Genomic DNA, 52,508 nt, shown 5'->3' on the forward strand with positions numbered 1-52,508 from the left:
GTGTGGGTTGGCAGGACCGTTGGCGCCATGGATGGCGCCATCGAGCCCCCATGGACGGGTTTACGGCGTGTCCTGCCAACCCACACCGCCCCGCCATCCAACGGAATGCCCGCTGTTGCTGTTGCTGTTGCTCGGCCTCTGCGGGTGCAGGGCTGCAAGCCCTGCCGTAAACCCCTACCCTCGCGGCAGGTAGGTCACCAGGGAAAGGTCGTGCCGGCTCTCCGGCACCAGTGCCACGTACTGCAGGTCCAGCAGCCCGCGCGTGGGGTGGTTGAGCTTCTTCGCCCCTTCATCGAACCGCCGCACGTCGTGCTCCGGCCACCACCGCCGGAACTCTTCGCTGTGCGCGGCGATGTCTTCCACCAGCGCCAGGAACGGCGCCTTGTCCGGCGCCTGCGCCATCGCCGCGCGGAAGCCTGCCAGCAGGCCGCGGGTCATTTCTTCCCAGTTGAGAATCAGCGTGCGGTACGGCGGGTACAGGAACATCAGCCGCAGCGTATTGCGCTCATGCGGCGCCAGCTGGCTGTAGTCCACGAACAGATCGGCGATGGCCGGGTTCCAGGCCAGGATATCGAACCGGGTGTTGCGCACATAGGCCGGGATCGGCTGCATCGCTTCGACCAGCTGGCGCAGGCCGTCGGTCACGCTCTCGTCCGGCGACTCCAGGGGTACGCCATAGCCGGACAGCGCGAATGCATAGGCGCGTTCGTCGTCGCTCATGCGCAGCACCTGTGCGAGCCGCTCGAGCACTTCGGGCGAGGCGCGCACTTCACGGCCCTGCTCGATCCAGGTGTACCAGCTGACACTGACCCCGATCGCCAGCGCCACTTCCTCGCGCTTCAGGCCCGGGGTGCGCCGCCGCCCGGCCGGGAGGCCGAGCGTGGCGGGGTCGACACGGGCGCGGCAGGCCTTCAGGAAGCTACCGAGTTCCTTGCGTTCACTTTCGCTGCGCATCATCGCCCTCCGCTGCGGAAAGCGATGATATCCGCGCAGGCGCGTCGATCAGGCATCGGCGCGCTTGGAGCCCACGGCCAAACCGGCCTTCAGGCTGGCCTCGACGAACTCGTCCAGGTCGCCGTCCAGCACCTTCTGCGTATCCGAACGCTCGATGCCGGTACGCAGGTCCTTGATACGGCTCTGGTCCAGCACGTAGTTGCGGATCTGGCTGCCCCAGCCGATGTCGGACTTGGTGGCTTCCACCGCGTCCTTCTCGGCGTTGCGCTTCTGGATCTCCAGTTCATACAGCTTGGCGGCCAGCATCTTCATCGCGTTGTCGCGGTTCTGGTGCTGGCTGCGGCCGGTCTGGCACGCCACAACGATGTTGGTCGGGATGTGGGTGATACGCACCGCCGACTCGGTCTTGTTCACGTGCTGGCCACCGGCACCTGACGAGCGGTACACGTCGGTACGCAGGTCGGCCGGGTTGATGGTGATGTCGATGTTGTCATCGATTTCCGGCGACACGAACACCGAGGTGAAGCTGGTGTGGCGGCGGTTGTCCGAGTCGAACGGCGACTTGCGCACCAGGCGGTGCACGCCGGTCTCGGTCTTCAGCCAGCCATAGGCATAGTCGCCTTCCACGCGCAGCGTGGCCGACTTGATGCCGGCGACGTCACCACCGGAGACTTCCATCAGCTCGGTCTTCCAGCCGCGCGACTCGCACCAGCGCAGGTACATGCGCAGCAGGATCTCGGCCCAGTCCTGGGCTTCGGTACCACCGGCACCGGCCTGGATGTCGACGAACGCCGCCGCATTGTCCATTTCGCCGGAGAACATGCGCTGGAACTCCAGCTTCTCCACGTGGGCCTGGTGCTTGTCGAGGTCGGCGACCACCGCCAGTGCGGTCTCCTCGTCCTGCTCGGACTCGGCCAGCTCCAGCAGTTCAGTGGCGTCGTTCAGGCCATCGAGCACCGAGGCGATCCCGCCCACGGTCTTTTCCAGGCTGGAACGCTCGCGGCCCAGGTTCTGGGCGTACTCGGCGTTGTTCCAGACGTCGGGGCTTTCCAGCTCCCGCGTTACTTCTTCAAGACGCTCTTTCTTGGCGTCGTAGTCAAAGATACCCCCGAAGCGACAGCACGCGATCGGTCAGATCGGTGATGCGCTGGCGGACAGGATTCAGTTCGATCATGTCGGCGGTTATGCATTCAAAAGATGACTGGTAATGATACCGCAGGCCGTGGGCGCCCGGAATGAGGGCCTGGGCCTGCGCTGGGGAGGCTCGAGCGTGATGCGTCGGCGCTGCATTCAGGCAGGCGGTACCCGCCTTGGCGCGGGGAGCCGGCCAAGCTGCGGCCGACCCCACACAGGGCCTCCTTGCCCCAGAGCGGCGTCGACGAGGGTCTTCCTTGGCCCACCCTCGGACGGCCACTTGGGGCAGTTGACTATTTAACCTCGAATTCGCCCACCAGCACGGTTTCGGCGCGGTCCTTCAACCGCATCGTGACCATCTGGTCCTTCTGCTTGGCCGTGCCCCAGTGGGTGGTCAGGCGCAGCATCAGCGTCGTCGCCCCGGTCACCAGCTGCTGGCGGCTGCCGAAGTAGTTCGCCTCCACCTTGTACTTGCCCGGCTTGGCGTTGCGCAGCGAGAACTGTTCGGGGCCATAGCCGCCGGTGAAGTCCTGCGATATCTGCCCGCCCTGGTAGGTCAGCCGGTTGCCGTAGTAGGCGCGCTCGCCGTTCGGGTCGGTTACCCACAGGTCCATGTCGCTGTTGTCGGCGTCCCACGACAGCACCACGCGCAGGTCCAGCGGCATCGCCTGCAACAGGCGCGGGTCGATGCCGGTGGTATCCAGCCGGGGCGTGCTGCCGGCCACCAGGTTGGTCAGCTCATCCAGCGCGATCAGGGCGATGCCATCGAAGCGGCTGTCCCACGGCCGCACCACCACCTGGTACAGCGGCGCCAGTGCCTGCTGTGGCTTGCCTGCCGCTGCCAGCGCCAGGCCCAGGTCGCGGAAGCTCTGCGGTTCTTCCTGGCCCATCGCCAGCACCTGCTCGAACACCGGCACCGCCAGTGCGGGAGCATCGGCCTGCATCAGTCGGTAACCGAGCACGCGCAGCAGGTGGCGGTTATCCAGATCCATTTCGGCCAGGTTCGACAGCACCCGCAGTGCCAGCTCGCGCTGGCCCTGCTCCAGCAGCAGGTCGGCCACATCGAGGAAGAAGGCGCTGCTGTCGGCGTGGGCATCGCGCTCGGCCAGATAGCGGTCATAGAGCTGCGACGGCGGGCCCTGGCGCAGGCGCCGGGCGATGGCCGAGTCCGGCTGCCAGGCCGCCAGCTGGAGCTGGCCATCGTTGGCGGCCGCAGCGGCATCGACCTTGCCGCCGGTGACCACAATCGCATCCAGTGCATTCTCCGACGCGGGCGCCGGGCGACGCGCGCGTGCGCTGGCGGCCTGCCTACGCTGCTCGGCCGCTGCTGCCGTCGGTGCAGGGGCGGGCGGAGCAGCAGGTGCAGGGGCTGCCAGCATCGCCACGGGTGCGGATTCGGTTGCGTAGTCTGCGGATGCAACGTCCAGCGCCATTTCCTTGGCCTGCGGCGGCGCATCCTTCGGCCAGCTACGGTTCCACCACTGCTGGCGCTCCTTCCAGCGGGCGGCCACTTCATCCAGGCGCTGGCGATCCCCAGCGGCGCGATCCCTGACCTGCACTGCAAACCTGGCGTCGTACTCCGCGCGCAGCGTGGCCGAAGGACGGATCGCATAGCGCAGGTAGTCCTCCAACGTCTCCAGCACGATCAGCGAGGTATCCGGCCCCACCAGGCCAAACCGTTGTGACAGGCGCTGCATCGCCTCGCGGTTGCCACGACGGTCGGCGGCCAGCTGCTGCAGGCGCGCCTGCGCCCACAAACCGGCCAGCAGTTCACCGTCCTTGCTCTTCTGCGTCGCTGGCAGCGCTTCCCACTCGCCGTCGCCCACGCGCACCCGCATCGGCACACCGTCGGCTGCCAGTCGTGCGTGCAGCCACAGCCAGCCGTCGGCTTCACTGCGCCGATCGATCACTACATCCTGCACGCCGCGTCCCGCATCGACCTGCACATCCAGCGGCGATGCCAGCAACGCGTGCGCCGCCGCATCGACATCCTTGCCCAGCGCGACGAAGCGACCGCCATGCGCCTCACTCCAACCCCGCAGTCGCACGGCATCGGTGCGCGCACCGGCACTGCTGACCGCAAACAGACGCTGATCGGGTGCCATCGCCGGCAGCTGTTCCGGGCCATAGGTCAGCAGGCCATCGCTGACCAGCAGGTATTCCTTCACGCCCGGCTGCGACTGCCACTGCGCCAGCGCGCTGGCACCGTCCGGGCGTACGGCCAGCAGTGCTGCGCGCAATTCATTCCAGTTGCCGGCGCGGATACGGAATCGACGCACCGGCTCGGCGCGATCGCGCAGCACGGTCAAGGCCACGGTGCCGTCACCCATCGCAGCGAAGTAGCGATCCAGCAGCGCGAACTCGCGCGCGCGATCGCGCTGACCCGCCGAACCGGAGCCGTCCCACAGCAGGCCGATCTCGCTGGGCAATGCGCGGGGCGTGCTGCTGGCCGCCACCGGCAGCTGCGCCAGCAGGTAATGGTCATCCTGCCAGGGCGCCACCTGCACCTGTGCCTGGCGGGCTTCCGGCAGGCTCCACTGCAGCTGCTTCGGCAGCTGAACGCCCCTGCCCTGCCACTGCAGTTGGCCCGCGCTGATGCGGAAGGGCGCCGTACCTGCAGTAGTCGCGCCGGGTGCCTGCAACTTAAGTTGAACCGAGGCTGCACCGGCGGCAAACTGCAGCGGCAGCGTCCACTGCCAGCCTTGGCCGGCGAAGGCCAACGGCTCGCGAATCACCAGCTGCACGCGCCGGCTGCCGCCGGCCGGCAGCGGATAGATGCGCAGGCGGAACTGGTTGCCGGCGGTCTGTTCCAGCAGGCCCGGGTCAACGCCGCGGCGGGCGATCTCCTCGAACACCTGTCGGCCACGGTCCTTCGGCACCGGCACCGCGTCACGCATCTCGCCGTTGATATCCAGCGCGAAGCCGCTGATCTGCTGACCGTCGGCCAGCGGGAACTGCAGCTCGCCCTCCAGCACGCGCCGGTTCGGATTATGGAATTCCAGCGTGATCCGGGTCTGGGCGATGCCGGCCTGCACTTCGCCTTCGATGCGGGCGTGTCGTAATTGAACCGGCTGCTCAGCCGCCGGCGCGATCAGCAGCGGCGTGGCGGCCTGCGGCCGGGAGATCGGCGGCGACTGTGCGCCAGCGGGCCAGGCCGCAAGGGCCAGCAACAACACGGTGCAGCAACGGGCGAAGACCATGACCGGGCTCCAGTGGGATCGTGGACCTTTGAACGCACCAGCAACCGTAATGGGGTTGGCGCCTGTGCTCGCATCGACACACGCCCCTCCAACCAGCACCATGGAAGTCCTCGCCACACAGGGATGCACCATGCGCCCGTTGATTGCCTTGATCCTGCTGGTCCTGGCCGGCGCCGCCGCCGCTGGCAGCGTGAAAGGGGTGCGCTTCGCCCACTACGACTGGATGCTGGCCTGCGACAACACCCGTACCTGCCGCGCCGCCGGCTACCAGGACGATGTCGGCGGCAACTTGCCGGTGTCGGTGCTGCTGACTCGCAAGGGCGGACCCGGCCAGCCGGTCAGCGCCGAACTGATGCTGGGCCAGTACAACGAGGTCAAGCTGCCGACACAGCTGTCGCTGCAGATCAACGGCAAGGATCTGGGCGCGCTGTCGTTGACCGCAGACACGGCGACACTGTCTACAGCGCAGACCAAGGCACTCCTGGCCTCGCTGGTGCGCAGCAGCCGCATCGTGGCGGTCGGCAACGATGGCCAGCGCTGGACGCTGTCCGATCGTGGCGCCTCGGCGGTGCTTCTGAAGATGGACGAATTTCAGGGCCGGCTGGAGACTCCCGGCGCGCTGATGCGCAAGGGGTCGCGCGCCGAAGCCTCAGTTCCTCCCGCACTTCCGGTGCCTACGCTGGTTCTGGCGCCATTGGTGGCGGCACGAGCCACCGATGCCCCACTGGAACACTCACCCGCACTGCGCGCGGCGCTGGCCGCGGCCAACCCGGGCGGCGACTGCGTCGCACTGACACCCGAAGGCCTGCCGATGGTGGACGGCCCGCAGGAGCTGCGCGTGTCCCGGCTGGGGAGGACTTCCCTACTGGTGTCTACGCTCTGCTGGCGTGGCGCCTACAACGAAGGCATCGGCTACTGGGTGGTGAACGATGCACCGCCCTTCAAGGCCACGCTGGTGACCGCATCGGGCGGCGATGACGATGGTCGGGTAATCAGTTCGGCGCACAAAGGCCGCGGCTTAGGCGATTGCTGGTCCACCGCGAGTTGGGGCTGGGACGGGCGCCGCTTTGTGCAGACCGATGAATCCACCTCCGGCCTGTGCCGGCTGGTCGCGGCTGGGGGTGCATGGCACATGCCGACGCTGGTGACCGAGGTGACGCCCTGAGCTTGGCCAGTTGATTGGATCCACGCATAGCGCGCCGCCCACGGCCCCCGCTCGCGAAACGGCGCTCAAACCGGCAGGCAGTGCTCCACGATCAGCTGGATGGCGCTGCCGCCACGGTAGTCATCACAGGCCAGCCGGTAGGCTAGGTGGACGTGACGTGATGGCGCGTTGCCGTGCCAGCCGCCGAAATGGATGGCGTTGATCGTGCCAGGCACGCCCGGCAGGCGCAGTTCCAGCTTCAGATGGCGCTCCTTCAGCACGCGCCAGTTGGCCACTTCGAAGTGGCCGTCGAACAGGGGTTCGGGGAAGCCCTGGCCCCATGGGCCGGCCAACCGCAGCGCATCGGCGTGGCGATGATCGAGCTCGTCCGCGGCCAGTTGGCCGTCGCTGAGCACCTGCTGCTGCAGTGCCGCCGGGTCGACCATTTCCAGCACCACGGCGACGAAGGCGGCCTTGAAGTCATCAACGTGGTCAAGCCGCAGGCTGAGGCCGGCCGCCATGGCGTGACCGCCGAAGCGGTCGATCAGGCCCGGATGGCGCGCATCGACCAGCGCCAGCGCGTCACGGATGTGCAGCCCGGGAATCGAGCGCGCAGAGCCACGCAGCGTGTCGGCGCCCGGTTCGGCCGGAGCGAAGGCGATCACCGGACGATGCAGGCGATCCTTCATCTTCGAAGCGACCAGGCCGACCACTCCGGGATGCCAGTCGGCATCAAACAGGCAGGCGGCCACCGGCCGTTGCCCGGCCATGTCCAGCACCACGCGGGTCAGGGCCTGCTCGGCATCGTCGGTCATCGACTGCTGCACGGCGCGGCGTTCCGCGTTGATCTGCTCCAGCGTCTGCGCGATCTCGCGCGCCTGGCGCGGATCTTCGGTGAGCAGCAGCGCGATGCCCAGCGCCATGTCTTCCAGCCGGCCCGCCGCGTTCAGGCGCGGGCCGAGTGCGAAGCCGATGTCGGTGGCGGTCAGTCGCGCGGCATCCCGGCCACTGGCTTCGATCAGTGCACGCAGGCCCACACAGCCCTGCCCTGCGCGCAGACGGCGCAGGCCTGCGCTGACCAGCGCACGGTTGTTCGGGTCCAGCGCTACCAGGTCCGCAACGGTGCCCACCGCCACCAGATCCAGCAGCGTGGTCAGGTCCGGCCCCTTGCCATCTGCGAAGACGCCGGCCTCGCGCATATGCCGGCGCAGCGCCATCAGCACATAGAAGATCACACCAACACCGGCCAGCGATTTGCTGGGGAAGGCATCGCCATCCAGGTTGGGATCGACGATCACGTCGGCCGGCGGCAGCTGCGGCCCCGGCAGATGGTGGTCGGTGACCAGCACCTGCCAGCCGCGCGCCTTGGCCGCGGTGACACCGGCATGGCAGGCAATACCGTGGTCGACCGTGACCAGCAGGTCCGGCTGCAGCGCGGCCAACTCTTCCACCAGCGACGGTGACAGGCCATAGCCATGCACCATGCGGTTCGGCACCGCGTGGAAGACGTGTTGCGCACCGAGCATGCGCAGACCGCGCACGCCGACTGCACAGGCGGTGGCGCCATCGCAATCGAAATCGCCGACCACCAGGATGCGCTTGTCGTTGGCGATGGCCTCGATCAGCAGACCCACCGCATCATCGATGCCGGTCAGCAGCTCAGGCGCGTGCAGATTGCCCAGCTTCGGCTGCGCCAACTCCGGTGTACCTGCGCCACGGCTGGCATAGAGACGCGCCAGCAGCGGCAGCGTGCCCTCCGGCCAACTGCCGGGTACGACCGCATCGCGGCGGCGGATCATCGGCGTATCAGAGGCGGGCTGCGCAGCATCGGCGGCAAGGGACATCGGCATCGCCGGTTACGAAAGACCCGCACATCATAACGTGCACCGCTCCCCCGGTCGGCTGCCGCTGCTGACGAGGCAACTTGGCTCTTCGGACAGCAGCATTTGGATTTCACGACCGTATCTTCCATGCTTGCCTGCCCTGGAACGGACTTCCATCCATGACCCGCACCCTGCTGACCGCGCTGATGGCACTCACCGTGGCCCCGGCCGCCCACTCCGCGACGCCTGAGCCCAGGCCCGGGGTCGAATTCGAACACAACGACTGGTCGCTGGCCTGTGACAACACCCGCACCTGCCGCGCCGCCGGCTACAGTCCGGAAGAACCCGGCAACCTGCTCAGCCTGATGCTTGAGCGCGCCGGCGGCCCGGGTGCGAAGGTGATCGCGCGGCTGCGCAATGGCGAGGATGGCGAAAGCCCGACGCCGACCGGGGCACTGCGCCTGCGCCTGAACGGCAAGGACCTGGGCCCGGTGCGCGACACCGGCGACGGGGACAAAGTGTTGTTGCAGCAGGCACAGACCGATGCACTGGTCGCCGCACTGCCGCGCCAGGCACGCATCGAGATCATCGACGGCAAGGGCAAGGCCTGGCCGATCTCCGACCGCGGTGCAGCGGCCGTACTGCTGAAGATGGACGAGGCACAGGGCCGGCTGGGCACCCCCGGTGCGCTGGTGCGGCGTGGCGACAAGCCCGAAGCAGGCGTGCCTGCGGCGTTGCCGGTGCCAGTGATCGTGCGCGGCACGCTGGTGGCACCGCGCGCCTCGGACGCGGCACTGGCGAAAGCACCGGGCCTGCGCAAGGCACTGATCGCCAGCCTGCCCAAGCCGGATGAGTGCGGCCGCCTGAGCGAGGGCGGGACAGATGAAATCGAGATCCAGCGACTGGACGCCCAACATGTGCTGGCAAGCACCAGCTGCTTCGTGGGGCCCTACAACATGAGCAACGGCTACTGGGTGGTGCGTGACAAATCACCATACCAGGCGACCTTTGTCACCGACCTCGCAGAAGATTTTGAGCGCGACGATGCTACATTGCGAGGCCGTTTCCGAGGCCGCGGCGTTGGCGATTGCATCTCTGCCAAAGACTGGGTGTGGGACGGCGAGCGCTTCGTCAAGAGCAGCGATTTCACGACGGGCCAGTGTCGCAATATGCTCGGCGGGCACTGGACGCTGCCGACGGTGGTCAGCGAGGTCCGTTGAGGCGCCGCTACCTGCGGTAGTGCCGACCGCTAGCCGGCAACCCCGACAAACCCTGGGGGGTCAGAGCCGTTTTCCGATGGAGAACGGATCCGACCCCGGTCAGTCGTGCAGCTGGCGCGGCTTCTTCCAGAACTGCCAGCGCTGGCCACGGTCCAGCTGGAATTGCAGGCCGTCCTCGAAGTCCAGTACCAGCCGCTGCAGTTCGCCACGCTTGAGCGCGGCCAGCAGCGGCCGGATCGCATCATTGCCGAGCTGCTGCAAAGAGCGCAGCTGGCGCAGGTCGACCAGCGCATCCACCGCCTGCTCGCCATCCACGGCCACACCAGCCGCCAGGGCCAGGCCCTGCAGCAGCGCGTCCCGGCTGCGCACCTGCGCGTGCGGCGTGCTGACCGACACCGGCATCACGCCACCGCCCCAGAACCACAGCGAATTGATCGGCTGTTGTCCCTGTGCGGCACGCTGCTGGTTCCAGGAATGGTTGTGCAGCAGCACCTGCGCCTCGGTCATCAGCGCCCGCCAGCGACGACCGCCCTCGCCTTCGGGCAGATGCGAGAACAGGTCATCGCCGAGGACCTCGTCGGGGCTGTCGAAGTCCGGCAGCTCGCTGTCGATCGGCAGCCGCAGGTACCAGCGCGAGGGATCGGGTGCGTCGAGCACGAAGCCGGCATCGGCGAACAATGGCTGCAGCACCGGCAGCAACGCGAGGCTGTCGGCCAGCGTCGGCCGCAGTGTTTCGCCATAGGCCATCATCCGCGCGCCGTGCATGTCCGGCACCATGCAGGCCGGATCGGCACGCAGCCAGCTGGCGCCGGCGGCATCGCCGACGTCGCGCTGGCGGGTCAACGCGGCCACCGGCCAGTGCGGCGCGGCAACCGAGAAATGGCGTGTCAGCTGCGCGCGCTCGCCCGGCACGACCTGCACCGTCGTGGCACGGCCGAGCGCGCGTGCCACATCGTCCGGCAGCGCAGCCGCGACAAAGCGGCTGCGTGCAGGCAACAGCAGGGTCGCCGTCGCCACGCGGTCAGTCCACGTAGCTGACGCTGACGATCTCGTACTCGCGCTGGCCGGCCGGGGCGTCGATCACGATCGAATCGCCTTCCAGCTTGCCGATCATCGCCCGCGCCACCGGCGAGGAAATCGCGATCAGGCCCAGCTTGATGTCCGCTTCCAGGTCACCGACGATCTGGTACTTCTTCTCTTCGTCGGTTTCCACGTCGGCCAGCGTCACGCTGGCGCCGAACACCACCTTGGAGCCGGCATTGAGCTTGCTCACGTCGATGATCTCGGCGTGCGACAGCTCGCCCTCCAGCTGCTTGATGCGGCCTTCGATGAAGCCCTGTTCCTCGCGCGCGGCGTGGTACTCGGCATTCTCCTTCAGGTCACCGTGCTCACGCGCTTCGGCGATGGCGGCGATGACCTTCGGGCGCTTGACCGACTTCAGGTGATCCAGTTCGTCGCGCAGCTTCTGCGCGCCCTTCATGGTGATGGGGGCTCTCATGCATTCAACTCCTTGTGCAGCTCCTGCAGCGACCAGACGGGGCCGGTGCCGCGGAATTCCAGTGAATCCACCAGCGCCTTGGCGCCGGCAATGGTGGTCGAGTAGGTGACGCGATGCTGCAGCGCCTCGCGGCGGATCGAGAACGAGTCGTTGATCGCCGAACGACCTTCGGTCGTGTTGACGATGTAGACGATCTCGCCGTTCTTGATCGAGTCGACGATGTGCGGACGGCCTTCGACCACCTTGTTGATGATCTCGCAGTCCATGCCGTGCTGCTGCAGCCACGCGGCGGTGCCACGGGTGGCGACCAGGCTGTAGCCACGCGCCAGCAGCGCCTTGGCCACCGGCAGCACGCGCTTCTTGTCCGGGTCGCGGACCGAGACGAAGGCCTTGCCGACCGGCGGTGCCTTGATGCCACCGGCTTCCTGCGCACGCGCAAAGGCGGCGTTGAAGGTGCGGCCGACGCCCATCACCTCGCCGGTGGAGCGCATCTCCGGCCCGAGGATCGGATCGACGCCCTGGAACTTGGCGAACGGGAAGATCGCTTCCTTCACCGAGTAGTAGTCCGGCACGATTTCCTTGGTCGCGCCCTGCTCGGCCAGGCTCTTGCCAGCCATGCAACGGGCGGCGATCTTCGCCAGCGCCATGCCGGTGGCCTTGGACACGAACGGCACGGTGCGCGAGGCACGCGGGTTCACTTCCAGCAGGTAGATGGTGTCGGCACCCTCGTCGCTGGTCTGGATCGCGAACTGGGTGTTCATCAGGCCGACCACGTTCAGGGCCTTGGCCAGCTCCACCACCTGGCGGCGCAGTTCGGCCTGGGTTTCAGCCGACAGCGAGTACGGCGGCAGCGAGCACGAGGAATCGCCCGAGTGCACGCCAGCTTCTTCGATGTGCTCCATCACGCCACCGATCAGGACGTTGCCATCCTTGTCGGCGATGATGTCGACGTCGCACTCGACAGCATTGTCGAGGAAGCGGTCCAGCAGCACCGGCGAATCGTTGGACACCTTCACAGCGTCGCGCACGTAACGGGCCAGGTCGGCTTCGCCGTAGACGATTTCCATGGCACGGCCGCCCAGCACGTAGCTCGGGCGCACCACCAGCGGGTAGCCAATCTCGCGGGCCAGCAGCAGGGCTTCCTGGTCGTTGCGGGCGATGCGGTTCGGCGGCTGCTTCAGGCCCAGCTTGTCCACCAGCTGCTGGAAGCGCTCGCGGTCTTCGGCCAGGTCGATCGAGTCCGGGCTGGTGCCGATCACCGGCACGCCATTGGCCTCCAGCGCGCGCGCCAGCTTCAGCGGGGTCTGGCCGCCGTACTGCACGATCACGCCCTTCGGCTGCTCCAGTTCGACGATTTCCAGCACGTCTTCCAGGGTCAGCGGCTCGAAGTACAGGCGGTCGGAGGTGTCGTAGTCGGTCGACACGGTTTCCGGGTTGCAGTTGACCATGATGGTTTCATAGCCATCCTCGCGCAGCGCCAGCGCCGCGTGCACGCAGCAGTAGTCGAACTCGATGCCCTGCCCGATGCGGTTCGGGCCACCGCCCAGGATCATGATCTTGTCGCGGTTGCTCGGCGCGGCCTCGCACTCGTCCTCGTAGGTCGAGTACAGGTAGGCGGTACCGGTGGAGAATTCACCGGCACAGGAGTCCACGCGCTTGTAGACCGGGCGCACCTTGTGCGCACGACGCAGCGCGCGGATGGCGGCTTCGTTGGTGCCGGTCAGCTGCGCCAGGCGCGCGTCGGAGAAGCCAGCGCGCTTCAGCTTGCGCAGGCGTGCGGCATCCAGCGCATCGATGCCACCGGCGGCGACTTCGCCTTCCGCCGCGATGATTTCCTCGATCTGGTCCAGGAACCAGTGATCGATGAATGACAGTGCGTAGATCTCTTCCACGCTCATGCCGGCGCGGAACGCATCGGCCACATAGAACAGGCGCTCCGGGCCCGGCGCCTTCAGCTCGCGACGCAGGGTCTGCAGGTCGTCTTCGTTGCCCAGGTCCAGACCGGTCGGGTCGAAGCCGACCTTGCCGGTTTCCAGGCCACGCAGGGCCTTCTGCACCGACTCCTGGAAGGTGCGGCCCATCGCCATCACCTCGCCCACCGACTTCATCTGGGTGGTCAGGCGGGCATCGGCGGCCGGGAACTTCTCGAAGGCGAAGCGCGGGATCTTGGTGACGACGTAGTCGATGGACGGCTCGAACGAGGCCGGGGTCAGGCCGCCGGTGATTTCGTTCTTCAGTTCGTCCAGGGTGTAGCCCACGGCCAGCTTGGCGGCGACCTTGGCGATCGGGAAGCCGGTGGCCTTGGAAGCCAGCGCCGAGGAACGCGACACGCGCGGGTTCATCTCGATGACGACCACGCGGCCGGTCTTCGGGTTGATGCCGAACTGCACGTTCGAGCCACCGGTATCGACGCCGATCTTGCGCAGCACGGCGATGGAGGCATCGCGCAGGCGCTGGTATTCCTTGTCGGTCAGGGTCTGGGCCGGGGCCACGGTGATCGAGTCACCGGTGTGCACGCCCATCGGGTCCAGGTTTTCGATCGAGCAGACGATGATGCAGTTGTCCGCGGTATCGCGGACCACTTCCATCTCGAATTCCTTCCAGCCCAGCACCGACTCTTCCACCAGCACTTCGGTGGTCGGCGACAGTTCCAGGCCGCGGCTGACGATCTCGACCAGCTCTTCGCGGTTGTAGGCAATGCCGCCACCGCTGCCGCCCAGGGTGAAGCTGGGGCGGATGATGGTCGGATAGCCGACGCGGGTCTGGATTTCCAGCGCTTCGTCCAGGGTGTGGGCGACGGCGGCAGTCGGGCACTCCAGGCCGATCTCACCCATGGCCACGCGGAACAGCTCGCGGTCTTCGGCCATGCGGATCGCTTCGCGCTTGGCGCCGATCAGTTCGACGTTGTACTTCTCCAGCACGCCGTGGTCGGCCAGGTCCAGCGCGCAGTTCAGCGCGGTCTGGCCACCCATGGTCGGCAGCAGCGCATCGGGCTTTTCCTTGGCGATGATCTTCTCGACCGTCTGCCAGTTGATCGGCTCGATGTAGACGGCGTCGGCCATCTCCGGGTCGGTCATGATCGTGGCCGGGTTGCTGTTGACCAGCACCACGCGGTAACCCTCGTCACGCAGGGCCTTGCAGGCCTGGGCACCGGAGTAGTCGAACTCGCAGGCCTGGCCGATGACGATCGGGCCAGCACCGATGATGAGGATGGTCTTGAGGTCAGTGCGCTTGGGCATTTTCTTCTCTAAGTCAGTACAGCGTGACAAGGGGGGTGATCGCACGCTGTCGATCAGGAATCTTGATCCGCAGCGCCGCGCCGGGGGCAGCAGCGATGCGGGGTTTACGGTCCATCGCGACGCCACCGGCAGGCCGGCGGCGTACTGATCACGCCTTGGCCTGCTCCATCAGCACCACGAAGCGGTCGAACAGCGGGCCGACGTCGTGCGGGCCTGGCGACGCTTCCGGATGGCCCTGGAACGAGAACGCCGGCACGTCGGTGCGGGCCACGCCCTGGTTGGTGCCGTCGAACAGCGAACGGTGGGTCACGCGCAGGGTCGGCGGCAGGGTTGCTTCATCGATCGCGAAACCGTGGTTCTGCGAGGTGATCATCACCCGGCCGCTGTCCAGGTCCTGCACCGGATGGTTGGCACCGTGGTGGCCGTGGCCCATCTTCATGGTCTGCGCGCCCGAGGCCAGGCCGAGCAGCTGGTGGCCCAGGCAGATGCCGAAGGTCGGGATCTTCACATCGATGAAGGTCTTGATCGCCTCGATGGCGTAGTCGCACGGTTCCGGGTCACCCGGGCCGTTGGACAGGAACACGCCGTCCGGCTTCAGTGCCAGCACCTCGGCGGCCGGGGTCTGCGCCGGCACCACGGTCACTTCGCAGCCGCGCTCGGCCAGCATGCGCAGGATGTTGGTCTTCACGCCGAAGTCGTAGGCCACGACCTTGTACTTGGCCGGCACGCTGACGAAGGCGTTGGCATCCAGGTCCAGCTGGCCCTCGGTCCAGGTGTAGGTCTTCTCGGTAGTGACGACCTTGGCCAGATCCATGCCCTTCAGCCCCGGGAACTTGCGGGCGGCTTCCAGTGCCTTTTCCACGTCGATGTCGCCGGCCATCAGCGCACCGTTCTGCGCACCCTTCTCGCGCAGGATGCGGGTCAGCTTGCGGGTGTCGATGCCGGCGATGGCGACCACGCCACGCTGGATCAGCCAGTCCTGCAGCGACACCTGGCTGCGCCAGTTGCTGGGGCGGCGCGGAACGTCGCGCACGATCAGGCCGGCCGACCACACCTTGGACGCTTCGTCGTCCTGGTCGGTCATGCCGGTGTTGCCGATATGCGGATAGGTCAGCGTGACCATCTGCCGGGCGTAGGACGGGTCGGTCAACACTTCCTGATAGCCGGTCATGGCGGTGTTGAACACCACTTCACCGACGGACAGGCCGGGCGCGCCTACGGATTCGCCCTCGAATACGGTGCCGTCTTCGAGGACGAGGATTGCGGCTTGGGTCACGGGAATCTCACTTTGGCTACCGAGGGGGCTGCCGAAGTCACGCCTGCGCTTCACGGAAATCCGGTTGCAAAAAAGCGCGGACGTACGGTCTGGGACCGGTCCGGCTTTCGTGATTCGGCGAGTGCGAATTGTAGCGCTGCCGGGGCGCTCACGCCAGCGGTTATCGCGCTTCATGAACAGGCAATTGCGCATTCATTTCAATCCGGCCGGGTATGCGGCACCCGCTACCCGGTAGTGCCGGCCAGCGGCCGGCATTACCGCCTTACGCCAGCAGGTCCCGCACGCGGTAGCTGCCCGGGGCCCGGCCCTGCAGCTGGCGGGCGGCAAACAGGGCGCCGCGGGCGAAGATGTCGCGATTGGTGGCCCGGTGTACCAGCTCGATGCGCTCGCCCAGCCCGGTGAACTGCACCAGATGCTCGCCCACGATGTCGCCGGCGCGCAGGCTGGCGTAGTGCGGCTCCGCCCCGCCCCGCTGCGCGGCCGCGCCCAGGGTCAATGCAGTGCCCGATGGCGCGTCCTTCTTCTGGGTGTGGTGCGATTCGACGATGTCGCAGTCCCAGCCGGCCAGCGCCTGCGCCGCGCGCTCCACCAGTTCGTCCAGTACCGCCACGCCCAGGCTGAAGTTCGAGGCCCATACCAGCGGGATCTTCGCCGCCGCGGCGTCCAGCGCCTGGCGCTGTGTGCTGGAGATACCGGTGGTACCCGACACCAGCCCGGCCCCGCGATCCACGCACAGCGCCAGCAGCGGGTCGAAGCCCTCCGGCAGGCTGAAGTCAATGGCCACGTCGAACACCGGCGCACCGGGCAGTTCGCTGGCCGCGAAGAACGGCACACCGTCAACTACGCGCTGGGCCGGCGCGCGACCGGTCACGGCGGCCACGATCTGCAGGGTTTCGGAATGTTCGGCGGCCAGCCGCAGCAGGGCTTGGCCCATGCGCCCGGAGGCACCGTGAATGAGCAATCGCAGGGGAGTCTGGTTCATGCCTGCAGGCTAGCGGCAGCACGCCCGCTCCGGCAAGCGCCATCGCTGCGATGCTGCATGCCCCTGCGGTGACGGGTTTGCCACTGGACGCGGCAACGCTCCCCTTCAAGTCTGTGGCCCTTCCCTCAGCCCGGGCAAAACCCATGAAATCCTCGACCGTCTTCAGCAAGTGCGCCAGGAAGACCGGTTATGCCGGGACGTCGACCACGCGCTACCGCTTGCTGGATGCCGCCCTGCTTGTCGTTAATCACCAGCGCGCCAGCGAAAGCCGGGGCTTCTATGTGAATGCTGGACTCTACTTTCCAGAGCTGCTCGCGTATCCCCTCGCGCCTGACGATCTTGAAACGGCTTTCCGGTACCGCTCCAGCATTCCCACGCCCCATGTCGACTGGCGGATCGAAGAAACGCCGGGCCTGCGCCGGACCTTCATCCAGCAGGACCTTGAAGATCTGCTGGAGGCCGGCAACCGCGACGCGTTGAAGGCCCTGCTGCTCGATGCCCTGGCCGACGTGGCGGGTTTCGCAGCAGCCCATGGAAACCGCGAATCGGTGCGGCGATTGAATCAGGACGGGAACTTCCGCGCGATCATCCGCAGAGAGGTCTGAACCCTGGAAAGCGTGCGGGTCGAAAGTTCGCACCCTCCGGACAGCCGCGGTCGAGCATGGCTGGACGCTACTTCTTGGTCGGCCCGCAGCTGTCGCACCCCCCACAGGCACCGCCACCACCGCTGGCCGGCGGCGCGATCTTCCGCCCCAGCGCCTGCAGCCAGGCCGCGCGACCCGGCTTCAGCAGGGCCAGCGCCAAGGCCCCGCGCAGCGTGCGCACGGTACCCGGGAACTGCTTCTTCAGCACCACCCAGGCACTGACCAGCACGGCCACCGCGATGATCAGGTACTGGATCAGCAGCCCGGTATCCATCAGCCGCCTCCCAGCGCCTTGGTCACCTGATAGGTGATCAGCGCGGCCACGTAAGCCGCGGCAAACAGGTAGAACGCGGCAAAGCCCATCTGCTTCCACGAGTTGGTCTCGCGCTTGATGGTAGCCAGCGTCGAGATGCACATCGGGGCGTAGATGTACCAGACCAGCAGCGACAGGGCCGTGGCCAGCGACCAGCCATCGCTGATCAACGGGGTCAGCGCCTGGCTGGCGGCATCGTCATCGGCGGCCGACAGCGCATACACGGTGGCCAGCGAAGACACCGCCACCTCACGCGCAGCCAGGCCCGGAATCAGCGCGATGCAGATCTGCCAGTTGAAGCCCAGCGGTGCGAAGAACACCGCCATCGCATGGCCGATCCGGCCGGCGTAGCTGTAGTCGATGGCCGGCATCGTGGCATCGGCCGGGGCCGCCGGGAACGACAGCAACACCCACAGCAGGATGGTCAGCGCCAGGATGATGCCGCCGACGCGCTTTAGGAAGATCATGCCGCGCTCATACAGACCGACCGCCAGGTCACGCACATGTGGCAGGCGGTACGACGGCAGCTCCAGCATCAGCGGATGCTCGCTCTTGTCGCGGCGCCACTTCTTCATGATCCAGGACATCGCCAGCGCACTGAGGATGCCGGCGGCGTACAGGCCGAACAGGACCAGGCCCTGCTGGTTGAACACCCCCCACACCGTCTTCTGCGGAATGAACGCACCGATCAGCAGGGCGTACACCGGCAGGCGCGCCGAGCAGGTCATCAGCGGTGCGACCAGGATGGTGGCCAGGCGGTCACGCGGGTCCTGGATGCTGCGCGTGGACATGATGCCCGGCACCGCGCAGGCGAAGCTGGACAGCAGCGGGATGAACGAGCGGCCGGACAGGCCGGCGGCGGCCATCATGCGGTCGAGCAGGAACGCCGCACGTGGCAGGTAGCCGGATTCCTCCAGCACCAGGATGAAGAAGAACAGGATCAGGATCTGCGGCAGGAACACCACCACGCCACCGACGCCGGCGATGATGCCGTCGGTCAGCAGGCTGGCCAGCGGACCCTCCGGCAACACGCTGCCAACGAGAGCACCGAGCCAGGCGAAGCCAGCCTCGATGCCATCCATCAACGGCGTCGCCCAGGCGTACACCGCCTGGAAGATCAGGAACATCACCACTGCAAGGCTGATCAGCCCGAACACCGGGTGCAGCAGCCAGCGGTCCAGCGCGTCGTCGATCTTCGCGGTCCGCGCCGGCATCCGCACGGCGACCGACAGGATCTCGCGCACCTTGGCGTGGTAGTCGATGCCACCTTCCGGGCCCGGCACCGGTGCATCCAGGTGCGGCACCATCGCATCGAGGCGTTCGACCAGGGCCTTGGCACCCTGCTTGCGCACCGCTACGGTCTCCACCACCGGTACGCCCAGCTCGCGCTCCAGCGCGGCCACGTCCACCTGGATGCCACGGCGCTGGGCCGCATCGACCATGTTCAGGGCGACCACCATCGGCTTGCCCAGCTCACGCAGCTCCAGCGCGAAGCGCAGGTGCAGGCGCAGGTTGGTGGCGTCGATCACGCACAGCAGCACGTCCGGCGCAGCTTCGCCCGGGTAGAAGCCCCGGCACAGGTCACGGGTGATCGCCTCATCCAGGCTGGCCGGATGCAGGCTGTAGGCACCCGGCAGGTCGAGCACGGCGAATTCGCGGCCGGACGGCGCGCGCAGGCGACCTTCCTTGCGCTCTACGGTGACGCCGGTGTAGTTGGCGACCTTCTGCCGGCTGCCGGTCAGCTGGTTGAACAGCGCGGTCTTGCCGCTGTTGGGGTTCCCGACCAGCGCGATGCGCAGCGGTGAGGCGGAGACAGTGGCGGTCATGCACGTCGTTCCTGGCTGGCAGCGTCGACCACGACGCGCTTGGCTTCACTGATCCGCAGCGCGAACCGGGTGAACCCGACCTGCACCAGCAGCGGCTCGCCCCCCACCGGGCCCTTGGCCACCAAGCGTACTTCCTCGCCATTCACGAAACCCAGCTCGCGCAGGCGACGGGCAATGGCATCGTTGGCATGCAGGTCCTGCACGGACTCGACCACGGCCGAGGTGTGCAGCGGCAGTTCGGACAGCGTCATCTAGCGTGTTCTCTGCTGGATGTAAATGGTTCTCGATTCTAACATTCCCGCGTCGCGTCATGGCCCATGACCAATGGCCCGCTATGATCCATACAGGTATGGAGTGACCCTGGAATCCCATGAACGATGCTTTGCAGATCGAGCGCCGTGGCGCTGTCCTCACCCTCTGGCTGAACCGGCCGGAGCTGCACAACGCCTTTGACGCCAGCCTGATCGCCCGGCTGACTGCCGCTCTGGAAGCCGCCGCCGGCGATGATTCGGTCCGGGCCGTGGTGGTCGCCGGTCACGGCACTTCCTTCTCGGCCGGTGCCGACATGCAGTGGATGCGCGGCATGGCCGCCGCCAGCGAGGCCGACAACCGCGAGGACTCGCTGGCCCTGGCGCGGCTGATGCGCACCCTGGACGAGCTGCCCAAGCCGACCCTGGCCCGGGTCCACGGCGCCGCCTTCGGTGGCGGCGTCGGCCTGGTTGCCTGCTGCGACATTGCCATCGCCAGCACCGCGGCCCGCTTCGGCCTGACCGAAAGCCGCCTCGGCCTGCTGCCGGCGGTGATCTCGCCCTACGTGATCGAGGCCATCGGCCCGCGCCAGGCGCGGCGCTGGTTCGCCACCGGCGAGCACTTCGATGCCGACACCGCGCTGCGCATCGGCCTGGTCCACCAGCTGGTCGAGCCCGAACGCCTGGACGAAGCCCTGGAACGCCAGCTGGCCCTGCTCGACAAGGCCGGCCCGATCGCCTCGTCCACCGCCAAGCAGCTGGTGCGGCAGGTCCGCGACAGCCATGACCGCGACGCGCTGGATCGGGATAATGCCGCCCTGATCGCGCGCCTGCGGGTGTCCGCCGAGGGCCAGGAGGGCCTGGGCGCCTTCCTCGACAAGCGCGCCCCCCACTGGGTCACGGAAGCCTGAACATGCTCGATCATCTTGGTTTGACCAGCGCCGACCTGGCGCGCAGCACGACCTTCTTCCTGCAGGCACTGGCGCCGCTGCAGATCGGCGTCGTGATGGAAGTGAGCGCCGAAGAAACCGGTGACCACGACCACATCGGCTTCGGCAGCGATGGCAAGCCGTTCTTCTGGCTCGGCAATGGCGGCACCACCAGTCACGGCGTGCACGTGGCCTTTGCCTGCACCAGCCGCGCGCAGGTGGACGCCTTCCACGCCGCCGCCCTCGCCGCCGGTGGCCGCGACAACGGCGCCCCGGGCCTGCGCCCGTGGTACCACCCGGATTACTACGCCGCCTTCGTGCTCGACCCGGACGGCAACAACATCGAAGCGGTCTGCCACCGTCCGTCCGATGGGGCAGCCGCATGAGCGATTACGTCCGCATCGTCGAGGTCGGCCCGCGTGATGGGCTGCAGAACGAAAAGCAGTCGGTGTCCACCGCCGACAAGATCGAACTGATCAACCGCCTGTCGGCCACCGGCCTGCGCAGCATCGAGGCGACCAGTTTCGTCAGCCCGAAGTGGATCCCGCAACTGGCCGACGCCGCCGAGGTCTATGCCGGCATCCAGCGCCGGCCGGGCGTGCACTACCCGGTACTGGTGCCGAACGAACAGGGCTACGACCGCGCCCGTGCGGTGGGCGTGGAGGAAGTGGCGGTGTTCACCGCCGCCTCCGAGGCGTTCAACCGTACCAATACCAATGCCGGCATCGACGAATCGCTGGCCCGGTTCGAGCCGATCCTGCGCCGCGCCGCCGCCGATGGCGTGCGCGTGCGCGGCTATGTCTCCACCGTACTCGGCTGCCCCTACCAGGGCGAGGTGCCACTGGCCGACGTGGTGCGGGTGGCGCGCGCCCTGCACCAGATGGGTTGTTACGAAATCTCACTGGGCGACACCATCGGCGTCGGCACCCCGCGCAAGGCACGGGCGATGCTGCAGGCGGTTGCCGCCGAGATTCCGATGACGGCACTGGCCGTGCACTTCCACGACACCTACGGCCAGGCCATCGCCAACATCGCCACCTGCCTGGAAGAAGGCGTGCGCGTGGTCGACAGCGCGGTCTCCGGCGCCGGTGGCTGCCCGTATGCCAAGGGCGCCAGCGGCAACGTCGCCAGCGAGGATGTGGTCTACCTGCTGCAGGGCCTGGGCCTGGACAGCGGCGTGGACCTGCCGGCACTGGCCGAGACCGGCCGCTGGCTGGCCGGCCTGCTCGGTCGCGCCACCGCCAGCCGCACCGGGCAGGCGCTGGCCGCCGCCGGCTGACCGCTGCACTGCGCCGCCCTGCACCGGCGGCGCAGTGCACAACAGCGGCGGTCACGGCTTCCGTTAGAATCGGCGGTTCTCGAACCTGCAGGACCGTTCAATGCAGCTGTCTTCCGTACGTGCCGTGATCACTGGCGGCGTCTCCGGCCTCGGCCTGGCCGTGGCCCAGCACCTCGTCGCCCAGGGCGGCAAGGTGGCCCTGTTCGACCTCAACGACGCCAAGGGCGCCGCCGCCGTTGCCGATCTGGGTGCCGACAAGGCCCGCTATTTCAACGTCAACGTCAGCGATGAAGCGGCCGTCTCGGCAGCCATCGACCAGGCCCACGATTTCCTCGGCGGCCTGAACGTAGCGATGAACTGCGCCGGCATCCTCGGCGCCGGCCGCGTGCTGGGCAAAGAAGGCCCGATGCCGCTGGCCGGCTTCCAGGGCACGGTGATGGTCAATCTGGTCGGCAGCTTCAATGTCGCCAAGGCCGCCGCCAACCGCATGCAGCACAACGAGGCCGGCATCGATGGCGAGCGCGGGGTGATCATCAACACCGCCAGCATCGCCGCCTATGAAGGCCAGATCGGCCAGGCCGCCTATGCCGCCAGCAAGGGCGGCGTGGTGTCGATGACGCTGCCGATGGCACGCGAACTGTCGCGCTTCGGCATCCGCGTCAACACCATCGCCCCAGGCGTGTTCTGGACGCCGATGGTGGACGGCATGCCCGAAGCCGTGCAGCAGTCGCTGGCCGCCTCGATTCCGTTCCCGTCGCGCCTGGGCAAGCCGGAAGACTTCGCCAGCCTGGTCGGCTTCATCCTCGGCAACACCTACCTCAACGGCGAGACCATCCGCCTGGACGGCGCTACCCGCCTCGCTCCGAAGTGATTCCCCCGGGCGCCGGGACGGCGCCCTCCCCCAACGACCTAGATCACCATGAAAGCCAACGACATCAAGAAGGGCAACGTCGTCGAGTACAACAACGGCGTGTACCAGATCCGCGACATCGAGCGCAGCTCGCCGCAGGGTCGCGGCGGCAACGTCCGCTTCCGCTTCATCATGTACAGCGTGCCGGGCGGCAACAAGCTCGACGCCAGCTTCGATGCCGACGACAACCTGGTCGAGGTCGAACTGCTGCGCCGCCAGTCCACCTATTCGTACAAGGACGGCGATGCCTTCGTGTTCCTGGATGACGAGGACTACACCCCGTACACCCTGGATGCGGACGTGATCGGCGATGACGCCGGTTACATCACCGACGGCCTGACCGGCATCTACGTGCAGGTGATCGACGAGCAGCCGGTGGCGATCCAGCTGCCGGCCTCCGTGGTGCTGGAAGTGATCGAGACGCCGCCGGAACTGAAGGGTGGCACCGCCACCAAGCGCCCGAAGCCGGCCAAGCTCAACACCGGCATCGAGATCATGGTGCCGGAGTACATCGTCAACGGCGAGCGCGTGCTGGTGAACACCGCCACCGGCGAATTCGCCGGCCGTGCCGACTAAGCGCCTCGCGCTGATCGGCTGCCTGTTCCTGCCTGCGGCGTGTTCGCCGCAGGCAGCGGACGGATCATCGGTGGCAGCGGTTACGGCTGTTTCGCACCGAAGTTGCCGCAGCCATGGTACTGGCGGGTACCGACAGTCAGCATCGCCTTGGCCTCGAACGCCTCGCCGCTCATGTCATCCTGGCAGGTGGTGCGCTGGAAGCTGAGCTTGACGTCGGTGCCGTCGGACGCCTTTCCGCTCCATCCATCAGCCCCCTGGGTGGGTTTGGCCACGTCGAAGCGGCGCTCGCCATAATCGACCTCCGCCTGCAGGCCCGGCGCATCGCCGTCGACGACTGCAAGCCAGCCGGGTTCATTGCCGGTGGCACGGAATGCCGCATTGCCGGCGCTGCCATCGCCTTCGGTAGCTTCCACCGCATGGCACTCGCGATCCGGTTCGCCCTTGAGGCTCAGCAGGCCATCATCGCTGCCCTTGGTCCAGAAGCTGTTGCCGAGACCATCGCTGTACTTGGCGCCGGATGCCGCGCGCTCGGAGGTCATGGCGAAGCTACGCTCGCCGATCACCACCGTGGCAGCATCCTCGCCATTGAAGGTCGCGCGCACGCTCAGATCACCACACCGGTAGGCGGTCTCGCTGCCACCTTCCGTGTTGGCGCTCGGCTTCGGCGTGGCAGGCGAGGCGTCATTGCTGCCCGCCGCGGGTGCCTGGGCCGGCTGGCACGCGGCCAAGACCAACCCCAGGGAGGCTGCCAACAGACTGGGAACTACACGCATGGCTCGACTCCTTGTCGACACTACAGGAATGCTCGACCCTACCACCTCGCGGTGAGCGGGGCCTGAAAGCGGCCTGACCGCGCTCATGCGGCCAGTACCGCCATCGACAACAGCTGCGCGCCGCTTTCGCCTGAACTGCAGGTCCACACCCGCAGCAGGCGCAGTTTCAGTTCACGCTCCCGGCCCTGCCGCCACACCGACATCCGCACGTCGCTGGACAGCAACGCCAGACGGCCACACAGCAGCGTTTCCACCGCGTGCAGCTGCAGGCTTCGTACCTGCAGGTCACCGGCCAACCAGTCACCCAGCCACGGCAGATCGAGCATGCGGCCACCGTGGCCGTCCATCAGGAACAGGGCCGGCGATACCAGCGCGTTCAACGCATCGTGATTGTTATCCAGCAGCGCTGCGCACAGGCGCTGCTCCAGCGCCATCAACTGCTGGTCATGCAGATCTTCAACGATGTTCCGTTCCATCCACGGTTCCTCCCGGCATCGGCCGGCGCCTGCGCAGGCGCTGCGCGATCCACTGCCGCGCGCCCTGCACCACTACATAGAAGACCGGCACGAAGAACACCGCCAGCACGGTCGCACTGACCATGCCGCCGAACACGCCGGTTCCAATTGCCTGCTGGGTTTCCTTCGACGCGCCCTGCGCCAGCATCAGTGGCACCACGCCCAGCGCGAACGCCAGCGAGGTCATCACGATCGGACGCAGGCGCAGCCGCGCCGCCTCCAGCGCTGCTTCAACCAGGCCGCGCCCCTGCTGCTGCAGCTGCCGCGCGAATTCGACGATGAGGATCGCGTTCTTCGCCGACAGCCCGATCACGGTGATCATGCCGACCTTGAAGAACACGTCGTTGGGCATGCCGCGCAACAACACCGCGGCGACCGCGCCAAGCAGGCCCAGGGGCACCACCAGCAGCACCGCCAACGGAATCGACCAGCTCTCGTACAGCGCGGCAAGCACCAGGAACACCACCAGCATCGACAACAGCAGCAGCCACGGCGCCTGCGCCCCCGACTCACGCTCCTGCAGCGACTGGCTGGTCCATTGCAGGGCGAAGCCGGACGGCAGCTTTTCGGCCAACCGCTCCATCTCCGCCATGGCCTGGCCGGTCGACACGCCAGAGGCCGGGGCGCCGGACAGGTTCAGCGCCGGGAAACCAAGATAGCGTTGCAGCTGCAACGGCGCCTCGGTCCAGTGCGGGGTGACCAGCTCGGACAACGCCACCATGCCGCCCTCGCTGTTGCGCACGTACAGCTTCAGCACGTCTTCCAGCTCCATCCGGTGCGGCGCATCGGCCTGCAGGATCACCTGCTGCAGCCGTCCCTTGTTGGGGAAGTCGTTGACGTACTGCGAGCCCATGGCCGCCGACAGCGTGCTGCTGATGTGCTCGAAGCCCACGCCCATCGCCTCGGCCTTGGCGCGGTCGATCTCCAGCCGCACGCTGGTGCCGGCTGGCAGGCCATCGGCATGCACCTCCGACAGCAACGGGCTGGCTTCGGCCAGCTTCAGCAGCTGCTGCAGGGCTGCGCGCAGTTCGGCCTGGCCCTGCCCGGTACGCGCCTGCAGGGCCAGCGAGAAGCCGGACGAACGTCCCAGGCTGTCGATCGCCGGCGGCATCACGCTCATCACCTCACCCTCGGCAACCGTGGCCATCGCCTGCTGTGCGGCCTCCACCTCACCGGCCGCGGTTGCGCCTGCGCGCTCACCCCAGTCCTTCAGCATGGTGTAGGTCAGCGCCGCACTCGGGCCGGAACCGGAAAAGCTGTAGCCGAGGATCGACTGGTTGGAGCCGATGCCCGGACGCGAGGCCACGTGCCGTTCGTAGGCTTCGACAACGGCCAGCGTACGCTCGGCCGTCGCCTCGGCCGGCAGCTGGATCGAGGTCATGAAATAGCCCTGGTCTTCTTCCGGCAGGAATGCACCCGGCAGCCAGTGCAGGCCCAGCAGCAACGCCGCCACCAGCGCGGCGAACACGCCCATCACCCGCCCGCTCCGCTGCAGCACCGACGCCACACCACGCTGGTAACGCCCGGTCATCCGCTCGAAGCCCCGGTTGAAAGCGCCGAACAGCCCGCCGCGACCGTGATGGCCGTGGGTGGCCTGGCGCAGCAGGGTCGCGCACAGCGCCGGCGTCAGGCTCAGGGCCAGCAGCGCAGAGAACAGGATCGACACCGCCATCGCCACGGTGAACTGGCGGTAGATCGCGCCCACCGAACCGCTGGCCAGCGCCATCGGGATGAACACCGCAGTCAGCACCAGGGTAATGCCGATCACTGCGCCGGTCAGTTCACGCATCGCCTTGATGGTGGCCTCGCGCGGCGGCAGGCCCTCCTCGGCCATGATCCGTTCCACGCCCTCGACCACCACGATCGCGTCGTCGACGATGATGCCGATGGCCAGCACCATGCCGAACATGGTCAGTACGTTGATCGAGAAGCCCAGCGCCAGCATCACCGCGAACGTACCCAGCAGCGCGATCGGTGCGACCAACGCCGGGATCAGCGTGTAACGCCAGTTCTGCAGGAACAGGTACATCACCGCGAACACCAGCAGCATCGCCTCCAGCAGGGTCTGCACCACCTTCTGGATCGAGATCTTCACGAACGGCGCGGTGTCGAACGGGATGCTCGCTTCCACCCCGCGCGGCAGCAGGGGCGCCAGCTCAGCCATGCGCTCACGCACCGCCGCAGCGGTACGCACCGCGTTCGCGCCCGGGCGCAGCTGAACGCCGGCGGCGGTGGCTGGATGGCCGTCCTCGCGGGTGCCCCAGGCATAGCTCTGCGCGCCCAGCTCGACGCGGGCGACATCACCCAGCACCACCCGTGAACCGTCGGCGCCGGCACGCAGTACGATCGCCGCGAACTGTTCCGGCGTGGACAACTGGCCGTCGGCACTGAGCGGCACGGTGATGCGCTGGCCTGGAACACCCGGCGAATCACCAATGCGTCCTGGCGAAATCTCCAGATTCTGCTGCTCGATCGCGGTTGCCACATCGCCCATGGTCAGGCCGTAGCCGGTCAACCGGGTCGGGTCAAGCCACACGCGCATCGCCTGCTCGGCACCGAACAACTGCACGCGGCCGACGCCATCGATACGGCGCAGCTCTTCGATGATGTTGCGCGCCATGAAATCGCCCAGCGCGGCCTCGCTGACGCTGGCATCGGGCGAACGCAGGCCGACCAGCATCAGGAAGCCGGAATCAGCGGCCTCCACGAACAGGCCGTTCTGGCGCACGCTGCGCGGCAGCCGTGGTTCGATCGCCTTGATCCGGTTCTGCACGTCCACCTGCGCCAGCTCCGGATTGGTGCCGGGCTTGAAGGTGGCAGTGATCGACGCTTCGCCGGACGTGTCCACCGACGACTCGAAGTACAGCAGGTGCTTGACGCTGGACAGCTCGCGCTCGATCAGGCCAACCACGGCATCATTCAGCGTCTGCGGGCTGGCACCCGGGTAGCTGGCATAGATGCTGACGCTGGGCGGGGCGACTGCTGGATAGCGCTCCACCGCCAGCCGCGGGATCGCCAGCACGCCGGCCAGGATGATGAAGATCGCCAGCACCCAGGCGAACACCGGGCGATCGATGAAGAAACGTGCCATGTTGGATTTTCCTGGAGGGACCGGCCCGGAACAGGCTCAGCCCTTGCTGCCGGCCTGTACTGCACCGGCGCTGGCAACCGGCATCTGCCAGTCGCGCGCATCGACCACCACGCCTTCCTGCAGGCGCTCCTGGCCCTCGACCACCACTTTCTCGCCGGCCTTCAGGCCCGTGCGCACCAGCCACTGGCGATCGACACTGCCGTCCACTTCCAGCGTGCGGATCACCGCCTTGCCGTCGGCGCCGATCACCCAGGCATAGGCCTGGCCACCGGCGCTGCGCAGCACCGCCTGCTGTGGCACGGTCAATGCACTGGCGGGCGCGCCACGTGGCACCCTCGCGCGCACGTACATGCCGGGCAGCAGCTGCCGCTGCGGGTTGTCGACCAGGATGCGCAGGATGACATCACCGGTTCGCGCATCGACATTGATGCCGGAGAACAGCAGCTGGCCGCGTTCGGGCAGTGGCTTGCCGCTGGCACCGATGATCGTCACCGGCAGCTCGCCGCCACCGGCGGCACTGCGCTGCAGCGACTCCAGCTGCGCCGCCGGTTGGCGCACATCGACGTAGACCTGGTCGATCTGCTGCACCACCGCCATCGGCTCGGCATCAGCCACGCCAACCAGCGCACCTTCGGTCACCAGCGCCTGGTCGATACGGCCGGCAATGGGTGCACTGACCGTCGCGTAACGCAGATCGAGCTGGCGACGGGACAGGATCGCGCGCGCTTCGTTCACTGCGGCACGGGCCTGCTCGTATTCGGCGCTGGCATCGTCGCGATGCTGTTGGCTGACCGCCTGTGCGGCGGCCAGCGCATGCAGGCGCTGCGATTGCACGCGGCTGCGGCCCAGCGCGGCCTCACTGCGCTGCAGGGCAGCCAGTGCCGAATCGACGTCGGCCCGGAACGCGGCCGGGTCGATCTGGAACAGGGCCTGGCCGGCGCTCACTTCGGCCCCCTGGTCGAACAGCCGGCGCTGCACGATGCCGCCCACCTGCGCACGGATCTGCGCGGTGCGCACGGCGGCCACGCGGCCGGGCAGTTCGTCGTCACGCTGCACCACCTGTGGGCCGACGGTGATCACGCTGACACGCGGTGCGGCTTCGGGAGTGGCTTCGGGGGTTGAGCAGGCCGTCATGGCCAGGGCGAGGGCCGCGATCAACGCGACCGGTGTCCTGAAGGTTCTCATTGCTGTGCACAATGCCGCGCAGGCGGCGGATAGGTTCTGAAGCGCGCAGTGTGCGTGGCAATGATGGGGTTTCGATGGAGGAACTGTGGAGATACGATGGAGGCAAGCACCTTACGGCCCCGCCCCTGCATGCATGCCTCCCCCGCCCTCGCCGCCCTCGTCCTGATCGTCGAGGATGAGGCCGAGATCGCCGATATTCTCAGCGCCTACCTGGAACGCGAAGGACTGCGCACGCTGCGCGCGGCCGATGGCCATAGCGCACTGGACCTGCATCGCAGCGCCCGCCCCGACCTGGTCCTGCTCGATGTGCAGCTGCCACGCCTGGATGGCTGGAGCGTGCTGACCCAGTTGCGCCAGCGTGGTGAGACGCCGGTGATCATGCTGACCGCGCTGGACCAGGACCTCGACAAGCTGACCGCGCTGCGCATGGGTGCCGACGACTACGTGGTCAAGCCGTTCAACCCGGCCGAGGTAGCGGCGCGCGTGCGCGCGGTGCTGCGGCGTACGCTGCGCGCCTCGCGCGTGGACGCGCCCACTGCGCTGCGCGTCGGCCCGCTGCTGATCGACTCGGCCACCCACGCCGTGCACGTGGAGGGCGAAGGCTACAGTCACGAAGTGCTGCTCACGCTCACCGAGTTCAAGCTGCTGCACTGCATGGCGCTGGCACCGACCCGCATCTTCAGCCGCAGCGAGCTGATGCACGAATGCCTGCCGGAAAGCGAAGCGCTGGAGCGCACTGTCGACAGCCATGTCAGCAAGCTGCGCCGCAAGCTGGACGAAGTGGGCATGGTCAATGTTCCGGCCAGTGTGCGCGGCGTCGGCTACCGGTTGATGGCTGACCGCTGATGGCCCGACTGCGCCGTTCCGGGCTCAGCCGCCACATCATCGTCTCGATGTCGCTGATGGTGATCGGCGTCATCGTGATGATGATCCTGTCGTCGTGGCTGCTGTACGCGGTGCTGGTCGAGTTCTTCCCCGGAAGTACCGAAGAGCCGGAAAGCTGGTTGCCGACCGGGCCGGAGCTTGCATGGATGGTGGGCGTGATACTGACCGGCCTGGCGCTGGCCATCGCCGCCTCGTTCCGCCTCGCCCACCGCATCCTGTCGCCGTTGAATTCGCTGGTGGACAGCGTGCGTGCCCTCGCCAGCGGTGACCTCGGGGCCCGCGCCAGCGTCGAGGAGAATTCGCCGGGCGAAGTGGCGACCCTGGTTGAGGACTTCAATGCGATGGCGCGCCGCCTGCAGCACATGGAGAGCGAGCGCGCGATGTGGCATGCGGCCATCGCCCATGAGCTGCGTACTCCGGTGACGATCCTGCGCGGCCGCCTGCAGGGACTGGCCGAGGGCGTGTTCCAGCCGGACGAGTCGCAGTTCCGCAGCCTGCTCGCCCAGGTCGAAGGGCTGTCGCGACTGATCGAAGATCTGCGCGTGCTGAGCCTGTCCGACAACGCACGGCTGGACGTGCGTCGCGCACGCACCGACGTGGTGGCCGAGGTGCATTCGGTGATGACGCTGGTCGACCCGCAGTTCCGCGCTGCGGGCTTCGTGCTGGAGCTGGAAACCAGCCGCGAGGAACACAACGCGCACTGTGATCCCACGCGCCTGCGCCAGGCGCTGCTGGCGCTGCTGGAAAACGCCCGTCGCTATGCCAGCCCAGGCAAGGTGCGGATCGCTGTCCATGACACGCCGGGCCATGTGCAGGTGGCCATCGAGGATGAAGGCCCGGGCATTGATCCGGGACTGCATGCCGACATCTTCACTCCGTTCATGCGCGCCGACGGCTCACGTTCGCGCCAGGGCGGTGGCAGCGGGCTCGGCCTGGCGGTGGTCAAGGCCATCGCCGATGCACATGGCGGCCATGCCTACTGCACGCCCGGCAGCTGCGGCGGCAGCCGTTTCGTCATCGAACTGCCGCGCCAGTAGCCGGGCCAGCGGCCTGTGTGCGCAGGTGTGCCCCCAGCGCGGCCAGATTGGCGTCGATCGCATCCATTTCCTCACGCTGCCGCGCCGGCAACTGCTGGCGAAGCTGCACACGCAATGCCTGCCATGCCGGTACCGCCTGCGCACTGGCAGTGGTCACGGCCGCAGACAGCAGTACCTGCTCGTCGCCCAGAGGCAACCCATAGCCGCCGTCCTGCAGCAGCGTCCCTGGGCGCAACCACTGCCCACTCTGCGCCAGCAGGCCGCGCAGGCTGCGGGTTTCCGCGCTGTCCGCAGCAGCCAGCAGCTGCCGCTTGAGCACATCGCGTGCCCGCAGCTCGGCACGCCGCTGCGCGGCCTGCTCCAGCAACAGCAGGCCGGCACTGGCGCGCAGGTCGCCCTTCAGCAGCCACGCTGCCCGTTGTTCCGCCGGCAGCTTCAACCAGCCGCGCACATCGCGGGCGGGCAGGCTCAGCTGGGTCGCCGCCACTGTGAACAACTGCTGGTAGTGGTCGCGCGCGGAAGCGAAGTAATAGCCCTGTGCCTGCGCGGCGTTGCGGTCCGTGAGTACCCGCTCGTCGAGCATGCCCAGCCGCGCCAGCCGGCGCTTGAGACCACGCGGACTCAGCTGGGCCAGCCCGGCCTCGCCCAGCCGCGGCACTCCGGCCTGCAGCAGCTTGGCGGTCTCCACCGCACAGTTGTTGCTGACGAAGTAATAGCGCCCGTCATAGCTCCAGTGCACCTGGGCGGTGCGCTCGAGCAGGCTGGCGATCTCATCGCGCTGCAGCCGCAATGGCAGCGACTGCAGGCCGCGCAGTTCGACCTTGGTGTACTCGTCCACCACCTGCTGCAGCGGCAGCACGAACAGCCGCGACGGGTAGCCGCCGGTCAAGCCGCGCCAGTTGGATATCTGCACGTCGCCCACGAACGCGCGGAAGGACAGCACGCGGTGGTGTTCAAGATCCAGCCTGCAGTCCGGCCCCGGTGCGCGCCCGGGCCTGCAGATCACCAATCGCAGCATGCTGTGGCCCCAGCGGCTCATTGGCTGCGCGCTGCCTTCGGCGAACAGGTAATCCACGGCGTAGACACGCGCGGGGTCGAGCTGCAGCAGCGATGCCGCCCCCTCTTCCGATTCGGCCTGCAGCAATGGCAACGCGGTCGCGCAGTGCGACTGCGGCAGCGATGGCGGGGTTCCGAAATGGGCCTGGTACCACCGCGCCAGTGCCGGGCGCCGGCAGGCGAACTCGCTGTCGAGCACGAAATGCTCGGCGTTCACTGCCAGGTACTCGGCCGGGTCCTTCAGTTCATACGCATCGGGACTGCGGTCACGGAAGTCGTTGTCGCCACGGCCCAGATGCCAGGGCTTGCGCTGCCATCCTGCCAGATCACGCCAGCGCACACTGCGTGACCAGTTCGCCCCCGTACGGTCAGCAACATGGGTCAGTTCGTGTACCAGCGCGCTGCGGCGTGCGCGACGGGCGCCCGGCGCACTGTCGCCCAGCAGACTCCGGCGCAACGCGATACGGCCAGCGAAGGTGCGGCCATGCACATCGGCCGGCAGGTCATCCGTCCAGCGCACCCGTACCTGCGCCGGCAACGCAGCCAGCAGGCCGTCCGGCAATAGTGACTGCACGTCGGCCAGGGTCTGGCTGGCGAGCCGCTGCTGTGCCGGATCGAGACCGGACGGATCAAGCTGCAGGCGATCAGCTGCAGGCGCGACGTGGGCGGTCAGCAGTAGAGCCACGCCAAGCGTGGCGGCGTTCCGTGCAGATGTCATGCAGTTGCCGGCCAGCGGCCGGCACTACCCGAAGGCCGGATCAACGGGCCAGCAGCGCGCGGGCCAGTTCCAGGTCGCTCTGCAGCTGTGCGGTGGCGCTCTGCTCACGCAGGTGGACCAGCGCGGCCTGCAGGCGGGCGCCACGGATCTGGCCGTCGCTGGCAACGAACGCAGCGGCATCGTCGCGCGCGGCCAGCACCACCTTGTCATCACCCGAGCTGCTGCCCGAGGAGCCGGAGGAAGCGCCGGTGGCCGAACCGGCCGAGGTGCCGGCGAAGCTGGAAGCGAAGCCGGCCAGCGGCAGGGACAGCAGGGCGAGCAGCAGAAGCTTACGGGTCATCGGTTCGAAGCCGGTTGTGAGGATGCGTGGAGCGTAACGGTTGCGTGAAGGATTTGCCCGGCTCAGGCGTCGAACAGCTTGCCGGGATTCAGCCGCGCTTGGGGATCGAACGCGCGTTTGACCGCCTTCATCAGCGCGATTTCGGCCGGGCCGCGGGTGCTGTCCAGGTAGCCCTTCTTGACCAGGCCGATGCCATGCTCGGCCGAGATGCTGCCATCGAAACGCGCCAGCACCTGCGCCAGCAGCTTGGTGACGTGCTCGCACTGCGCCACGAAATCGGCGTCACTGGTGTCGTCGGGCTTGAGCACGTTGATGTGCAGGTTGCCGTCGCCGATGTGGCCGAACCAGACCACGTCGAAGTGCGGGTAGGCTTGCCCGATCAGCGCCTGGGTCTCGGCCAGGAACGCCGGCATCGCCGAGATCCGTACCGAGACGTCGTTCTTGTAGGGTTTGTAGCGCGCCAGCGATTCGGTGATGCCTTCGCGCAGGCGCCACAGCTGGGCGGCCTGGGCGTCGCTGGCACTGATCACCCCGTCGCTGACCCAGCCGTTGCCCATGCAGTCCTCGAAGGCCGCCATCGCCGCCGCTTCCTGCGCTTCGTCGTTGGCGGCGAACTCGGTGACCACGTAGTACGGGTGCACCTCGTCGAACGGCGCCTGCGCGCCGTGCGCCAGCACATGCTCCAGCGCGCGGTCGGTGAAGAACTCGAAGGCCTGCAGCTGCAGGCGCGCGCGGAACGCGGCGAACACCTGCATCAGCACTTCGAAGCTGGGTACTGCCAGCAGCATCACGTTGCTGGCCGGCGGCGGGTCGGTCAGCTTCACGGTGGCTTCGACGATCACGCCCAGCGTGCCCTCCGAACCGATCAACAGCTGGCGGAAGTCATAGCCGCTGGAGTTCTTGATCAGGCCCTTGTTGAGCTCGAGCAGTTCGCCGCTGGCGGTGACCACCTTCAGCCCGGCGATCCACTCGCGGGTGTTGCCGTAGCGGATCACGCGGATGCCGCCGGCATTGGTGGCGATGTTGCCGCCGATCGTGCAGGAGCCGCGCGCGGCGAAATCCACCGGGTAGATCAGGCCGTGGTCCAGCGCGGCGTTGTGCACGGCCTCCAGCGGCATGCCGGCCTGCACCACCAGCGTGCGATCGACCGCGTCGTAGGCCAGTGCCTTGTTCATCCGTTCCAGGCTGAGCACCAGCTCGCCGTTGGCGGCCACCGCGCCACCGGAAAGGCCGGTACGGCCGCCGGACGGCACCACGGCCACGCCCTCGCCTGCGCTCCAGCGCATCACCGCCTGCACTTCCTCGACCGTGGCCGGCAGTGCGATCACCAGCGGTGCCGGCGTCCAGCGCCGGGTCCAGTCGCGCCCGTAATGCTCCAGGTCGGCCGGGTCGGTCTTCAGCTTCAGGCCGGGACAGGCCTGCTGCAGCGAGGCAATGCGGGAATCGGTCATGACGGTCCAGCGCGGGGCGTGAAGAACGGGCAAGCGTGCCAGCGGCACGCGCCAGCGTCCAGCCCCGCAGCCGTGCAGATAGCTACGGATGCAACCAATTGCGCACTGCACCATGGGCGTTGCGATCTGGCATAGTGGTCAGCCCCTGTCCCACTGGCCGTGTTGCCCCATGTCGCCGAAGAAGACCTCGTTCCCCAAGCAGGATATCCGCGTGCTGTTGCTGGAGGGGGTCAGCCAGACCGCCGTGGAGGTGTTCAGCGCCGCCGGCTACAGCCAGATCGAGGCGCACACCAAGGCGCTGCCCGAGGACGAACTGAAAGCACGCATCGCCGAGGCGCACATCGTCGGCATCCGCTCGCGCACCCAGCTCAGCGCCGAGGTGCTGGCCGAGGCCAAGCGCCTGATCGCGGTGGGCTGCTTCTGCATCGGCACCAACCAGGTCGACCTGGATGCGGCCGAACTGGCCGGCATCCCGGTGTTCAATGCGCCCTATTCCAACACCCGCAGCGTGGCCGAGCTGGTGATCGCCGAGGCGATCATGCTGACCCGCGGCATCCCGCAGAAGAACGCCGAATGCCATCGCGGCGGCTGGTCGAAGTCGGCCAGCGGCAGCCATGAAGTGCGCGGCAAGACGCTGGGCATCATCGGTTATGGCCACATCGGCACCCAGGTCGGCGTGCTCGCCGAATCGCTGGGCATGCAGGTGATCTTCCACGACGTGGAAACCAAGCTGGCACTGGGTAACGCCCGTGCAGCGGCCAGCCTGGACGACCTGCTGGCACGCGCCGACATCGTCACCCTGCACGTGCCGGAGACGCCGTCCACGCAGTGGATGATCGGCAGCACCGAGCTGGCGAAGATGCGCAAGGGCGTGCACCTGATCAACGCCGCGCGCGGCACCGTGGTCGACATCGATGCGCTGGACGCGGCCCTGGCCAGCGGCCACGTCGGTGGCGCCGCGCTGGACGTGTTCCCGGTCGAGCCGAAGGGCAACGGCGATATCTTCGAATCACCGCTGACCCGCCACGACAACGTGATCCTCACCCCGCACGTCGGCGGCAGCACGCTGGAAGCGCAGGACAACATCGGCGTGGAAGTGGCGGCCAAGCTGGTGCGCTACAGCGATAACGGCAGCACCCTGTCGGCGGTCAACTTCCCGGAAGTGACCCTGCCCGAACACGAAGACAGCCTGCGCCTGCTGCACATCCACCAGAACGTGCCGGGCGTGCTGTCCAGGGTCAACGAGATCTTCTCGCGCCACAACGTCAACATCGACGGCCAGTTCCTGCGCACCGACCCGAAGGTGGGCTACGTGGTGATCGACATCACCGCCAGCGAGGCACAGGCCGCCGCCGTACGCGACGAGCTGGCGGCGATTCCGGGCACGCTGCGGACGCGCATTCTGTATTGACGCGGATCCCGCCATGCGCTTGTAGAGCCGAGCCCATGCTCGGCTGCGGTTCCGGCCCGCATCGAGCCGAGCATCGGCTCGGCCTTACAGGTTGCTAGCGTGCCAACCAGCGGCGCGCCATGCGCTGCATGGACTCATCCGATTCCGGGTCGGCCGCGACCTCGGTCACCGGCCGCCAGGCCAGGTCCAGTGATTCCTCGCTGGGCACGAAGGCCTCGCCACCCAGCGCCCGGATCACGAAGCGCACGTCGTAGTGCCAGTGTCCCGGCACGTCCTTGCGCTCCGGAATCCAATGCTTGTCCAGATCGAAGATGGCCGGGTCTTCCAGCACCAGGCCGCTCAGGCCGGACTCTTCCTCGGCTTCCTTCAGCGCCACCCGGGCCAGGTCGCGGTCGCCGTCGGCGTGGCCGCCCAGCTGCAGCCAGCGCTGCAGCTTGCGATGGTGGGTCAGCAGCAGGCGCTGCTCATCGGCGCTGACCAGCCAGCAGCTGGCGGTGAAGTGGCCGGCCAGCCGCTCACGCCGGAACGGATCTTCCGGATCATCCAGCAATGTGCCGAATTCGGCAGCCAGGGCGTCGTGGGCGGGTTCGCGGTGCGCGTAGTCCCGGAGCAGGCCGCGCAGGCGATCGTCAAGCGCGGCAAGGGTTTCGGCGGTCTGGCTCATGAATGGGGGCGGTTCGGAAAAATACTGCTCATTATCGCCGTTCATTGTTGCGATTGCGCTTGTGCGTTGGCTTCAGCTTTGGCTAAGGTACAGCGGGCCGTTCGCACGGCCTTCACCATTCAAGGCAGCCGGCAACGTATCGGCCGCCCACCCCATCCGATCACTAGGAAGTACTGCATGCTGAAAGCTCTGTTGAGGGTCAAGCCGGTCGAGCCGGCCGGGCACGTCGATGCCGGCGAACCCATCGAAGGCAGCCTGGACGGCGAAGCCACGTTGAAACGGACCCTCACGGCTAAACACCTCATCCTGCTTGGCGTGGGTGCGGTGATCGGCGCTGGTATCTTCGTGCTGACCGGCCAGGCCGCAGCCAACCACGCCGGCCCGGCGGTGATGCTGTCGTTCGTGCTGGCCGGCTTCGCCTGCGCCCTGGCGGGCCTGTGCTACGCCGAGTTCGCGGCGATGATGCCGGTCTCCGGCAGTGCCTACTCCTATTCCTATGCCACCCTCGGCGAAGGCATGGCCTGGTTCATCGGCTGGTGCCTGGTGCTGGAGTACCTGTTCGCCTCGGCGTCGGTCGCGGTGGGTTGGTCGGCCTACCTGATCAGCTTCATCACCACCACGCTGCACATGCCCTTCCCGGACCTGCTCAGCGCCGCGCCCATCGCCTGGACCGGCAGCGAGTTCGTCTCTTCCGGCAAGCTGTTCAACCTGCCGGCGGTGCTGATCGTGGCGGCGGTGTCCGGCCTGCTGTACGTGGGCGTGACCCAGTCGGCGTTCGTCAACGCCATCATCGTGGCGATCAAGGTCACCGTCATCTGCCTGTTCATCGGCATCGGCGCGGCCCACATCGATCCGGCCAACTGGCAGCCCTTCATTCCGGAAAACACCGGCGTGCCGGGTGAGTTCGGCTGGAGCGGCATCTTCCGCGCGGCCACCATCGTGTTCTTCGCCTACATCGGCTTCGACGCGGTCTCCACCGCCGCCGGCGAAACCAAGGATCCCCAGCGCAACATGCCGATCGGCCTGCTCGGCTCGCTGGCCGTGTGCACCATCGTCTACATCATCGTCTGCGCGGTGCTGACCGGCATGATGCCGTACCACCTGCTGGGCACCGACAAGCCGGTGGCGACCGCGCTGGAGCCCTACCCGACCCTGTCCTGGCTGAAGACCCTGGTCGAGATCGGCGCAATCGCAGGCCTGTCCTCGGTGGTGCTGGTGATGATGATGGGCCAGACCCGCATCGCCTACACCATTTCCCGCGACGGCCTGCTGCCGAAGTTCTTCGGCAAGGTCCACGCTCGTTTCCGCACCCCCTATTGGGCCACGATCGTGGTCGGGGTGATCGCCGCCGCACTGGCCGGCCTGGTGCCGCTGAACGTGCTGGGCGAACTGGTGTCGATGGGCACCCTGTTGGCCTTCGCCACGGTCTGCATCGGCGTGCTGGTGCTGCGCTATACCAAGCCGGAGATCCATCGCCCGTTCCGCGTGCCGGCGGTGTGGATCATCTGCCCGCTTGGCGCTGCGGCCTGCCTGTTCCTGTTCTGGCAAGCGTTCGTGGTGCACTGGCATCTGTTCGTCGGCTGGACCGTGCTGGGCATGCTGATCTATCTCGGCTATGGCATGCGCAACAGCAAGCTGGCCAAGTCACCCTGATCCGCCTACGGGCCGGCCCTGTGCCGGCCCGTCCGTTTTCCCCGCGCGCCAGACACGGCGCGCTTCGACAAGACCACCACACATGTTCAAGCAACTGTGGGCCACCAAGCACCCGCATGCCGCCCATGAAGACGCCAACGGCCTGAGCCTGCGCCGCCACCTCGGCCCCTGGGGCCTGACCGCCCTCGGCATCGGTGCCGTGATCGGCGGCGGCATCTTCGTCATCACCGGCCAGGCCGCCGCCAACCACGCCGGCCCCGCGATCATGCTGTCGTTCGTGCTGGCCGCCATCTGCTGCGCCTTCTGCGCGCTGGCCTACGCCGAGTTCGCCTCGATGGTGCCGGTCTCCGGCAGCGCCTATACCTATACCTACGCCACCTTCGGCGAACTGTCGGCCTGGTTCATCGGCTGGATGCTGGTGCTTGAGTACGGCGTCTCTGCGTCGGCGGTGGCGGTCAGCTGGACCGGCTATTTCCTCAGCCTGCTCAGCCAGTTCGACATCCATCTACCGGCGGCGCTGGTCAGTGCGCCACTCGATGCACAGCTGCGCCCCACCGGCGCGATCGCCAACCTGCCGGCCGCTGCGCTGGTACTGCTGCTGACCTGGCTGTGCTACGTCGGCATCAGCAAGTCATCGGCAATGAACATGGCGATGGTCGTGCTCAAGACCGGCCTGATCCTGCTGGTCATCGTGGTCGGCTGGAAGTACGTGGACACCAGCAACTGGACCCCGTTCATTCCCGCCAACGAAGGCCCCGGCAAGTACGGCATGGAAGGCGTACTGCGTGGCGCGGCGATGGTGTTCTTCGCCTACATCGGCTTCGAGGCGGTATCGGTGGCGGCGCAGGAATCGAAGAATCCGCAGCGCGACATGCCGATCGGCATGATGCTGTCGCTGGTGGTCTGCACCGTGCTCTACATCGCGATGGCGGCGGTGATGACCGGCCTGGTGCCGTTCCAGCTGCTGGGCACCGACGAACCGGTGGTGACCGCGGTGGCCGCGCATCCGCAGCTGGGTTGGCTGCGCTGGGTGGTCGAGGTCGGCGCGCTGGTCGGCCTGTCCTCGGTGGTACTGGTGATGATCATCGGCCAGCCGCGCATCTTCATGATCATGGGGCGCGACGGCCTGCTGCCGCCGGTGTTCACCAGGATCCACCCGAAGTACCGCACCCCGCACATCAACACGGTGATCACCGGCATCGGCATCGCGCTGCTGGCGGCACTGTTCCCGCTGGACATCCTTGGCGAGCTGACCTCGATGGGCACGCTGATCGCGTTCGCGGCGGTGTGTGCCGGCGTGCTGATTCTGCGCCGCACCCAGCCGGACCTGCCGCGCCCGTTCCGCATGCCGATGGCGTGGCTGATCTGCAGCCTGGGCGTGCTCAGCTGCCTGGCCCTGCTGTCTGCGATGACGATGCACAACTGGATGCTGATGGGCGTCTGGACCTTCGTCGGTTTCGTGATCTATTTCTGCTACGGCTTCAGGCACAGCCGCCTGCGTGTGAAGTAGGGTTTTTTGCATTGCAGGGCCTGCGGCCCTGCACCCGCTGGCGCAACGTCAACAGCAACAGCTGGACTGAGGGTTTGGCGGGGAGGGGGGAGATTGCGGGGGACGCTGCAAGTACATCCCTGTAAGCTCGGTCGCCGCATCCATGCGGCTCACGCCCCCGCAACCTCCCCCCTCCCCGCCTCCGACAGTCTCCTGGCACGTCCGGTAGATCCACGCCATGCGTGGATGAATTGCGTCTGAGAGATGAATTCTCTCCGGTCGATGAATTCCCTGTAGAGCCGAGCCATGCTCGGCTCCGAGCAAGCGCAGCGCCGCAACCCGCTTTTCGCTTTTCCTTCTTCACTCCGTGGCCGGCCGTACACCGGAACCTGTCAGAGGCGGGGCGGGTGGGCCGTGTAGGGGCGTTGGCGCCATGGATGGCGCCATCGAGCTTACAGGGACGTACTTGCAGCGTCCCCTGCACGGCCCACCTGCCCCGCCCCGCCCATGAACCGCTCTATACGACCCGCCACGAGGGGCTCAGCCGTTGGCCGAATCCAGTAAAATCGTCGGCATGAACGCCCCCACCTTCCCCTACGACACCGCGCGCCTGAGCGAACTGGCCCAGCTGCTGATCGACAACGTCCGCGAACTGGCCCACGCCGGCTGGACCCCGGCCACCAGCAGCAACTTCTCCCACCGCCTGGACGATCGCCACGCCGCGATCACGGTGTCCGGCAAGGACAAGGGCCGCCTGATCGAGGACGACATCATGGTGGTGGACTTCGACGGCCAGGCCGTCGGCCGTCCGCTGCGCCCGTCCGCCGAGACCCTGCTGCACACCCAGTTGTACCGCCGCTTCCCGGACGTCGGCTGCGTGCTGCATACGCACTCGCCGGTGCAGACCATCGCCTCGCGCCTGTACGCGCCGCAGGGTCATGTCCGCCTGGAAGGCTACGAGCTGTTGAAGGCCTTCGCCGGCAACAGTACCCACGAAATGGCCATCGATGTGCCGGTGTTCGCCAACACCCAGGACATGAACGTGCTGTCGAAGCAGGTCGATGACCTGCTCGACCGGCAGAACCTGTGGGGCTATCTGATCGATGGCCACGGCCTGTACGCCTGGGGCCGCGACATGGCCGAGGCACGCCGCCACCTGGAAGCGTTCGAGTTCCTGTTCCACTGCGAACTGGAGCTGCGCAGGCTGCGCGGCTGAACCGGCGCACAGGTGCAGATGCCGATCCGGAATCTGCATCCTGCGCCCACCCTGCTACCCTGTCCTCCCCCCGAGACGTTCAAGCTGCCGCCATGAGCCGACTGCGCATCTACGACGACATCCGCCCCGAATCGCCGCTGCTGGATACCCAGGACGGCGCGGTCATCGCTGCCGAGCTGCAGAAGATCGGCGTCACCTTCGAGCGCTGGCAGGCCACCGCGCCGGTCGCACCGGGCGCCAGCCAGGAGGAAGTGTTCGCCGCGTACCGCGCCGACATCGACCGCCTGGTGGCCGAGCGCGGTTTCAAGAGCGTGGACGTGGCCTCGATCGCCCCGGACAACCCGAACCGCGCCGAGCTTCGGAAAAAGTTCCTCGACGAGCACTTCCACAAGGAAGACGAGGTGCGCTTTTTCGTCGCCGGCTCCGGCCTGTTCACCCTGCACGTGGGTGACAAGGTCTATGAGATCGAGTGCGTGAAGGACGACCTGATCGCCGTGCCCGATGGCACCACCCACTGGTTCGACATGGGCGAGGAGCCCAGCTTCGTGGCGATCCGCTTCTTCACCGAGCCGGACGGCTGGGTCGGTCACTTCACCGGCACCGACATCGCGCAGAAGTTCCCTCGTTACGTACCCACCCAGGCGTCCTGATCCATGCAAGCCCGCGTCATCCTGACCGACATCGAAGGCACCACCAGCAGCATCTCGTTCGTCAAGAACGTGCTGTTCCCCTATGCGCGCAAGGCGTTGCCCGCGTTTGTCGCCGAGCATGGCCAGCAGCCTGAAGTCCGCCGCTGGCTGGACGCGGTGGCTACCGAGATCGGCGGTGCCTGCCAGGACAATCTGGTGGCCGAGACGCTGCAGGGCTGGATCGACCAGGACCGCAAGCACACCGCCCTGAAGGCGCTGCAGGGGCTGATCTGGGACGAAGGATACCGCCGTGGCGACTACACCGCGCACTTCTACCCGGAAGTGGCGCCGGTGCTGAAGGGCTGGCACGCTTCCGGCCTGCCGCTGTACGTGTACTCCTCCGGTTCGGTGCCGGCGCAGAAGCTGTTCTTCGGTTTCAGCGACGCCGGCGACCTCAGCCCGCTGGTGTCGGGCTGGTTCGATACCGAAGTCGGCGGCAAGCGCGAGGCCGACAGCTACCGCCGCATCGTGCAGGCCATCGGCGTACCGGCCGGCGAGATCCTGTTCCTGTCCGATGTGGTGGAAGAACTGGATGCCGCCCGCGAAGCCGGGTTGCAGACCCGCCTGATCGATCGCCTGGATGATTACCCGATGCCGCGTACCGGCCAGGCCGCCAACGGCCACGAACGGGTCGAGAATTTCCAGCAGATCCAGCTGTAAGCAAAATGGTAGGTGCCAACCTTGGTTGGCATGCTGCTGGTGTGCCAACCAAGGTTGGCACCTACCAAAGCGGGAAACCCCTCAACGGTCGTTGAGGGTCTTCACCTTCAGCGCTTCGCGCAGGGTAACCAGATCCACCGGGCCGCGCACCGCGATATCGCGTGTTTCGCCCGGCAGCAGGTCCAGCAGGTTGTCTTCGACCTGCACATCCAGCGCGCCGAAGTCGATCCACGCCGCGCGCACGTACGCCGCGCTTTCCAGCCGCAGACGATAGTGGTCCCCTTCGATGGACAACGTGGCCTTGAGTTTCTGCCGCGGCAACAGCTGGTCCTTGGCCTCAACGAAACCGACCACCTGCCGCGCGCTCACGTCGCCTTGCTGCAGCAACTCGAACACCGCCACCGTACGCATCGGGTCGGCACCGGCCAGCAGCTCCGCATCGCTGAAATCGCCCATCGGGGTGACACCCGCCGCCGCCAACGTCACCGTTTCCTCGCGACGACGCAGCACCTTCCCCTCCACGTCCATCACCCGCAGACGCCAGCGCGCATCCAGTGCGGCACCGTCGTTGATCAGGCGCACCCGCGTGCTGCCCTCGTCGCGCAGCGCTGCCACCGTCACTGGCGCGAAGAAACGCCGCGCGGCGAAGTGCAGCGCCTTCCAGCGGCCGAAATAGTCCACGCTGGACCACGAGGCGCCGGGCCAGACATCGTTGAGCTGCCAGTACAGCGAACCCATCGTGTATGGCCGCGAGGCGCGATGATGCAGCGCCGCCAGTGCGATGCCATCGGCCTGCATCACTTGGCTGAGATAGACGAAGTCCTCGAAGTCCTTCGGCGTGCCGTAACCCAGTTCGATGTAGTGCAGCAGGCGGCTGTTGCCCTCGCCGGCCATGAATTTCTGGTGCGCGCGGATCACCGGGCTGTCGATGCGCTGTTCGGCGCGGGTGGCGATCTGGTCCACTGTCGCCACCGACGGCCACGCCTGCAGCCCGTACTCGGACATGAAGCGCGGCGTCTCGCGCAGGTAGGCCTGCACCGGCAACGCCGGATTACCCCAGACCTGCCAGTAGTGCTTGTCGCCACGCGTTGAATCGTTGGCCTTCTCGTCAAGGTCGTTGCTCGGTGAGCTGGACCAGTACGGCACACCCAGCCCCTCCTCGCCCACTACCTGGCGCAGGTCGTTGCCGAACAGGTCGACGTAGCCCTGCCAGACCTTCGCCGCAAATGCCGGGTTGGCCGCCTTCAGGTCGCGGCCGTGGCCCCAGTCCTTCCATGCGGTTTCTTCCTCGTTGTTGCCACACCACAGCACGATGCTGGGGTGATGGCGCAGACGGCGCACGTTGTCGCGTGCTTCGGCCACCACGTTGGCACGAAACGCCGGATCGTAGCCCGGCTGCATGCCGCCGCCGAACATGAAGTCCTGCCAGACCAGCAGGCCCAGTTCGTCGGCGACGTCGAAGAACGCGTCGTCCTCGTAGTAGCCGCCGCCCCAGTTGCGCAGCATGTTCATGTTGGCGTCGCGCGCGGCCGTCAGCACCTGGCGCAGGCGTGCGGCATCGACGCGCGCGGGGAAGGCATCGAACGGAATCACGTTGGCGCCCTTGGCGAAGATCTCCACGCCGTTGATGACGAAGGCAAAGCCCTGCCCGCCCTTGCGGTCTTCCTCGCGGCGCAGTTCGACCGTGCGCAGCCCGATGCGCTGCTCGCGCGCCAGCTCCGGCGCGCCACCTTGGTCCAGGCGGGCCTGCACCGTGTAGCGGTCCTGCGCGCCGTAGCCGACTGGCCACCAGCGCCGCGGATCAGCCAGTTCAACCGGAACCTCGATGCTGTTCTGGCCGGGCTTCAGCAGCACCGTGCGCTGCACCTGGGCCACGTTGCGGCCCTGCGGATCGCGCACATCCACATTCACCACGGCCGAGCCCGCCGCCGCGCCCTGCTCCACTTGCAGCAGCACGGCCAGCTTCGCCTGCTCCGCGCTCAATGCATCTGTACGCACCGCAAGATCGGTCAGGCGGTGAGCCTCCCAGGCCTGCAGGTCAACCCCGCGCCAGACGCCGGCGGTGACATAGCGAGGCCCCCAGTCCCAGCCAAAGTGGTAGGCCGGCTTGCGCACGAAGTTGCCGACCATCGCGTCCTTCGGCTCATCGCCATACGGCGACGGGTAGTTGCCAGCGATCTTGTGCGGCATTGCCTGCACGCCCGGCAGCAGGGTGCGGATAGGCGAACGGAACACGATCTGCAGTTCATTGTCCCTGGCCCGCAGGCGCCCATTCACGCGCGCGCGCCAGGTCCGGTGCGCGTTGTCCGCGCGCAGCAGCGGCTTGCCGTTGAGGCTGACGTCGGCGTAGGTATCCAGACCGTCGAAGCGCAGCTCGGCATTGGGCTTGGCCAGCGTCGCCGCATCCACGTCGAAGCGGGCGCGGTACTCCCAGGCGGCCAGGCCAATCCATTGCAGTTCGGCCTCTGGTGCGCCGACATACGGATCACGGATCAGTTCGTGAGCCAGCAGGTCGGTGGGCACGCTGCCCGGCACCGTCGCCGCCCGCCATTGCTGCAGACCTGGATGAGCGGCGCCCTGCGCGTCGCCGGGCAGCATACGGAACTCCCACTGTGCCTGCAGCGGCGTGGCAGCGACCGGGAAGGCGGACGCCGCGATCAGCAGCAGGAGCAGGCGGACAACGAGGGGAAGGCGATGCATGGGATGCTCCTGTCTTTCCGCCGGGCATGGTCCGGCGCTACCTGCAAGTCCAGCTCACGGCAGCACCGGGCCATGCCCGGCGCACCAACCTCAACGCACCACGTTCAACACTTCGTAACACGCACCCATGGTGTGGTAATCCACCTTGCCGGCCGGGCTCTTCTCGTCGCTGTACTTGCGATTGTCGGCATCGAGGATGCGGAACCAGGCGCCGTACCGGTGATCGACGAAGTGTTCCCACGAATACGCCCAGATACGCTCGTACCACTGCCAATAGCGGTCATCGCCGGTACGCTTGGCCATCAGTGCGGCGGTCGCAAGCGTCTCCGCCTGCACCCAGAAATACTTGTCGTCGTCGCAGACGAAACTGTCGCCACCGATCGGGGCGCCATCCATGCCCGGCTGCCGGCGCGACTCCGGCGCGAAACCGTAGTACAGGCCACCCCGCGCCTCGTCCCAGCTGCGCGCCACGGCCACGTCGAACAGGTGCTGCGCGGTCGGCACCAGCCAGTCGACCTGCACATGGCGGTCCAGGATCAACAACAGCTTGGCCCATTCGGTCTGGTGGCCCGGCTGGAAGCCCCACGGGCGGAACAGGTGCTTGGGGTCGTCCAGGTTGTAGTCCCAGTCGATCTCCCAGTTGGAATCGTAGTGCTCCCACACCAGGCCACCGGCCTTGGCGGCCTGGCGACGGGTCATGTTGTCGGCCAGCTGCAGCGCGCGCTCCACATAGCGCTGTTCGCCGCTGGCCTCGAAGGCGGCCAGCATCGCCTCGCACATGTGCATGTTGGCGTTCTGGCCACGGTAGCCGGTGAAGTTCCACTGCCCATCGGCTTCGTCCTTGTAGAGGCCGTGCTGGGGCTCCCAGAAGCGCGCTTCCAGCAGCTGCCAGGTCTCGTCCATCCATGCGCGGGCCTGTTCGAGACCGGCCTTCAGTGCGCAGCTGTAGGCCAACAGCACGAACGCCACGCCGTAGCAGTGGTTCATGTCATCCTCGACCTTGCCGTCGCGCAGGGTCCAGGCGTAACCGCCGGTGGCCGGGTTGCGGTGCACCTCGCGCAGGTAGCGCACGCCGTGCTCGACCGCCTCACGGTATTCGGCGTTGCCGAATTCGCGGTAGGCCATCGCGTAGTTGAAGACGAAACGCGTGCTGCTCACCAGATGGCGATGGTTGGCGTCGTAGATGCTGCCGTCGTCACGGAAGTAGTGGAAGAAGCCACCGTTCGGGTCGATGCAGCGCGGGTGGTAGAACGCCATCGTGTCGGCGATATGCGCGCGCAGGAACGCGGGCGAACGGAAGTCGGGGGAGGTGCTCATGCGGTAATGTCCTGGGCCTGCAGCAGCTGCTGCACTTCATCGAGCGAGGGCATCGCGGCGAACGCGCCCTTGCGGGTAACAGCCAGCGCGCCGACCGCGGCGCCGAAGCGCAGCGTGGCGGTGATCGCCTCCGGGTCCTGGCAGAAGGCGGCAAAACCGGCACCGGCGCCGCCGCGCTCCAGCAGCCCAACCAGCACGCCACCGACGAAAGCATCGCCAGCCGCCGTGGTGTCGACGGTAGCCACGCGGAAGCTTGTGACCGTGCCGTGGTTGTCGCGCGTGTACCAGTGCAGCGTGGCCGCACCGTCGGTGACGATCACCCAGCGCGCGCGCGCAGCGAGCAGGCGCCGCAGTACCGCTGCCTCGCCATCGGCACCCAGCGGCGCGGCCAGGTAGTCCAGCTCCTCGCGCGACAGCTTGACCAGGTCGGCGCGTTCCAGCGCCTGCCACAGGCGCGGTGTCGGGTCCTCGTTCGCCGGCCACAGCGCCGGACGCAGATTGAGGTCGAGGCTGACCACCGCACCAGCCGCGCGCGCACGATCCATGCCGGCGAAGGTCGCCTCGGCGATGGCCGCTTCGGTCAGGCTGTTGGAACAGACATGGAAGCACTGTGCGCTGTCGAAGCACGCCGCCTGGAAGTCGCTGTCACGGAACAGCAGGTCGGCTGCCGGCGGGCGATAGAAGCTGAAGCTGCGCTCGCCGCTGGCATCCAGTGCGACGAAGGCCAGTGCGGTCTTGGCCGCATCGGTACGCACGATGTAATCGGTACCCACGCCGTGCTCGACCAGGCTGTTGGCCAGGAAGTCACCGAACATGTCGCGGCCCAGCATGCCCACGAACTGGGTCTTAGCGCCCAGCCGTGCAGCCGCAACGGCAACGTTGGCCGGTGCACCACCGGCGTACTGCAGGAAGGCGCGCGGCGTGTCGGCCGAGGCCGGCGGCTGCGCTAGTAGATCGATCAAAATTTCGCCGAAGCAGACAATGGCACCCATTCCGGACTCAGCCTCCCTGCGGAATGCGGGTCGACGGGCGCGAGCCCACCAGACCGTAGAAAATAATGTAGAGGTAGCAGGCGATAGGCAGCAAGAAACTCAGGTGCAGGCCAATGCGATCGGCCAGCATGCCCTGCAGCAGCGGGATCACCGCACCACCGACAATGGCCATGATCAGCAGGCTTGACGCCTTGTTGGTCAGCGGCCCCAAGCGTTCGATTGCCAGCGAGAAGATGGTCGGGAACATGATCGAGTTGAACAGGCCCGTGGCCACGATGCCGTACATGGCCGCCTTGCCGCTGGCGGCCAGAGTCACGCCCAGCAGAATCACATTGGCGACAGCGAAGCCAGCCAGGAGACGCCGCGGCGAATACTTGGCCAACAGCCAGGAACCGGCAAAACGGCCAACCATCGCGCATCCCCAGTAGGCCGACACATACTTCGTGGCCTGCTGCTCGCTCATGCCACCGATCTCCGGCAGGGCGAGATAATTCACCATCAGACTGCCGATGGAGACTTCGGCGCCCACGTAGAAGAAGATCGCCAGCACACCGAACAACACGTGCGGCTGCTTCAGCGCATCCAGCAACGTGTGATGATTCGTATCGGCCTTCTCGGTGGTCTCGGCCAGACTGGGCAGGCGGAACAGGTAGACGAACACTGCCAGCAGCACCAGCGCGATCGCCAGGCCCACGTATGGCCCCTGCACGGAGTGCGCTTCAGCGGCGCGATAGGCCACCTGCTCGGCCACGGGCAGGGCGTCGATCTCGTCGCCGCTCTTCACCGTGGTGCTGAGGATCAGGAAGCCTCCGAACAATGGTGCCAGCGTGGTACCCAGCGAATTCAGCGCCTGGGCCAGGGTCAGGCGGCTCGAGGCGGTCTGTTCAGGCCCCAGCAGCGCTACGTACGGATTGGCAGCAACCTGCAGCACGGTAATGCCCGTGGCCAGCACGAACAATGAAGCGAGGAACGCGTCGTACGTGCGCAACGCCGCTGACGGCCAGAAGCCGAGCGCGCCGACACCGGCGATCAGCAGGCCGGCGATGATGCCCTTCTTGTAACCAAGGTGGGCCACCAGCCGGCCTGCCGGCAACGACATCAGGAAGTACGCGCCAAAGAAAGTGAACTGCACCAGCATCGCACGCGTGTAGTTCAGCTCGAACACCGCTTTCAAGTGCGGGATCAACACATCGTTCAGACTGGTCAGGAAGCCCCACATGAAGAAGATCGTGGTGGCCACCGCCAGTGCGGCACGTGCGTTCATCACCGGCGCGGTGCCGCTGGAAGAAGAACCCGATGGACGGGGCGTTGCGGAGATCGGCATGCGGTACGCGCCTCGATGCGCGGAAGGTCGTTGTTGCGTGGAAGGGGTATGCGGAAGGAATCAGTTCGGTCGTGCGGCACTGCTTTCGCGGATGCGCAACTGCACCGGCGCGACCGTGCGTCGAGGCGGCGCGTCGGGTTCGTCCAGCCGCTGCAGCAGCAGCGCCGCAGCCTGGCGGCCACGTTCGCGCGGGTCGGCGGTGAGCGTGGTCAACGGCGGTACGGCCACCGCCGCCTCGGAAATATCATCGAAGCCGGTGACGGCGAAATCGCCGCCCGGACGGATGCCGCGCGAGTTCAAGCCCAGCATCAGGCCCAGCGCGACGGTGTCGTTGTAGCAGACCGCCGCACTCGGCCGATGACCGTCGGCGAAGAGTTCATCGGTGCGCGCTGCCGCTTCCAGGCGGTTCGGGGCCGACTCGATCATCCAGCCCGGCGGCAGCGAAAGACCGGCCTCGGCCAGCGCCTGCTGGAAACCCGCGCGGCGCTGGTGGCAGGAACTGGATGCGGCGTGGCCCCCGAAGAACGCGATCTGGCGGTGCCCGCGCTCGATCAGGTGGCGCGTGGCCAGATAGGCGCCGTGCTGGTTGTCCAGGGTCAGGAAGTCCCAGTCGGCCCCGGCCAGTTCGCGGTTGAACAGCAGCACGTTGGCATTGGCACCCAGTGCCTGCCGCAGCTGTGCGGTATCGCTGCCCTCGGCCGGCGACAGGATCAGGCCGGCCGGGGTGTGCTCCATCAGCGTGGACAGCACCGCCTGCTGCCGCTCCGGCGATTCACCCGTGCTGCCGAGCAGGGTCACGTAGCCACGCCCGCCCAACGCCTCGTCCACGCCCGATGCGAACTCGGCGAAGAACGGGTTGGAGAGATCGTTGATCACCAGCGCGATGCTCGACGAGGTACGACGGCGCAGGTTGGCCGCCGCGCGGTTGTAGACGTAACGCTGGCGGCGCAGTTCGGCCTCGACCTTGGCGCGGGTATCGACGTTGACCAGCGGGCTGCCACGCAGCACCAGCGACACGGTTGCCCGTGACACGCCGATCGCGCGCGCGATGTCGGTCACCGTCACCGCCTTGCCGGCGCGCTTGCTGGGACTGTTGCCGTTGTCGTTCATCGTCTTCCCGGACTCCGCTGGAGGCTCAAGCCTAATGGATCAGGGCCGTGTCGTGCCGTGCCGTTCGCTGGGTCAGCGCGAACGGCACAGTCCGGCTCAGCGCAGCTGGCTGCCCGGTGCCGCGCACCAGGACACCGGCAGGTCCTTCACCGCGGTGCCCCAGCCCTGCTCCGGCGCCTTCGCGTCGAGCGCGAACTGCAGGCGCGGGCCCTGCTGCAGGCGGTCCCAGTCCAGCCACACCGGTGCATGCGCCTGGCCGTCGACCCGCACACCCTGCACGTATTGCAGGCGGCGGCCATCGGCACCCGGCGCGTCGATGCGCAGGGTTCGGCCATTGCCCATATCCACTTCGACCTTGCTGAAGCGCGGCGCGTGCAGCAGGAACTGGCCGCTGCCCGGCACCGCCGGGTACACGCCGATGGCGCTGAACAGGTACCAGGCCGACATCGTGCCGAGGTCATCGTTGCCGGTCACGCCATTGGGGGCATTGGTGAACAACTGCTGCGCGGCACGCACCACGGCGGCGGTCTTCCACGGCTGGCCGATCAGCGTGTACAGCCACGGCGAGTGCAGGTCCGGCTCGTTGTTCGGGTTGTAGCGGAACTGGTTGTAGTAGCTGTACGGCCCCACCACCCACGCCTTGCGGGCGGCATTGAGCGGATCGGCCTGCAGCGCGTCCATCGCGAAGAACGCATCCAGGCGGCGACCGGCCTGTTCGCGGCCGTCCATCGCTTCGACCAGGCCCGGCACGTCCTGCTGCGCCAGCCACTGGTACTGCCACGCCGTGCCCTCATGGAAACCGTGGTGCGAACGCGGGCTGTAGTGGCCATCGGCCGGCGTGTACCACTGGCCATCCTCGGTGCGCGGGCGCGGGAAGCCGGTGAAACCCGTCTCGGCATCCCGCACCTGCGGGTCCCACACCTTGCGCCAGTTGCGGCCACGCTCACGCAGCGTCGCCGCATCCTGCGCATGGCCCAGGCCATCGGCCATCTGCGAGAGCGCGCAGTCGGCCAACGCATATTCCAGCGTGGCCGAACCACCATGGTGTGGATCGACATCCATGCCCTTGGACGGGAACGCGCGGTCGTAGGCCACATAGCCCTTGTCCAGGTAGGTCGGGTTGCCGGAGCGTCCGGCCATGCGCGAGTTCAGTGGCGGCGTGCCGAAGGCATTGCGGCGCAGTGCATCCCAGGCCTGCGATTCACGGCCCTTGAGCGCGCCGAAGCGCCACAGGTCGACCATGAACGGCGTGACCGGATCGCCGGTCATGATGTTGGTCTCGAAGTTGGCATAACCCCAGCGCGGCAGCCAACCGACCTGTTCGTCGATCGCCAGCAGGGTACGGCCGATGTCGCGCGCCACGTCCGGGCGGGTCAGCGCCAGCCACTGGTTCTGCGCGCGGTAGGTATCCCACAGCGAGAAGTACTCGTAATAGGTCCAGCCATCGGCGCGGTGGATACCGTCGTCATAACCGCGGTAGCGGCCGTCGGCGTCGTTGCCGGTCATCGGCTGCAGCAGTGCGTGATAGACCGCGCTGTAGAACACCGCGCGGTCGTCGGCAGTGCCGCCCTGAACACGCACCCGGCCCAGCTGCTCGCGCCAGGACTGCTGGGACAGCGCACGCATGCGGTCGAAGCCGAGCAGCACCCCATTCTGCATGCCTTCTGCGCGCAGGTTGGTGCGCGCGCCTTCGGCATCCACGTGCGAGATCGCGCTGACCGCCGTCACCGACTGGCCCTTGGCCAGGTCGAAGCTGAGCCAGGCGCCGTTCGGCTTCTGCTCGCCTTCCATGCTGTGGCGCGCGCCCGGCAGGCCACCGCCCTCACCCCAGGTGCCATGCGCCTTGAACGGACGGTCAAACTCGATGCGGAACCAGGTGGTGTACTGGTGGCCGCCACAGAAGCTCTTGGTGACCAGTTTGCCTTCCACCACACGATCGCCGACCACATCGACCACGCTGCCGATCACCGAATGGCGCTCGTTGGCCTGGCCGACATTGACGAGCACGTGGCCATCGCCGCTGCGCTGGCTGAAGGTGTAGCGCTCGGCGGCGGCACGGGTGCGCGCGGTGGCTTCCGCATCGATGCCGCCGTAGCTGGTCAGGCGCACCTTGTAGTAGCCGGCCTGGCCGACCTCGCCATCGTGGGTGTAGGTCGATGCGTAGGCCTTGTGGTCGAACTGCTTGGCATTGCCGGTATCGAAATCGCCGCCGGGACCGATCGAACCGGTCACCGGCAGCACCGACACCTGGCCACCCTGCTCCCAGCAGCCGGCGCCGGAAATGAACGAATGACCGAAGCCACGGATCTTCTCGTCGTCGTAGCGCCAGCCCGAATAGTGGCTGCCGATCGGGCTGACCTGGATCAGGCCGAACGGCGCCGACGCGCCCGGGAATGTATTGCCGTCGTCCTTGCTGCCGATGAAGGTATTGACCTCGCGTTCCAGCGCGGCCGGTGCGGCCTGCAGCAGCACCGGCACTGACGACAGCGCGAGCAGGCAGGCCAGGCGCACCAGCGGGCGCGAGGACAATGGGACGGCGGGAGCGGACGGCACTGGACGCATGTCGGGTTCCTGTAGTCGATGACGCGGAGGCAGACGGCCGGGGCCGTCCGGCACCGTTCCGCTGAGCCCTGCCCTGACCTGCAGAGAGCTCCCCCTGGAATGACGCCCGACCCACCAGACCGTGAATTTAGATCGATTCAAGTAGAGCATGCAGGTTCAGCCGAATGCATTCTGCGGCGCAGCATGAGAGGGGGTGTTCGGCAGGGCTGCGCCCTGCACCTGCTACGAGCTGGAGCAACAGCAACAGCAACAGCAACAGCAACAGCAACAGCAGAAGCCAGTTTCCTGCGGGGAGTCGGGGTGGGTCCGGTTGCGGGGGACGCTGCAAGTACGTCCATGTAAGCTCGGTCGCCGCATCCATGCGGCTCACGCCCCCGCAACCGGACCCACCCCGCCTTCGACAGATTTCCGCGATCTGCCGGGACTGCGTACTGCACTGCTGTTGGTGGGTGTCGACCTTGGTCGACACGTGTCT

General features: G+C 67.3%; 42 protein-coding genes. 16 read left to right on the forward strand and 26 right to left on the reverse strand.

The annotated features are described in order from the left end of the window. Positions 1–174: 174 nt before the first annotated feature. From AC10QF_RS19055 to AC10QF_RS19065, 3 genes are all read right to left on the reverse strand, one after another. On the reverse strand, positions 175–957 hold the full coding sequence (locus AC10QF_RS19055; RefSeq protein ID WP_494542692.1) for a helix-turn-helix transcriptional regulator: 783 nt from the start codon (positions 955–957) through the stop codon (positions 175–177). Positions 958–1,002: 45 nt separating this feature from the next. After that, a protein-coding gene (prfB, locus tag AC10QF_RS19060; RefSeq protein ID WP_111008336.1) for a peptide chain release factor 2 occupies positions 1,003–2,128 on the reverse strand; the annotation gives its coding sequence in 2 pieces (ribosomal slippage) (positions 1,003–2,052 and positions 2,054–2,128; 1,125 coding nt in all). A gap of 253 nt (positions 2,129–2,381) precedes the next feature. Continuing rightward, positions 2,382–5,288, reverse strand: coding sequence for a DUF2135 domain-containing protein (locus tag AC10QF_RS19065; protein ID WP_494542693.1), 2,907 nt, complete (start codon positions 5,286–5,288; stop codon positions 2,382–2,384). A 130-nt stretch (positions 5,289–5,418) separates the two neighbouring features. Between AC10QF_RS19065 and AC10QF_RS19070 the strand changes: the two genes are divergently transcribed. Then, entirely contained in the window at positions 5,419–6,453 is a 1,035-nt protein-coding gene (locus tag AC10QF_RS19070) for a DUF1176 domain-containing protein (protein WP_069138635.1), read from the forward strand. 65 nt (positions 6,454–6,518) lie between these two features. Here the strand turns inward: AC10QF_RS19070 and recJ are convergent, their stop codons facing one another. Then, entirely contained in the window at positions 6,519–8,276 is a 1,758-nt protein-coding gene (gene recJ, locus AC10QF_RS19075) for a single-stranded-DNA-specific exonuclease RecJ (RefSeq protein ID WP_494542694.1), read from the reverse strand. Between the two features lie 158 nt (positions 8,277–8,434). On the opposite strand from recJ, the gene AC10QF_RS19080 reads away from it, so the two are divergent. Further along, on the forward strand, positions 8,435–9,475 hold the full coding sequence (locus tag AC10QF_RS19080; protein WP_494542695.1) for a DUF1176 domain-containing protein: 1,041 nt from the start codon (positions 8,435–8,437) through the stop codon (positions 9,473–9,475). Positions 9,476–9,574: 99 nt separating this feature from the next. Here AC10QF_RS19080 and AC10QF_RS19085 read toward each other — a convergent pair whose 3' ends face one another. From AC10QF_RS19085 to dapB, 5 genes are all read right to left on the reverse strand, one after another. Then, on the reverse strand, positions 9,575–10,492 hold the full coding sequence (locus AC10QF_RS19085) for a phosphoglycerate mutase (RefSeq protein ID WP_494542696.1): 918 nt from the start codon (positions 10,490–10,492) through the stop codon (positions 9,575–9,577). A 4-nt stretch (positions 10,493–10,496) separates the two neighbouring features. Beyond that, a complete protein-coding gene (gene greA, locus AC10QF_RS19090) occupies positions 10,497–10,961 on the reverse strand; it encodes a transcription elongation factor GreA (RefSeq protein WP_026347191.1) in 465 nt (154 codons plus the stop codon). An 8-nt stretch (positions 10,962–10,969) separates the two neighbouring features. Continuing rightward, positions 10,970–14,212 (reverse strand): carbamoyl-phosphate synthase large subunit, encoded by a 3,243-nt coding sequence (gene carB / locus AC10QF_RS19095; RefSeq protein WP_494542697.1) that lies wholly within the window; start codon positions 14,210–14,212, stop codon positions 10,970–10,972. Between the two features lie 148 nt (positions 14,213–14,360). Then, complete coding sequence (gene carA / locus AC10QF_RS19100; protein ID WP_005416375.1) at positions 14,361–15,488, reverse strand: glutamine-hydrolyzing carbamoyl-phosphate synthase small subunit; 1,128 nt, start codon at positions 15,486–15,488, stop codon at positions 14,361–14,363. A 262-nt stretch (positions 15,489–15,750) separates the two neighbouring features. Then, complete coding sequence (dapB, locus tag AC10QF_RS19105) at positions 15,751–16,470, reverse strand: 4-hydroxy-tetrahydrodipicolinate reductase (RefSeq protein ID WP_088497769.1); 720 nt, start codon at positions 16,468–16,470, stop codon at positions 15,751–15,753. Positions 16,471–16,613: 143 nt separating this feature from the next. On the opposite strand from dapB, the gene AC10QF_RS19110 reads away from it, so the two are divergent. Beyond that, entirely contained in the window at positions 16,614–17,075 is a 462-nt protein-coding gene (locus tag AC10QF_RS19110; protein WP_072168998.1) for a DUF4304 domain-containing protein, read from the forward strand. 67 nt (positions 17,076–17,142) lie between these two features. Here AC10QF_RS19110 and AC10QF_RS19115 read toward each other — a convergent pair whose 3' ends face one another. From AC10QF_RS19115 to AC10QF_RS19125, 3 genes are read right to left on the reverse strand one after another with little or no spacing between them, the layout of a single operon-like run. Next, positions 17,143–17,388, reverse strand: a complete 246-nt coding sequence (locus tag AC10QF_RS19115) for a DUF6587 family protein (RefSeq protein ID WP_065177612.1) — start codon at positions 17,386–17,388, stop codon at positions 17,143–17,145. Then, positions 17,388–19,253, reverse strand: coding sequence for a ferrous iron transporter B (feoB, locus tag AC10QF_RS19120; RefSeq protein ID WP_138953578.1), 1,866 nt, complete (start codon positions 19,251–19,253; stop codon positions 17,388–17,390). The genes AC10QF_RS19115 and feoB overlap by 1 nt, the downstream gene beginning before the upstream one ends. Continuing rightward, positions 19,250–19,504: a FeoA family protein gene (locus AC10QF_RS19125; RefSeq protein WP_005416370.1), complete on the reverse strand. Its 255-nt coding sequence runs from the start codon at positions 19,502–19,504 to the stop codon at positions 19,250–19,252. The genes feoB and AC10QF_RS19125 overlap by 4 nt, the downstream gene beginning before the upstream one ends. Before the next feature lie 119 nt (positions 19,505–19,623). Here AC10QF_RS19125 and AC10QF_RS19130 point away from each other — a divergent pair, with 119 nt between their 5' ends. The 5 genes from AC10QF_RS19130 (at position 19,624) to yeiP (ending at position 23,195) form a co-directional block, all read left to right on the forward strand. Further along, positions 19,624–20,412, forward strand: coding sequence for an enoyl-CoA hydratase-related protein (locus tag AC10QF_RS19130; RefSeq protein WP_494542698.1), 789 nt, complete (start codon positions 19,624–19,626; stop codon positions 20,410–20,412). A 2-nt stretch (positions 20,413–20,414) separates the two neighbouring features. After that, the gene (locus tag AC10QF_RS19135) at positions 20,415–20,816 is read left to right on the forward strand and encodes a VOC family protein (protein WP_494542699.1); all 402 of its coding nucleotides are present in this window, start codon (positions 20,415–20,417) and stop codon (positions 20,814–20,816) included. Continuing rightward, positions 20,813–21,709: a hydroxymethylglutaryl-CoA lyase gene (locus AC10QF_RS19140; RefSeq protein WP_065177609.1), complete on the forward strand. Its 897-nt coding sequence runs from the start codon at positions 20,813–20,815 to the stop codon at positions 21,707–21,709. Before AC10QF_RS19135 ends, AC10QF_RS19140 begins: the two co-directional genes overlap by 4 nt. Before the next feature lie 100 nt (positions 21,710–21,809). Next, a complete protein-coding gene (locus AC10QF_RS19145) occupies positions 21,810–22,580 on the forward strand; it encodes an SDR family oxidoreductase (RefSeq protein WP_111176723.1) in 771 nt (256 codons plus the stop codon). 48 nt (positions 22,581–22,628) lie between these two features. Continuing rightward, on the forward strand, positions 22,629–23,195 hold the full coding sequence (yeiP, locus tag AC10QF_RS19150; protein WP_005409468.1) for an elongation factor P-like protein YeiP: 567 nt from the start codon (positions 22,629–22,631) through the stop codon (positions 23,193–23,195). Between the two features lie 80 nt (positions 23,196–23,275). Here yeiP and AC10QF_RS19155 read toward each other — a convergent pair whose 3' ends face one another. The 4 genes from AC10QF_RS19155 to AC10QF_RS19170 all read right to left on the reverse strand — a co-directional run bounded on the left by AC10QF_RS19155 (position 23,276) and on the right by AC10QF_RS19170 (position 28,759). Then, positions 23,276–23,968: a COG3650 family protein gene (locus tag AC10QF_RS19155; RefSeq protein ID WP_111176725.1), complete on the reverse strand. Its 693-nt coding sequence runs from the start codon at positions 23,966–23,968 to the stop codon at positions 23,276–23,278. Positions 23,969–24,051: 83 nt separating this feature from the next. Continuing rightward, the gene (locus AC10QF_RS19160; protein ID WP_111176727.1) at positions 24,052–24,444 is read right to left on the reverse strand and encodes a nuclear transport factor 2 family protein; all 393 of its coding nucleotides are present in this window, start codon (positions 24,442–24,444) and stop codon (positions 24,052–24,054) included. Then, positions 24,425–27,574 (reverse strand): multidrug efflux RND transporter permease subunit, encoded by a 3,150-nt coding sequence (locus tag AC10QF_RS19165; protein WP_069138646.1) that lies wholly within the window; start codon positions 27,572–27,574, stop codon positions 24,425–24,427. Before AC10QF_RS19165 ends, AC10QF_RS19160 begins: the two co-directional genes overlap by 20 nt. A gap of 36 nt (positions 27,575–27,610) precedes the next feature. Then, positions 27,611–28,759 (reverse strand): efflux RND transporter periplasmic adaptor subunit, encoded by a 1,149-nt coding sequence (locus tag AC10QF_RS19170; RefSeq protein WP_111176731.1) that lies wholly within the window; start codon positions 28,757–28,759, stop codon positions 27,611–27,613. A 129-nt stretch (positions 28,760–28,888) separates the two neighbouring features. On the opposite strand from AC10QF_RS19170, the gene AC10QF_RS19175 reads away from it, so the two are divergent. Both AC10QF_RS19175 and AC10QF_RS19180 read left to right on the forward strand, forming a co-directional pair. Further along, on the forward strand, positions 28,889–29,605 hold the full coding sequence (locus tag AC10QF_RS19175; RefSeq protein WP_005416361.1) for a response regulator: 717 nt from the start codon (positions 28,889–28,891) through the stop codon (positions 29,603–29,605). Continuing rightward, positions 29,605–30,681 carry an ATP-binding protein gene (locus AC10QF_RS19180; RefSeq protein ID WP_072169005.1) on the forward strand — a complete coding sequence of 359 codons (1,077 nt, stop codon included), beginning with the start codon at positions 29,605–29,607 and terminating at the stop codon, positions 30,679–30,681. The genes AC10QF_RS19175 and AC10QF_RS19180 overlap by 1 nt, the downstream gene beginning before the upstream one ends. Here the strand turns inward: AC10QF_RS19180 and AC10QF_RS19185 are convergent. The 3 genes from AC10QF_RS19185 to AC10QF_RS19195 all read right to left on the reverse strand — a co-directional run bounded on the left by AC10QF_RS19185 (position 30,659) and on the right by AC10QF_RS19195 (position 34,246). Further along, positions 30,659–32,455 (reverse strand): DUF7844 domain-containing protein, encoded by a 1,797-nt coding sequence (locus AC10QF_RS19185; RefSeq protein ID WP_494542700.1) that lies wholly within the window; start codon positions 32,453–32,455, stop codon positions 30,659–30,661. The two genes, AC10QF_RS19180 and AC10QF_RS19185, sit on opposite strands and share 23 nt — an antisense overlap. Before the next feature lie 40 nt (positions 32,456–32,495). After that, entirely contained in the window at positions 32,496–32,795 is a 300-nt protein-coding gene (locus AC10QF_RS19190; protein WP_005416358.1) for a DUF2388 domain-containing protein, read from the reverse strand. 62 nt (positions 32,796–32,857) lie between these two features. Further along, a complete protein-coding gene (locus AC10QF_RS19195; protein WP_494542701.1) occupies positions 32,858–34,246 on the reverse strand; it encodes an FAD-binding oxidoreductase in 1,389 nt (462 codons plus the stop codon). Positions 34,247–34,415: 169 nt separating this feature from the next. Between AC10QF_RS19195 and serA the strand changes: the two genes are divergently transcribed. After that, positions 34,416–35,657 (forward strand): phosphoglycerate dehydrogenase, encoded by a 1,242-nt coding sequence (gene serA / locus AC10QF_RS19200; RefSeq protein WP_049441186.1) that lies wholly within the window; start codon positions 34,416–34,418, stop codon positions 35,655–35,657. A 94-nt stretch (positions 35,658–35,751) separates the two neighbouring features. On the opposite strand, the gene AC10QF_RS19205 is transcribed toward serA, so the two are convergent. After that, positions 35,752–36,366, reverse strand: coding sequence for an NUDIX hydrolase (locus AC10QF_RS19205; protein ID WP_080352975.1), 615 nt, complete (start codon positions 36,364–36,366; stop codon positions 35,752–35,754). 132 nt (positions 36,367–36,498) lie between these two features. On the opposite strand from AC10QF_RS19205, the gene AC10QF_RS19210 reads away from it, so the two are divergent. The 5 genes from AC10QF_RS19210 (at position 36,499) to mtnC (ending at position 42,028) form a co-directional block, all read left to right on the forward strand. Continuing rightward, positions 36,499–37,974 carry an amino acid permease gene (locus tag AC10QF_RS19210; RefSeq protein ID WP_494542702.1) on the forward strand — a complete coding sequence of 492 codons (1,476 nt, stop codon included), beginning with the start codon at positions 36,499–36,501 and terminating at the stop codon, positions 37,972–37,974. Positions 37,975–38,056: 82 nt separating this feature from the next. Beyond that, positions 38,057–39,484 carry an amino acid permease gene (locus AC10QF_RS19215; protein WP_065184963.1) on the forward strand — a complete coding sequence of 476 codons (1,428 nt, stop codon included), beginning with the start codon at positions 38,057–38,059 and terminating at the stop codon, positions 39,482–39,484. Between the two features lie 553 nt (positions 39,485–40,037). Beyond that, a complete protein-coding gene (locus AC10QF_RS19220; protein ID WP_005416352.1) occupies positions 40,038–40,679 on the forward strand; it encodes a methylthioribulose 1-phosphate dehydratase in 642 nt (213 codons plus the stop codon). Positions 40,680–40,771: 92 nt separating this feature from the next. Next, the gene (locus AC10QF_RS19225) at positions 40,772–41,329 is read left to right on the forward strand and encodes a 1,2-dihydroxy-3-keto-5-methylthiopentene dioxygenase (protein WP_049402829.1); all 558 of its coding nucleotides are present in this window, start codon (positions 40,772–40,774) and stop codon (positions 41,327–41,329) included. A 3-nt stretch (positions 41,330–41,332) separates the two neighbouring features. Next, on the forward strand, positions 41,333–42,028 hold the full coding sequence (mtnC, locus tag AC10QF_RS19230; RefSeq protein WP_005416350.1) for an acireductone synthase: 696 nt from the start codon (positions 41,333–41,335) through the stop codon (positions 42,026–42,028). Positions 42,029–42,109: 81 nt separating this feature from the next. Here the strand turns inward: mtnC and AC10QF_RS19235 are convergent, their stop codons facing one another. The 6 genes from AC10QF_RS19235 to AC10QF_RS19260 all read right to left on the reverse strand — a co-directional run bounded on the left by AC10QF_RS19235 (position 42,110) and on the right by AC10QF_RS19260 (position 52,033). Beyond that, the gene (locus tag AC10QF_RS19235) at positions 42,110–44,728 is read right to left on the reverse strand and encodes a beta-mannosidase (RefSeq protein WP_494542703.1); all 2,619 of its coding nucleotides are present in this window, start codon (positions 44,726–44,728) and stop codon (positions 42,110–42,112) included. A gap of 90 nt (positions 44,729–44,818) precedes the next feature. Then, positions 44,819–46,045 (reverse strand): AGE family epimerase/isomerase, encoded by a 1,227-nt coding sequence (locus AC10QF_RS19240; RefSeq protein ID WP_065177594.1) that lies wholly within the window; start codon positions 46,043–46,045, stop codon positions 44,819–44,821. Beyond that, positions 46,042–47,037: a carbohydrate kinase family protein gene (locus tag AC10QF_RS19245; RefSeq protein WP_494542704.1), complete on the reverse strand. Its 996-nt coding sequence runs from the start codon at positions 47,035–47,037 to the stop codon at positions 46,042–46,044. Before AC10QF_RS19245 ends, AC10QF_RS19240 begins: the two co-directional genes overlap by 4 nt. 7 nt (positions 47,038–47,044) lie before the next feature. Further along, entirely contained in the window at positions 47,045–48,361 is a 1,317-nt protein-coding gene (gene fucP / locus AC10QF_RS19250; protein WP_072169083.1) for an L-fucose:H+ symporter permease, read from the reverse strand. 60 nt (positions 48,362–48,421) lie between these two features. Then, complete coding sequence (locus AC10QF_RS19255) at positions 48,422–49,471, reverse strand: LacI family DNA-binding transcriptional regulator (protein ID WP_005416345.1); 1,050 nt, start codon at positions 49,469–49,471, stop codon at positions 48,422–48,424. Positions 49,472–49,567: 96 nt separating this feature from the next. Next, positions 49,568–52,033 carry a GH92 family glycosyl hydrolase gene (locus tag AC10QF_RS19260; protein WP_494542705.1) on the reverse strand — a complete coding sequence of 822 codons (2,466 nt, stop codon included), beginning with the start codon at positions 52,031–52,033 and terminating at the stop codon, positions 49,568–49,570. Positions 52,034–52,508 lie beyond the last annotated feature (475 nt).

It is taken from the genome of Stenotrophomonas maltophilia complex sp. Om-AH-Sm3, assembly GCF_059337855.1.

Excerpts from the sequence above, each read along its gene's own strand:
- feoB (WP_138953578.1), bottom strand. The coding sequence starts at position 19,253 with ATGACCGCCACTGTCTCCGCCTCACCGCTGCGCATCGCGCTGGTCGGG.
- recJ (WP_494542694.1), bottom strand. The coding sequence starts at position 8,276 with ATGTCCCTTGCCGCCGATGCTGCGCAGCCCGCCTCTGATACGCCGATG.
- AC10QF_RS19140 (WP_065177609.1), top strand. The coding sequence starts at position 20,813 with ATGAGCGATTACGTCCGCATCGTCGAGGTCGGCCCGCGTGATGGGCTG.
- AC10QF_RS19125 (WP_005416370.1), bottom strand. The coding sequence starts at position 19,504 with ATGACGCTGTCCGAACTGCCGCTGCACACCTCGGCCGTGGTCGAGTCC.
- AC10QF_RS19235 (WP_494542703.1), bottom strand. The coding sequence starts at position 44,728 with ATGCATCGCCTTCCCCTCGTTGTCCGCCTGCTCCTGCTGCTGATCGCG.
- AC10QF_RS19070 (WP_069138635.1), top strand. The coding sequence starts at position 5,419 with ATGCGCCCGTTGATTGCCTTGATCCTGCTGGTCCTGGCCGGCGCCGCC.
- AC10QF_RS19210 (WP_494542702.1), top strand. The coding sequence starts at position 36,499 with ATGCTGAAAGCTCTGTTGAGGGTCAAGCCGGTCGAGCCGGCCGGGCAC.
- fucP (WP_072169083.1), bottom strand. The coding sequence starts at position 48,361 with ATGCCGATCTCCGCAACGCCCCGTCCATCGGGTTCTTCTTCCAGCGGC.
- mtnC (WP_005416350.1), top strand. The coding sequence starts at position 41,333 with ATGCAAGCCCGCGTCATCCTGACCGACATCGAAGGCACCACCAGCAGC.
- AC10QF_RS19080 (WP_494542695.1), top strand. The coding sequence starts at position 8,435 with ATGACCCGCACCCTGCTGACCGCGCTGATGGCACTCACCGTGGCCCCG.
- AC10QF_RS19255 (WP_005416345.1), bottom strand. The coding sequence starts at position 49,471 with ATGAACGACAACGGCAACAGTCCCAGCAAGCGCGCCGGCAAGGCGGTG.
- dapB (WP_088497769.1), bottom strand. The coding sequence starts at position 16,470 with ATGAACCAGACTCCCCTGCGATTGCTCATTCACGGTGCCTCCGGGCGC.
- yeiP (WP_005409468.1), top strand. The coding sequence starts at position 22,629 with ATGAAAGCCAACGACATCAAGAAGGGCAACGTCGTCGAGTACAACAAC.
- AC10QF_RS19260 (WP_494542705.1), bottom strand. The coding sequence starts at position 52,033 with ATGCGTCCAGTGCCGTCCGCTCCCGCCGTCCCATTGTCCTCGCGCCCG.
- serA (WP_049441186.1), top strand. The coding sequence starts at position 34,416 with ATGTCGCCGAAGAAGACCTCGTTCCCCAAGCAGGATATCCGCGTGCTG.
- carB (WP_494542697.1), bottom strand. The coding sequence starts at position 14,212 with ATGCCCAAGCGCACTGACCTCAAGACCATCCTCATCATCGGTGCTGGC.
- AC10QF_RS19245 (WP_494542704.1), bottom strand. The coding sequence starts at position 47,037 with ATGGGTGCCATTGTCTGCTTCGGCGAAATTTTGATCGATCTACTAGCG.
- AC10QF_RS19180 (WP_072169005.1), top strand. The coding sequence starts at position 29,605 with ATGGCCCGACTGCGCCGTTCCGGGCTCAGCCGCCACATCATCGTCTCG.
- AC10QF_RS19110 (WP_072168998.1), top strand. The coding sequence starts at position 16,614 with ATGAAATCCTCGACCGTCTTCAGCAAGTGCGCCAGGAAGACCGGTTAT.
- AC10QF_RS19225 (WP_049402829.1), top strand. The coding sequence starts at position 40,772 with ATGAGCCGACTGCGCATCTACGACGACATCCGCCCCGAATCGCCGCTG.
- AC10QF_RS19160 (WP_111176727.1), bottom strand. The coding sequence starts at position 24,444 with ATGGAACGGAACATCGTTGAAGATCTGCATGACCAGCAGTTGATGGCG.
- AC10QF_RS19215 (WP_065184963.1), top strand. The coding sequence starts at position 38,057 with ATGTTCAAGCAACTGTGGGCCACCAAGCACCCGCATGCCGCCCATGAA.
- AC10QF_RS19115 (WP_065177612.1), bottom strand. The coding sequence starts at position 17,388 with ATGGATACCGGGCTGCTGATCCAGTACCTGATCATCGCGGTGGCCGTG.
- AC10QF_RS19135 (WP_494542699.1), top strand. The coding sequence starts at position 20,415 with ATGCTCGATCATCTTGGTTTGACCAGCGCCGACCTGGCGCGCAGCACG.
- AC10QF_RS19195 (WP_494542701.1), bottom strand. The coding sequence starts at position 34,246 with ATGACCGATTCCCGCATTGCCTCGCTGCAGCAGGCCTGTCCCGGCCTG.
- AC10QF_RS19175 (WP_005416361.1), top strand. The coding sequence starts at position 28,889 with ATGCATGCCTCCCCCGCCCTCGCCGCCCTCGTCCTGATCGTCGAGGAT.
- AC10QF_RS19205 (WP_080352975.1), bottom strand. The coding sequence starts at position 36,366 with ATGAACGGCGATAATGAGCAGTATTTTTCCGAACCGCCCCCATTCATG.
- AC10QF_RS19055 (WP_494542692.1), bottom strand. The coding sequence starts at position 957 with ATGATGCGCAGCGAAAGTGAACGCAAGGAACTCGGTAGCTTCCTGAAG.
- AC10QF_RS19190 (WP_005416358.1), bottom strand. The coding sequence starts at position 32,795 with ATGACCCGTAAGCTTCTGCTGCTCGCCCTGCTGTCCCTGCCGCTGGCC.
- AC10QF_RS19170 (WP_111176731.1), bottom strand. The coding sequence starts at position 28,759 with ATGAGAACCTTCAGGACACCGGTCGCGTTGATCGCGGCCCTCGCCCTG.
- AC10QF_RS19155 (WP_111176725.1), bottom strand. The coding sequence starts at position 23,968 with ATGCGTGTAGTTCCCAGTCTGTTGGCAGCCTCCCTGGGGTTGGTCTTG.
- AC10QF_RS19220 (WP_005416352.1), top strand. The coding sequence starts at position 40,038 with ATGAACGCCCCCACCTTCCCCTACGACACCGCGCGCCTGAGCGAACTG.
- AC10QF_RS19130 (WP_494542698.1), top strand. The coding sequence starts at position 19,624 with ATGAACGATGCTTTGCAGATCGAGCGCCGTGGCGCTGTCCTCACCCTC.
- AC10QF_RS19240 (WP_065177594.1), bottom strand. The coding sequence starts at position 46,045 with ATGAGCACCTCCCCCGACTTCCGTTCGCCCGCGTTCCTGCGCGCGCAT.
- AC10QF_RS19145 (WP_111176723.1), top strand. The coding sequence starts at position 21,810 with ATGCAGCTGTCTTCCGTACGTGCCGTGATCACTGGCGGCGTCTCCGGC.
- AC10QF_RS19065 (WP_494542693.1), bottom strand. The coding sequence starts at position 5,288 with ATGGTCTTCGCCCGTTGCTGCACCGTGTTGTTGCTGGCCCTTGCGGCC.
- AC10QF_RS19185 (WP_494542700.1), bottom strand. The coding sequence starts at position 32,455 with ATGACATCTGCACGGAACGCCGCCACGCTTGGCGTGGCTCTACTGCTG.
- AC10QF_RS19165 (WP_069138646.1), bottom strand. The coding sequence starts at position 27,574 with ATGGCACGTTTCTTCATCGATCGCCCGGTGTTCGCCTGGGTGCTGGCG.